Annotated in this window: 50 protein-coding genes and 1 pseudogene (2 of these 51 running past the window's edge); 38 read left to right on the forward strand and 13 right to left on the reverse strand. The window is 26.2% G+C overall.

Features of this window, described 5'->3' with window-relative positions; translation table 11 throughout:
* From T324_RS0113730 to T324_RS0113750, 5 genes are all read left to right on the forward strand, one after another.
* A protein-coding gene (locus T324_RS0113730; protein ID WP_028330784.1) for a late competence development ComFB family protein crosses the window boundary here: on the forward strand, positions 1–462 show its 3' portion. 204 nt of this gene lie to the left of the window's left edge; the window shows 462 of its 666 coding nt (coding positions 205–666); the start codon falls outside the window, past its left edge; the stop codon is at positions 460–462.
* 61 nt (positions 463–523) lie between these two features.
* The gene (locus T324_RS0113735) at positions 524–1,060 is read left to right on the forward strand and encodes a hypothetical protein (protein WP_028330785.1); all 537 of its coding nucleotides are present in this window, start codon (positions 524–526) and stop codon (positions 1,058–1,060) included.
* Positions 1,061–1,167: 107 nt separating this feature from the next.
* Positions 1,168–1,551, forward strand: coding sequence for a Fur family transcriptional regulator (locus tag T324_RS0113740; RefSeq protein WP_028330786.1), 384 nt, complete (start codon positions 1,168–1,170; stop codon positions 1,549–1,551).
* Positions 1,552–1,664: 113 nt separating this feature from the next.
* Positions 1,665–3,251, forward strand: coding sequence for a glycoside hydrolase family 57 protein (locus T324_RS0113745; RefSeq protein WP_028330787.1), 1,587 nt, complete (start codon positions 1,665–1,667; stop codon positions 3,249–3,251).
* A gap of 190 nt (positions 3,252–3,441) precedes the next feature.
* Positions 3,442–4,425, forward strand: coding sequence for a P1 family peptidase (locus T324_RS0113750; protein ID WP_028330788.1), 984 nt, complete (start codon positions 3,442–3,444; stop codon positions 4,423–4,425).
* Between the two features lie 56 nt (positions 4,426–4,481).
* Here the strand turns inward: T324_RS0113750 and T324_RS0113755 are convergent, their stop codons facing one another.
* Together T324_RS0113755 and T324_RS0113760 are read right to left on the reverse strand one after the other, a co-directional pair.
* A complete protein-coding gene (locus T324_RS0113755) occupies positions 4,482–5,414 on the reverse strand; it encodes a DNA-methyltransferase (protein WP_028330789.1) in 933 nt (310 codons plus the stop codon).
* The gene (locus tag T324_RS0113760) at positions 5,411–6,277 is read right to left on the reverse strand and encodes a HindIII family type II restriction endonuclease (RefSeq protein ID WP_028330790.1); all 867 of its coding nucleotides are present in this window, start codon (positions 6,275–6,277) and stop codon (positions 5,411–5,413) included. The genes T324_RS0113755 and T324_RS0113760 overlap by 4 nt, the downstream gene beginning before the upstream one ends.
* A gap of 169 nt (positions 6,278–6,446) precedes the next feature.
* Between T324_RS0113760 and ileS the strand changes: the two genes are divergently transcribed.
* Both ileS and T324_RS0113770 read left to right on the forward strand, forming a co-directional pair.
* Positions 6,447–9,218 carry an isoleucine--tRNA ligase gene (ileS, locus tag T324_RS0113765; protein ID WP_028330791.1) on the forward strand — a complete coding sequence of 924 codons (2,772 nt, stop codon included), beginning with the start codon at positions 6,447–6,449 and terminating at the stop codon, positions 9,216–9,218.
* 158 nt (positions 9,219–9,376) lie between these two features.
* Positions 9,377–9,967, forward strand: a complete 591-nt coding sequence (locus T324_RS0113770) for a hypothetical protein (RefSeq protein WP_028330792.1) — start codon at positions 9,377–9,379, stop codon at positions 9,965–9,967.
* A gap of 158 nt (positions 9,968–10,125) precedes the next feature.
* Here T324_RS0113770 and T324_RS0113775 read toward each other — a convergent pair whose 3' ends face one another.
* Positions 10,126–10,887 (reverse strand): PDDEXK family nuclease, encoded by a 762-nt coding sequence (locus tag T324_RS0113775; RefSeq protein ID WP_038375300.1) that lies wholly within the window; start codon positions 10,885–10,887, stop codon positions 10,126–10,128.
* A 12-nt stretch (positions 10,888–10,899) separates the two neighbouring features.
* Entirely contained in the window at positions 10,900–12,144 is a 1,245-nt protein-coding gene (locus tag T324_RS17425) for a DNA cytosine methyltransferase (protein WP_084548671.1), read from the reverse strand.
* 415 nt (positions 12,145–12,559) lie between these two features.
* Between T324_RS17425 and T324_RS18995 the strand changes: the two are divergent.
* The 4 genes and pseudogenes from T324_RS18995 to T324_RS0113795 all read left to right on the forward strand — a co-directional run.
* Positions 12,560–13,993, forward strand: a pseudogene (locus T324_RS18995) (HsdM family class I SAM-dependent methyltransferase); the annotation flags it as partial.
* A 47-nt stretch (positions 13,994–14,040) separates the two neighbouring features.
* Entirely contained in the window at positions 14,041–14,820 is a 780-nt protein-coding gene (locus T324_RS19000) for a TaqI-like C-terminal specificity domain-containing protein (protein WP_425387443.1), read from the forward strand.
* A 7-nt stretch (positions 14,821–14,827) separates the two neighbouring features.
* Entirely contained in the window at positions 14,828–15,613 is a 786-nt protein-coding gene (locus T324_RS0113790) for an RES family NAD+ phosphorylase (protein ID WP_028330794.1), read from the forward strand.
* Positions 15,614–15,654: 41 nt separating this feature from the next.
* On the forward strand, positions 15,655–16,476 hold the full coding sequence (locus T324_RS0113795; protein ID WP_028330795.1) for a hypothetical protein: 822 nt from the start codon (positions 15,655–15,657) through the stop codon (positions 16,474–16,476).
* Between the two features lie 465 nt (positions 16,477–16,941).
* On the opposite strand, the gene T324_RS0113800 is transcribed toward T324_RS0113795, so the two are convergent.
* Both T324_RS0113800 and T324_RS0113805 read right to left on the reverse strand, forming a co-directional pair.
* Entirely contained in the window at positions 16,942–17,187 is a 246-nt protein-coding gene (locus tag T324_RS0113800; RefSeq protein WP_028330796.1) for a DUF2442 domain-containing protein, read from the reverse strand.
* 2 nt (positions 17,188–17,189) lie between these two features.
* Positions 17,190–17,444, reverse strand: coding sequence for a DUF4160 domain-containing protein (locus T324_RS0113805; RefSeq protein WP_028330797.1), 255 nt, complete (start codon positions 17,442–17,444; stop codon positions 17,190–17,192).
* A gap of 137 nt (positions 17,445–17,581) precedes the next feature.
* On the opposite strand from T324_RS0113805, the gene T324_RS0113810 reads away from it, so the two are divergent.
* Positions 17,582–18,826, forward strand: a complete 1,245-nt coding sequence (locus T324_RS0113810) for a TaqI-like C-terminal specificity domain-containing protein (protein WP_028330798.1) — start codon at positions 17,582–17,584, stop codon at positions 18,824–18,826.
* Positions 18,827–20,461: a tetratricopeptide repeat protein gene (locus T324_RS0113815; RefSeq protein WP_028330799.1), complete on the forward strand. Its 1,635-nt coding sequence runs from the start codon at positions 18,827–18,829 to the stop codon at positions 20,459–20,461.
* Positions 20,462–20,582: 121 nt separating this feature from the next.
* Here the strand turns inward: T324_RS0113815 and T324_RS0113820 are convergent, their stop codons facing one another.
* On the reverse strand, positions 20,583–21,200 hold the full coding sequence (locus tag T324_RS0113820; protein WP_028330800.1) for an HD domain-containing protein: 618 nt from the start codon (positions 21,198–21,200) through the stop codon (positions 20,583–20,585).
* Between the two features lie 119 nt (positions 21,201–21,319).
* On the opposite strand from T324_RS0113820, the gene T324_RS0113825 reads away from it, so the two are divergent.
* The 7 genes from T324_RS0113825 (at position 21,320) to trhA (ending at position 31,389) form a co-directional block, all read left to right on the forward strand.
* On the forward strand, positions 21,320–21,574 hold the full coding sequence (locus tag T324_RS0113825) for a hypothetical protein (protein WP_028330801.1): 255 nt from the start codon (positions 21,320–21,322) through the stop codon (positions 21,572–21,574).
* A 96-nt stretch (positions 21,575–21,670) separates the two neighbouring features.
* Positions 21,671–24,796, forward strand: a complete 3,126-nt coding sequence (locus tag T324_RS0113830) for an efflux RND transporter permease subunit (RefSeq protein WP_028330802.1) — start codon at positions 21,671–21,673, stop codon at positions 24,794–24,796.
* Between the two features lie 9 nt (positions 24,797–24,805).
* Entirely contained in the window at positions 24,806–26,764 is a 1,959-nt protein-coding gene (locus tag T324_RS0113835) for a BspA family leucine-rich repeat surface protein (protein WP_028330803.1), read from the forward strand.
* 24 nt (positions 26,765–26,788) lie between these two features.
* Positions 26,789–27,328: a CbrC family protein gene (locus T324_RS0113840; protein WP_028330804.1), complete on the forward strand. Its 540-nt coding sequence runs from the start codon at positions 26,789–26,791 to the stop codon at positions 27,326–27,328.
* Positions 27,329–28,383: 1,055 nt separating this feature from the next.
* Positions 28,384–29,796 carry an amidophosphoribosyltransferase gene (gene purF / locus T324_RS0113845; protein WP_028330805.1) on the forward strand — a complete coding sequence of 471 codons (1,413 nt, stop codon included), beginning with the start codon at positions 28,384–28,386 and terminating at the stop codon, positions 29,794–29,796.
* 102 nt (positions 29,797–29,898) lie between these two features.
* Positions 29,899–30,369, forward strand: a complete 471-nt coding sequence (locus T324_RS0113850; protein ID WP_051436858.1) for a hypothetical protein — start codon at positions 29,899–29,901, stop codon at positions 30,367–30,369.
* A gap of 357 nt (positions 30,370–30,726) precedes the next feature.
* Positions 30,727–31,389 (forward strand): PAQR family membrane homeostasis protein TrhA, encoded by a 663-nt coding sequence (gene trhA / locus T324_RS0113855; RefSeq protein WP_028330807.1) that lies wholly within the window; start codon positions 30,727–30,729, stop codon positions 31,387–31,389.
* Between the two features lie 136 nt (positions 31,390–31,525).
* Here the strand turns inward: trhA and T324_RS0113860 are convergent, their stop codons facing one another.
* Positions 31,526–32,377: a D-glycero-alpha-D-manno-heptose-1,7-bisphosphate 7-phosphatase gene (locus T324_RS0113860; protein WP_028330808.1), complete on the reverse strand. Its 852-nt coding sequence runs from the start codon at positions 32,375–32,377 to the stop codon at positions 31,526–31,528.
* 137 nt (positions 32,378–32,514) lie between these two features.
* Between T324_RS0113860 and T324_RS0113865 the strand changes: the two genes are divergently transcribed.
* The 4 genes from T324_RS0113865 (at position 32,515) to T324_RS17440 (ending at position 37,265) form a co-directional block, all read left to right on the forward strand.
* The gene (locus T324_RS0113865; protein ID WP_028330809.1) at positions 32,515–33,696 is read left to right on the forward strand and encodes a hypothetical protein; all 1,182 of its coding nucleotides are present in this window, start codon (positions 32,515–32,517) and stop codon (positions 33,694–33,696) included.
* A 77-nt stretch (positions 33,697–33,773) separates the two neighbouring features.
* The gene (locus T324_RS0113870; RefSeq protein WP_028330810.1) at positions 33,774–34,937 is read left to right on the forward strand and encodes a phosphopentomutase; all 1,164 of its coding nucleotides are present in this window, start codon (positions 33,774–33,776) and stop codon (positions 34,935–34,937) included.
* A 137-nt stretch (positions 34,938–35,074) separates the two neighbouring features.
* Positions 35,075–35,473, forward strand: a complete 399-nt coding sequence (locus tag T324_RS17435; protein ID WP_038375301.1) for a hypothetical protein — start codon at positions 35,075–35,077, stop codon at positions 35,471–35,473.
* Positions 35,474–35,780: 307 nt separating this feature from the next.
* On the forward strand, positions 35,781–37,265 hold the full coding sequence (locus T324_RS17440) for an LTA synthase family protein (RefSeq protein ID WP_156920179.1): 1,485 nt from the start codon (positions 35,781–35,783) through the stop codon (positions 37,263–37,265).
* A gap of 109 nt (positions 37,266–37,374) precedes the next feature.
* On the opposite strand, the gene T324_RS0113880 is transcribed toward T324_RS17440, so the two are convergent.
* The gene (locus tag T324_RS0113880; protein WP_028330811.1) at positions 37,375–37,908 is read right to left on the reverse strand and encodes a hypothetical protein; all 534 of its coding nucleotides are present in this window, start codon (positions 37,906–37,908) and stop codon (positions 37,375–37,377) included.
* Between the two features lie 141 nt (positions 37,909–38,049).
* On the opposite strand from T324_RS0113880, the gene T324_RS17445 reads away from it, so the two are divergent.
* From T324_RS17445 to T324_RS18175, 12 genes are all read left to right on the forward strand, one after another.
* Positions 38,050–39,681, forward strand: coding sequence for an McrB family protein (locus T324_RS17445; protein ID WP_028330812.1), 1,632 nt, complete (start codon positions 38,050–38,052; stop codon positions 39,679–39,681).
* Positions 39,682–39,686: 5 nt separating this feature from the next.
* Positions 39,687–40,916 carry a 5-methylcytosine restriction system specificity protein McrC gene (locus tag T324_RS0113890; RefSeq protein ID WP_038375304.1) on the forward strand — a complete coding sequence of 410 codons (1,230 nt, stop codon included), beginning with the start codon at positions 39,687–39,689 and terminating at the stop codon, positions 40,914–40,916.
* A gap of 115 nt (positions 40,917–41,031) precedes the next feature.
* Entirely contained in the window at positions 41,032–42,081 is a 1,050-nt protein-coding gene (lepB, locus tag T324_RS0113895) for a signal peptidase I (RefSeq protein WP_028330814.1), read from the forward strand.
* 11 nt (positions 42,082–42,092) lie between these two features.
* On the forward strand, positions 42,093–43,733 hold the full coding sequence (locus tag T324_RS0113900) for a hypothetical protein (RefSeq protein WP_028330815.1): 1,641 nt from the start codon (positions 42,093–42,095) through the stop codon (positions 43,731–43,733).
* A 3-nt stretch (positions 43,734–43,736) separates the two neighbouring features.
* Complete coding sequence (queA, locus tag T324_RS0113905) at positions 43,737–44,813, forward strand: tRNA preQ1(34) S-adenosylmethionine ribosyltransferase-isomerase QueA (RefSeq protein WP_028330816.1); 1,077 nt, start codon at positions 43,737–43,739, stop codon at positions 44,811–44,813.
* A 63-nt stretch (positions 44,814–44,876) separates the two neighbouring features.
* Complete coding sequence (locus T324_RS0113910) at positions 44,877–45,902, forward strand: galactose ABC transporter substrate-binding protein (RefSeq protein ID WP_038375306.1); 1,026 nt, start codon at positions 44,877–44,879, stop codon at positions 45,900–45,902.
* 118 nt (positions 45,903–46,020) lie between these two features.
* Complete coding sequence (locus T324_RS0113915; protein ID WP_028330818.1) at positions 46,021–47,055, forward strand: galactose ABC transporter substrate-binding protein; 1,035 nt, start codon at positions 46,021–46,023, stop codon at positions 47,053–47,055.
* Positions 47,056–47,363: 308 nt separating this feature from the next.
* Positions 47,364–48,380: a galactose ABC transporter substrate-binding protein gene (locus tag T324_RS0113920; RefSeq protein ID WP_038375308.1), complete on the forward strand. Its 1,017-nt coding sequence runs from the start codon at positions 47,364–47,366 to the stop codon at positions 48,378–48,380.
* A 127-nt stretch (positions 48,381–48,507) separates the two neighbouring features.
* On the forward strand, positions 48,508–49,563 hold the full coding sequence (locus tag T324_RS0113925) for a galactose ABC transporter substrate-binding protein (RefSeq protein ID WP_028330820.1): 1,056 nt from the start codon (positions 48,508–48,510) through the stop codon (positions 49,561–49,563).
* Positions 49,564–49,668: 105 nt separating this feature from the next.
* Positions 49,669–51,168: a galactose/methyl galactoside ABC transporter ATP-binding protein MglA gene (gene mglA, locus T324_RS0113930; protein WP_028330821.1), complete on the forward strand. Its 1,500-nt coding sequence runs from the start codon at positions 49,669–49,671 to the stop codon at positions 51,166–51,168.
* 22 nt (positions 51,169–51,190) lie between these two features.
* Complete coding sequence (mglC, locus tag T324_RS0113935) at positions 51,191–52,213, forward strand: galactose/methyl galactoside ABC transporter permease MglC (protein ID WP_028330822.1); 1,023 nt, start codon at positions 51,191–51,193, stop codon at positions 52,211–52,213.
* A gap of 12 nt (positions 52,214–52,225) precedes the next feature.
* Positions 52,226–52,381, forward strand: coding sequence for a hypothetical protein (locus T324_RS18175; protein ID WP_169730121.1), 156 nt, complete (start codon positions 52,226–52,228; stop codon positions 52,379–52,381).
* 45 nt (positions 52,382–52,426) lie between these two features.
* Here T324_RS18175 and T324_RS0113945 read toward each other — a convergent pair whose 3' ends face one another.
* Both T324_RS0113945 and T324_RS0113950 read right to left on the reverse strand, forming a co-directional pair.
* On the reverse strand, positions 52,427–52,711 hold the full coding sequence (locus tag T324_RS0113945) for an META domain-containing protein (protein ID WP_028330823.1): 285 nt from the start codon (positions 52,709–52,711) through the stop codon (positions 52,427–52,429).
* Between the two features lie 134 nt (positions 52,712–52,845).
* The gene (locus T324_RS0113950; RefSeq protein ID WP_028330824.1) at positions 52,846–53,355 is read right to left on the reverse strand and encodes a GNAT family N-acetyltransferase; all 510 of its coding nucleotides are present in this window, start codon (positions 53,353–53,355) and stop codon (positions 52,846–52,848) included.
* Between the two features lie 139 nt (positions 53,356–53,494).
* Here T324_RS0113950 and T324_RS0113955 point away from each other — a divergent pair, with 139 nt between their 5' ends.
* Entirely contained in the window at positions 53,495–55,498 is a 2,004-nt protein-coding gene (locus T324_RS0113955) for an FUSC family protein (RefSeq protein WP_028330825.1), read from the forward strand.
* A 101-nt stretch (positions 55,499–55,599) separates the two neighbouring features.
* Positions 55,600–56,256 carry a hypothetical protein gene (locus T324_RS0113960; RefSeq protein ID WP_028330826.1) on the forward strand — a complete coding sequence of 219 codons (657 nt, stop codon included), beginning with the start codon at positions 55,600–55,602 and terminating at the stop codon, positions 56,254–56,256.
* Position 56,257: 1 nt separating this feature from the next.
* On the opposite strand, the gene T324_RS0113965 is transcribed toward T324_RS0113960, so the two are convergent.
* Positions 56,258–57,421 carry a DUF6348 family protein gene (locus T324_RS0113965; protein ID WP_028330827.1) on the reverse strand — a complete coding sequence of 388 codons (1,164 nt, stop codon included), beginning with the start codon at positions 57,419–57,421 and terminating at the stop codon, positions 56,258–56,260.
* A 13-nt stretch (positions 57,422–57,434) separates the two neighbouring features.
* Positions 57,435–57,671, reverse strand: the end of a protein-coding gene (locus tag T324_RS0113970) for a UDP-glucose dehydrogenase family protein (protein ID WP_028330828.1). Its footprint extends 1,071 nt past the window's final position; the window shows 237 of its 1,308 coding nt (coding positions 1,072–1,308); its start codon lies off the right edge, out of view — the gene reads right to left on this strand; the stop codon is at positions 57,435–57,437.

Consider the following 57,671-nt stretch of genomic DNA (forward strand, 5'->3'; position numbering starts at 1 on the left):
TTAAGTATTATAGCAGATGCATGCGAAATAGTTACTAGAAGAAAAGAAAATACTTTATTAGAATCTGTTCCATCTATAAATGAGAATGGATACTATATAACATATCCAAGCATAATGGGTAATATAACCTCTTCTAATAATTTTGAAAAAATAGATAATGCCTTGGTTTATATTTTCTATGAGAATAAAATATTACAGGGTTATGGAGTTAATTTTCCAAATCCAGCTATAGTGTCAAGTAATGTACCTGGAAAGTTTATGTTTTGTTTTATGCCTAAAAAGGTTGATAGTAATACAGAGATAGATGTTAATTTAGATATAGTTGTAGAATCAGAAAAATATATGCAGTATAAAAGTGTATTATCATTTAAATTAAAGCCAACATACTATAATGTTGGAGATATGCCGCTTTTCTCAATAGAAGAAGTTAATGATATATTATTAATAGAGAATCAAATATAAAATATAATAAAGTAAAGCATTTGTTGATATTTGTGCATCATTGTATTTTAAAGAGAATTAGATGAGAGTAATTAAATTTATTGTATTTGCATGCTTTTTTATTATTTTTATTGTTATAGCAAATTTAATTCATAAAAACCTTACCTCTTATGAAGTTACAGGAATAAGCAGTTCTTTTAATTATTATAATATATTATCATACAGTAATAATGATATAAAATCTTTGGTATCATTATCTTTTAAAACATCATTTGATAGCTTAGCATCCATTTTTGATATGGATAAATCTCTTTTAAAAAATACTATTATAAAAAAGAGCATTAATATAAGAGAAGAAGAGGCAGATCTTATAATATTTACAGGTAGTGATAGTATAGAGCAAATAACAATTAATACATCAAATAATGCGGATGCTTTTTTAGACAATTTATTAAATGATTTAAATTCAAATAATATACAATTAGAAAAAGAAATTCTTGATGATGAAAACGGAAATATTTTGGCTGAAATTTATTTTTATAAGACTGTAAACTATAAATTTGTTATTACTAAAAGCAATAATGATTTAGCAATAGATTATATAAATTTAAAGGTATAGTATACTATATAAATTTTTTGATTTTTTCTTGACAAATAATTTACTTAGTAGTATCTTACTAAATAAGATTAATTATCAATTACAATTATTAATGGGGTTATTATTCTATGAATACAAGAAATACTATACAAAAACAAGTCATTTTAAATGCCGTTAGAGAGTTAAAGAACCATCCAACTTCTGAGGAAGTATATAACTATATTAAACCTAATTTTCCTTCTATAAGTTTAGGGACTGTATATAGGAATTTAAATCTATTATCAGATACTAAAGAAATACAAAAACTTTCTATTATAGATGATGCTGTACGTTTTGACCATATAACAAATGAACATTATCATTTTCAATGTAGTAAATGTAAACAATTGATTGATATACCTATGGAATATCAAGACAAATTAGATGATTTAGTTTCTAAAGAATATGGTGTAGATATACTAAAACATGATATCGTTTTCACAGGTATTTGTAAAAACTGTAAACATTCTTAAAATATTGTTATGCTTATTATTTTTTATTAATAACGATATTTACAGTCTTGATTTTAATATTTATATTTTATATACTATTTAATATATAACATTTTAAATTTAAGGAATAATATATGTCAAAAGGCTATTTAGCTTTAGTGCTGCATGCTCATCTCCCTTATGTGAGACATCCTGAACATGAGAACTTTTTAGAGGAAGAATGGTTATATGAAGCTATTACCGAAACTTATATACCATTGCTGGATGCTTATGATAGGATGGTTAATGACGGTATTAATTTTAAAATAACTATGAGTGTCACTCCTCCGCTTATGAATATGCTGGCTAATGAGCTGCTTCAAAATAGATATGTTAATTATATAGAAAAATTGATTAAATTGTCAGAATTGGAATGCGAAAGAACATCATTAGATCCGAATTTTCATCATACTGCAGAATTTTACAGAGATAAATTTAGAAAGATAAGAGATATTTTTGTTTATAAATATAATAAAAATATATTGAATGGATTTAGATACTTTTTAGAAAGAGGAAATTTAGAAATTATAACATGCGGAGCCACTCACGGATTCTTTCCTTTTATGCAGGAATATCCTAATGCTATAGAAGCTCAGCTTAGAATGGCTGTAAAAACTCATGAAAGGCATTTAGGAAGGAAGCCAACGGGAATATGGCTTGGTGAATGCGGTTTTTTTCCGGGATTAGAAAAGCATTTGGCAAATAACGGCATAAAATATTTCTTTGTAGATACTCATGGTATAATGTATGCAGATAAAGTTCCAAAATACGGTGTTTATGCTCCTTTATATTGTTCAAGAGAAAGCAGAGTTGCTGCTTTTGGAAGAGATATTGAAAGTTCAAGAAGCGTATGGAGTGCTGAGGTCGGATATCCCGGAGATTTTAGATATAGAGAGTTTTATAGAGATATAGGCTATGATTTGCCTTTTGATTATATTAAAGATTTTATACAAAGTAATGGTCTTAGAAAAAATACTGGAATAAAATACTATAGAATTACAGGAAAAGACTGTGCTAAAGAGCCTTATAATCCAGAATGGGCTATGGAAGCTGCAGGAGATCATGCAGGAAATTTTATGTTTAATAGAGAAAAACAGATAGAATATTTGTCTTCTGTAATGGACAGACCTCCTATAGTAGTTTCTCCTTATGATGCTGAACTTTTCGGACATTGGTGGTATGAAGGACCTATGTTTATAGAATTTTTAATGAGAAAGATTCATTATGATCAAAATACTATAGAAACAATAACTCCGAAAGAATATTTGGAAAGACACCCAGTGAATCAAATATCAATGCCTTCTATGTCAAGCTGGGGAGCTAATGGATACGGAGAAGTTTGGCTAAATGGTACAAACGGATGGATTTACAGACATTTGCATAAAGCGGCAGAACGTATGGCAGAATTGGCGCATGATTATTATAATGAAACTGGTCTTTATGAAAGAGCTTTAAATCAGGCAGCACGTGAATTATTGCTTGCTCAAAGCAGCGACTGGGCTTTCATTATGCATACCGGCACTATGGTTGATTATGCTGTTAATACTACTAAATTATATATAAAAAGATTTACTGATCTTTATTATGCTATAAAAAATAGGGATCTAAATGAAGAATGGCTAAGCAAATTAGAGTGGAGAGATGATATATTCCCAGAAATGGATTTTAGAATATACAATTAATTTTTAAATATATTAGAGTATGTGTATTAAAAAATATACATACTCTTTTTTTATCTGTGTAAAATTATTTTTGTATGTAAAAATTCAGTTCTTCGTATTTTTTGCTGTCATAAAAGAATTAGGATGCAAGGTAAAACTTCATTATACTTATAAATATTTATTTGAATAGTTTTATATATAGGATCTATTTATGAAAGAGATAAACATAACAGATATAGAAAATATAAAAATAGGCAATGCGCAAAATAAAGAAGCTGCCACAGGATGTACGGTTATAATATGTGAAAGAGGCGCCGCTGTTGGTTTGGATGTTAGGGGAGGAGGGCCTGCATCAAGGGAGAGCGAACTTACTAAACCATTTGCAACTACTGAAATTATACATGCTGTACTTTTAAGCGGAGGAAGTGCTTTTGCTTTAGATGCTTCCGGCGGAGTTATGAAATATTTAGAGGAAAGAAATATTGGTTTTGATGTAGGTGTTACAAAGGTTCCTTTAGTTTGTCAGTCTTGTATATTTGATTTAAGAATTGGCGATTATAAAGTTCGTCCTGATATTAATATGGCTTATGATGCTTGTATAGATTCTGAAAATAATAATCCTAAAATGGGAAATTACGGAGCAGGTACTGGAGCAACTGTAGGAAAAATTTTAGGCAGTGATTATGCTATGAAATCTGGACTTGGTTTTTATGCTGTTCAAATTGATTATGTAAAGATTGGTGCTGTAGTGTCTGTTAATGCTTTTGGGGATATATATGATTATGATAATGGAGAAATGATAGCAGGTCTTCTTAATGAAAATAAAAATGGATTAAGAAGTTCTGAAAAAGAGCTTATAAAAATTACACAAAATAAAAATTTATCATTTACTTCTGCAGCTAAAGACATAGTTACAAATACTACAATAGGGGCAGTTATAACCAATGCTAAGTTTACGAAATCGCAAATGGGAAAGATTGCTTCTATGGCGCATAATGGATTTGCAAGAACAATAAAGCCTGTTCATACAACATTAGACGGCGACAGTATTTATGCTATGAGTGTGGGAGATATTAATGCTAATTTGGATGCAGTAGGTACTATTGCGGCAATTGTTATGGGGCGTGCTATTAATAATGCTGTAAAAGCTGCTGAGTCTTTACATGGTTTTAAATCTTATAGTGATATAAAATAATAATAGTTAAATAAAATAGCATTTTTATATTTTTATGATTGAATTATTTAATAATGTTACAAATCTAATTCTAGCTGATAACATTCATCTAATAATCTTTTATTGGCTATATTTACATTATTCTCATCAATATCTATACCTATATAATATCTGTTTATATTTTTAGCGGCTACGCAAGTTGTACCTGAACCAACAAATGGATCTAAAATAACAGCATTTTCTTTTGTTACCAATGATATTAATAATTCCATTAATTTTATAGGTTTTTGATTAACATGCATACCAGAATCATATTTTGTTACATCTACTTTTATTATATTATCATAAAAATTATTATCTTTATGATTTATACAATACTTTTTTATTGCTTCTTCATTCCAAGCACCAACGTCATTATTTATTACATTATCCGCTATTGTAGAGCCTATTTTATATGGTTTTTGAAACCATAATATAGGTTCAAATATAGGTCTTAAATTAGCAACTCTCCAGCCTTTCCATTTTTCATAATTTTTAATATCATTTCTTCTTTCATATATAGATGATAGTCTTTGAGCTTTAGCAGCAGCAGCATTTTTTTCCCAAGCAAGCATATCTTTAAATGTAAAACCTGCATCTTCAAGTGCCACTATACATCTATGAGCATATCTTCTGCCGGCAAAAACGAAACAGCTTGCTCCAGGTTTTAAAACTCTAAGCCAATCTGAAGCCCAAGAAGAACACCATTCTTGGTATTCTAAAGGTATTTTTTTATCTGCTTCGCTCCAGCCATTTAAAGGTTTTCCTCTTCTTTTAAATAAACTTCCTATTTCTAATTGGGCATTTGAAGCTCCTCCTAAAGCTGAGTTTGAATTATTATGTAATACATCCCAATCTTCGTAAGATATTCCATAAGGTATATCTGATATAATAGCATGTATAGTTTCGCTATCAATAGTTTTCATTATATCTATTGAATCACCGCATATTATTTTATCTATAATATTCATAATTGAACCTTTTTTATAAAATCATCTATATGTTTAATTCTATCTTCTAATTTTTGCGATTTGAGCAATTCAGATATTGCTTGTTCTTTAGTATAACTTTTTATTATGTTTATTTCATTTTTTAAATATATTTTTTCTTTTATTGATCTGTTTTTTATTATATCAATTTGATTAATCAATGTATCATTGAATTTGTTATTATTAATATTTATAGTGTGGCAAAATGCTTCATTAAAATTATAGAAAAAATTATTTTCACTGTCTTTCAATGAAATTTTTTCAGAATATAAAGTTCCAAAATTCCACACATTTTCAAAATTTATATATTTATTTTCTTTAATATTGTTTTCTATCAAAAATATTAAATGTTCCCAACTTAGTAAACATACATTTTTTTCTAATGATTGTTTATAAATTTGGCTTTTTTTTCTAGGATATTGGAAATATGGATAACATAAAATAGAATAATCTTCATCTTTTTTCCATTTTGAAAGAGCATCAATTTTAAAATCTTTTTGATTTTTAGCAGTCCTGCTCATTCTAAAAGATTTAGCATCAGCTACTAAGGAATATTTATGTATTTTAGATTCCGCATATACATCTGCAGAATTCCCTCTTGTTTTTAAAACATCTGAATCAAGCCCTATTTCTCTAAAAGCTCTAGCTAAAATTATATCAGATAATTTTGAAAAAGCTTTTTCTTCTGTAGTATCATGCCCTATTGATTCAGGTATTATTCCCACATTGTATATTATATCTAAAAAATTATTTGTATTTGCAACTATTTTTTCTAATTTTTCTGATATTTCATCAAATGTTAATTTTTTAGATTTATGTATTTCCTCAACTAATTTATTAAACATTTATTCCTCATTATATTATTTTTATAATATATATTTATTAGTATTTTTGTCAATATGATAGATTAATTACAATAAAAACTTGTAAAATTCCTGCTTATAGTATAGAATTGAATATCTTTATAAATTCAAAAATTATTAAAGAAAATAAAAAAAATGGAGCAAAAATAAGATGGATTATAGTTCTACTATCAATTTGCCTAAAACCGCTTTTCCTATGAAAGCAGGTTTAAAGGAAAAAGAGCCCAAAATAATAAATAAATGGGACGAAGAAAAACTTTATCAACAACTTAGAGAATTAAGAAAAGGTGCTCCTAAATGTATTTTACATGATGGACCGCCTTATGCGAATGGAGACATTCATATTGGAACATCATTGAATAAAATTATTAAAGATATTATTGTTAGATATAAATCTGCTAAAGGTTTCGATTCTCCTTATGTTCCTGGTTGGGATTGTCATGGTATGCCTATAGAATTAAAAGTGCAGGAGAGTTTAGGAGATAAATATAAAGAAACTTCTAAATTTATAATGAGAAAAAAATGCCGTGCTTATGCTCAGAAATATATTGATATTCAAAGAAAAGAGTTTAAAAGACTCGGTGTAATGGGAGATTGGGAAAATCCTTATCTTACTATGTCGCCTGAATATGAATCTGAAATAGTTGAAGTATTTGCACAGTTAGTAGAGAAGGGATACATATATAAAGGTTTAAGAACTATTCATTGGTGTATGGATTGTGAAACTGCATTGGCTGCTGCTGAAATAGAATATGATGATAATCATACTTCTACAAGCGTTTATGTAAGATTCCCAGTATTAAATAAAATCAATGATAAATTAGATGGTAATGTTGATGTTATGATATGGACTACTACTCCTTGGACATTGCCTTCAAATATGGCTTGTGCTTTCAATAGAGACTTAGAATATGTTGCTGTTGAAATAGACGGAAGATATGCAATAATGACAACTTCTTTAGTTGATACAGTTTTATCTAAAAAAGACATGAAAGCAGAAGGCAGAGATATGATTCCTGTATCTATGGAAGAGATTGAAAAACTTGAAATAGCTCATCCATTTATAAAAGACAGAAAATCTGCTGTTGTATTTGCTGATTATGTTGAAGCTACTGCTGGTACTGGTATAGTTCATACTGCACCTGGTCATGGTATGGAAGACTATCAAACTGGTATGAATTACGGACTTGAAATATATTGTCCGGTTGATAAAGCTGGAAGATATACAAGCGATTTCCCAGAAATGCAGGGAATGAAAGTAAGAGATGCAAATCCTAAAGTAGTAGAGATACTTGAAAATAACGGTTCATTATACTATAAAGAAAAAGTTACTCACAGTTATCCTATTTGCTGGAGATGTAAAAATCCATTGATATTCAGAGCTACTTCTCAGTGGTTTATGAATATGACACATGATAATATAGATAAAAGAACAGTTAAAGCTTTAGATAATATTAAATGGTATCCAACTTGGGGACATGATAGAATGCAGAAAATGCTTGAAAATCGTCCTGACTGGTGTTTATCAAGACAGCGTTCTTGGGGAGTTCCTATACCTGCATTCTATTGTAAGAACTGCGGAAAAACTTTATTAACTGCTGAATCTACAAGACATTTTGCTGAAATAGTAAAAACTAAAGGAATGGATGTTTGGTTTGAATTAGAGGCTAAAGATTTACTTCCTGAAGGCACTAAATGTGAATGCGGAAGCTGTGATTTTGATAAAGAGCAAGATATTTTGGACGTTTGGTTTGATTCTGGTGTATCATCTTTTGCTGCACAGAAAACTAATAAAGATTTAGACGGAGTTTTCCCTGTTGATATATATTTAGAGGGAGGCGACCAATACAGAGGTTGGTTCCAAGCTGCAATTTGGCCTTTTATGGCTATAAGAGGAATACCTCCATACAAAGAGCTTGTAACTCATGGTTGGACTTTAGACGAACAAGGCAGAGCTATGCATAAGAGTGCAGGCAATGTTGTTTCACCTTTAGAAGTTATTGACAAATATGGTGCTGATATATTAAGACTTTGGTGTATAAGTGAAGACTTCACTCACAATGCACGTGTTGGTGATAACATGATGAAGGCTATTGCTGACAATTACAGAAAAATAAGAAACACTTTCAGATATTTATTAGGAAATATTTCTGATTTTGATTTCACTAAAGAAAAGATTGAAGTTAAAGATTTACTTCCTGTAGACAGATATGCTTTATCAAGACTTCATAGTTTTATAAAAGTTGCTGAGAAGGCTTGCGATGGTTATGAGTTCCATTTATTCTATCAAAGACTTATAAATTACTGTGTTGTTGAGCTTTCTGCTACTTACTTTGACATTATCAAAGACAGATTATACTGTGATAGAAAAGATTCTGTTTCAAGAAGAAGTGCTCAGACTGTACTTGTTGAAATATTAGATGTGTTAGTAAAAATAATAGCTCCAGTACTTCCTTTCACAACTGATGAGGTTTGGGGATACTACAAAGGAGAAAATGCTTCTTCTGTACATTTAGAGTTATATCCTAAAGCTGATGACAATTTAATTGATTTAGAGTTAGAAAAAGAATGGGCTTCAATTCTTAAAGTACGCGATGATGTATTATTATCACTTGAAAGAGCTAGAGATAATAGCACAATAGGTAAATCTTTAGAGGCTTATGTAACAATATCCACTAAAGAACCAGCAACTAAAGAATTACTTACTAAATATGAAAAATATTTAAACGAGATATTCATCGTAAGTAAAGTAACACTTTCTGACAGCAAGGACGATACATTTATAGAGGGCGGCGTTTCTTTCGTTAAGACAGAGAAAGCTAGTCATGAAAAATGCGTACGCTGTTGGGGACATTATGACAGTGTAGGAACAGACAGCGAGCATAAAGAGTTATGTACTAGATGTGCTGAGGCAGTGAGATAAAAAATAATTAATATTTAGATATTAAAAGGGTAGCTGGTGTTTGCTGGCTATCCTTTCTTATTTTTATATGATATTTTTATAAAAAGTTGTAAATATGAATTATATATTGTTTATATTTATTTTTGTTAATGATATTTTTACTAAAAAAGGAATATTTTATGTTAATATATAGTTTTGATATTAAAAATTTTAAAATGCATTATTTAGAAAAAATTACTCTTCAAAATTATAGAGGAGATATTATTGAATGTTTAAGATTAGTAATTGTGTTAAAAACACATGAAACAATAGTGTATGATATATGTAATATTAATGATATTGATGTTGTATTTAGTGATTTGAATAATTTATTTAATGATATTAATAATAGTAATATTGTAAACTTAGAGGATAAAGGAAATGAATTAATTATAAATAATTTAAATTTTTATAGTTTTTATAATTTAAAAATAGCCTTAGAATCGGATATTAGTAAAATTGTGTTAAAACATACATGTAATAAATATTTGGATATATATTTAGATTTTGCAGAAAATTTTAAAAAGATAATGATTAACGTTGAATTTATAAATGCTGATATGAGTAAAGATGTATTATTTAGATATTCTTATCTAGTAAATGAAGAATTGGAATTTATATCATATAATAATATTCCTCCAAATCCATCTCAAAATTTTGTGAAAGTCTTAGATACTTTAAAATCTGAATATCATTTATTAAAATCATTATTAAGAAGTTATTTAAAATAAATATAATAATATAGAAATAATGAATAATTTATAATATTTTTACGTTTAGAATAATAAAAGTGTAGCTAGTTTTTGCTGGCTATCCTTTTTTATTTTTATACAATATTTTGTTAATTAATTTTTTATATAAAATTTATGTTTTTCATTTAAAAATTTAATTATATTTCATTATTATATATACTTAATAGAAATTTTAGATTTTTACTTAATTCTTCACTTTTAGATATTTTATCATTGAAATAAATAACTTTAATTCTTTTCTCATTGTTTAATGTTTTAAAATTTGGTGTCTTATGGAAATTAAATCTTGTTTTGCCTGGATTTTTACCTGCTTTTAATACATCTTCTTTATAAATACTGGATAGTTGTCCATTTGGCATACACAATAAATTTATACTTAATATTTCTAGATTTTTATCTTCATAAAGTATTGTTATAAAATATGTAAGACATGGTTTCAAATGTTTATCTATTGTATAATAATGTGGTAAATGAGGGGTGTACTCTCTTTTTTCTGTTTTATTGACTATCATATGATAATCATAACTATTCTGGTTTTCTCCTACGAATATTGATGTATTATAATCTCCTATATTTCTCGTTTGAACAGTTTTTAAATCTATATGTATAAAAGCATCTTCAACTTCAAAGAATAAATCAGCTCCCACAGGACATGAATTTGGCTGTCCTATACCTTTACCATTTAGCAAAGCATATACTATTCTTTCAGCTCCTACATCAAAATCGCTAGAACCTCCTGAATTCCAAAAGTTAATCCAATCATTTTTTATTTTTTCTTTGGTTTGAAATCCTCTTAACATTTCATCTTCAACAAATTTTAAAAAATGGTAAAATTTATTTAAATATTTGCATTCTAAAGTTTCTAATTCTTTATCTGTTAATTCTTTATCTAATAGCATTATTTTATTCCTTTATTTCATATTTAACATCTTTATTATACATTGAGCTATAATATTAGCAAATTTTACTGGCACAGCATTTCCTATTTGTCTATACATACTGTTGATACTTCCATAAAATATAAAATTATCTGGAAATGTTTGAATTAAAGCACATTCTCTTACAGATAATCTTCTCTCTTTATTAATATGAATTTCTGGACTTGTTGCAGTAATTGTATCACTTGGTCTATCCCAATTTGTTATTCTAAGAGATTGTTCAAAAACAATTTGTTTTTCTTCTAACTCTGTTACTGCTTTATCAAATTTATCATCAAATTGTAATATTTCTTTTAATCTCCACCAGTCTGATGGTTTAGGAATACTTCCTGAATTATTATCTTTTCTAAACCAATGTCCTGCTGTGTGTCTGTATCCAAAAATTTCATCTATTTTTTTTGTTGAAAGTCCTGCCTTTTTTCTCCAATATTTTAAATAATCACATATCTCTTCTTGATTTACTTTATGTTTTCTTCCCCAAAATTTATCATGTACATTTGTAGATGCTATATGATTATATATAATTCTATTATTAACTACAATTGGATTATAATTTATTTCTACATTTGAAAGAAATCCACAAACATCTTTTGTTGTTATAAGATTATAATTATTATGAGTTTCTTTTGGAAATATATTATGAACTCCAATTTTATTTGCTATTATAATAACTCTTTCCCTAAATTGAGGAATACCAAAATAGGCAGTATTACAAATTTTATAATCTACTTCATAACCCAAATTTTCTAAGTCATTTTTTATTTGTTTAAATATTATTCCTTTTCCTAAGGATAAAATACCTTTAACATTTTCAGCAACAACAATTTTTGGATTGGATATAGCAATTATTTTTATCATTTCTTTATACAAATGATTTCGTTTATCATTAACATGCCTATTTTTATTTGCTATTGAAAATCCTTGACAAGGAAATCCTCCTATTAAAACATCTACATTTTTTGGAATTTCATCATCTTTAATTTGACTTATATCTCTACAAATAATGTTATCATCTATATTTTTAGAATAAGTTATACAGGCATCTTCATCAAAATCATTTGCAAAAACTATATTAAATCCAGCTTGTTTGAAACCTAAATCCATACCGCCTGCACCAGAAAATAAACTTAATACAGAATAATTTTCTTGATTAAGAGTAGTAGTTTGATTTGTATTATAATCTGAATATGTTTTTTTATTTTCTAAGTTTTTAATCATTTTTTATTTATCTATTTTTTATTTTTTTATGATACCATAAAATACATGGTGTGTCAATTATCGTAATTTTTGTAAATTTTTATAGTATTTTAATTTATTAATTTGAATAATAAAATTAAATTTAAATAATAGATTTTAGTAATATTCTGATTTAAAAATGACTTATGAGAATAATGGCTAGAGTTTTTATGGTAATATTTTTTATTTAGTTCCAAAATGTGTGGTTTGGATGGGTTATATTGTAAATTTTCAAAAAAATTATTTCTGGGGTAGTTTCTGTTTGTGGGTTAGTTTTTATATTTCTGGGTTGGCTTTTTAGTTAGTTTTTTGTTTGATGTTGGGTAATGAGCCGCACGTATAGTTGGCGTTTGATAAGGTAAGGCGATACCGTGCGGGAAGCCCCTACGGCTAGTAGTGCGAGAATAAGGGCGAGAGTTTTTATGGTAATCTTTTAAAAATTTTTGAGAAGGCTGACGGCAGGTATAATTCGGGGCTGTTTGATTTTTCTAAAGACAGTATTAGCAGCAGTATTGAGATTGATAATAAAGTAATAAAAGAGATTATTAATGAGCTTTATTATCCTTTGAGTCCTTATGAGTTTTCTGTTATATCGGTTGAGATAATAGGGAATGCTTATGAGCAGTTTTTGGGTAAGACTATCACTATAGGGAAGAACCATAGTGCGAAGATAGAATTAAAACCAGAGGTGCGTAAGGCTGGAGGGGTTTATTATACACCTGAGTTATAGTTGATTATATAGTAGCGAATACAGTTGGGGAGGCTATAAAGGGGAAGAAGCCTGAGGAGATAGCGAATATAAAAATATTGGATCCAGCTTGCGGCAGCGGAAGTTTTTTACTTGGGGCGTATAAATATTTACTTAATTATCATATTGAATATTACAACAAGATAAAGGACAGGGCGAAGTTTAAGGGTTCAAAAGAAGATGTAATAAAAGAGAATGGGGATTTAACAATTTGGATAAAGAAGCAGATATTACGCAACAATATATTTGGAGTGGACATAGACAGCAATGCGGTAGAGGTAACGAAATTATCATTACTTATGAAATGTTTGGAGGGGGAGAGTCCAGTGTCAATACAGAACAATCAGGATTTATTTAATGAGCGAGCTTTACCTTCTTTAGAAGATAATATAAAATCTGGAAATTCTTTAATAAACAGCAATTTTAATAGTGAGGGAGAGCGTTTATTTGCATCCGATGAAGATACACAATATAAAATAAAATGCTTTAGTTGGGAGAAAGAATTTTCAAGTATAATTAAAAAAGGAGGATTTGATATAATTATTGGTAATCCGCCTTATGTAAAAGAATATACAGACAGAGAAAGTTTTGAGAATGTGAAGAAAGGCGATTTATCTAAATATTATCAAGGTAAAATGGATTTATGGTATTTCTTTGTTTGTTTTGGTTTGGATATTTTAAAAGAAAATGGAAAACTAGGATTTATTGCCCCTAATAATTGGATTACAAATGCAGGAGCGTCTATATTAAGAAATAAAGTTTTAACAGATTCAAAAATTTTAAAATATATAGATTTTGGAGATTTTAGAGTTTTTCTTGAAGCTGGCATACAAACAATGGTATTTATATTGAATAAAGAAAAAATTGATGAAGATTATGAAATTGATTATTATAAAATTTTGAATAAAAATATTGATATTTTTGAGATAGAAAATTTTTTATTTGAAAATGAAAAATCAAATGATATAAGTCATATAAAAACTATAATATCAAAAGATAGAATGTTAAATAATTTAATAACATTTATTGATAGCAGTAAAGATACAGTATTGTCAAAGATAAAAGAAGTTGGAAATTATTTTTTAACATCTGAAAATACAGCTCAAGGCATAGTATATCCGCAAGATTATTTGAATGAAAAAAATAGGTCTATATTAGGCGGAGATTTTAAAGTCGGAGATGGAATTTTTGTTTTAACAGATGAAGAAAAAAATGCATTAAATTTATCTAAGGAAGAATTAGAATTAATAAAACCTGCATACACTACAGAACAAATAAAAAGATACTATGCAGACAGTAATAATAAAGAATGGGTAATATATACGGATTCAACTTTTAAAGATGTAAATAAAATAAAAAAATATCCTAATATAAAGAAACATCTTGATAAATTTAAAAGTGTTATTACTTCAGACAATGCCCCTTATGGTTTGCATAGAGCTAGAAAAGAGAATTTTTTTATAGGTGAAAAAATAATATCTGTTAGAAAATGTGTTGACAAACCTATTTTTAGTTATGTTGATTTTGATTCTTATGTTTCTGCTACATTTTATGTTATAAAGCCAGAGGATATTGATTTGAAATATTTGACAGGTATTTTGAATTCAAAGTTGATAGCTTTTTGGTTAAGAAACAAGGGAAAAATGCAGGGTTCTAATTATCAAGTTGACAAAGAACCTCTTTTAAATATTCCTATTTGCAATACTGACAACGAAAATTTAAGAAACAAATTAATTAATCATGTTAACGAGATGATAGAATGTAATCAAAGGCTTATAAATGAAAAAAATCCTGACAGTATCAATCGTATTAAAAATGATATTGCAGATATTGATTCTTTTATTGATAAAACTGTTTATTCTATTTATAATATATCGGAGGAAGAAAGAAAGATTATAGAAGGAGATTAAATAAAAAATGGAAGAAGATAATAATAAAAAAGATATTAATCCTGTATGGGCAGTTGCTATTGTTTTATTGTATTTTAGATATAAGATAATAGTTGATTTTGAAGATTTTAAAAAAGAAATAATTTATAATAACAGATTTTTTCCAAAACATAAAATAATAGATGTTGTAGAAAAAGAGGCTTTAAATTATAAATTTATATTAGAAAAAGATAGTGAATTGTATCGTAGTAGAATTTTTAAAGATGATGTTATTAAACAGGAACTTAATGAAGAAAAAGAAATAATTGGTTATGATGAAAAAAATTCTATGGCACCAAGTTCAGAAATATCAAAAGCAGGTAGGGCTAATCCTGAAAAAATTAGTTATTTATATACTTCGGCAGATATAAAAACAAGTATAAAAGAAGTTAGACCAATGATAGATAGTTTTGTAAGTGTAGCTGAAATAAAAACTTTATGTGATTTAACATTATTTAATATTTTAGAATTTGACATAGATAATAACGAAAATAAAATAACAGAATTTTCATCGCTTAATTATGGATTTTCTTCTGTTAATTATGGCAATGATATTGACTATATACCAACTCAATATATTGCAGAATTATTAAAAAATCTTGGATTTGATGGTATTAGATTTGGTAGTTCTTTAAATAAAGGCGGTATAAATATTACTTTATTTAATCATAAAGATACTTGTAAGTTTATAAAATCTAAATTGCATTATATACATGATATTGATATAAAATATTATAGTAATATTGAAGAATTTGTAAATGATTTAAAAATATAATAATTTTTTATTATCAATATATTGGAGTTAAATGGGATTAAATGGAAAATAAAGATTTTATTTTAATAGAAAATTTATTAAATTCTCGTATAGAACAAATTAGTAAAATTAGACTTGTTCCAGATATTATTAATAATATGCATAAAACTCAAATACAATATTTGGAAGCGTATAAAAATTTACCAATAGCAAATTTTGATAATGTATTTAATAAAATTAATTTTGAAAAGATTTTAATTCCTAGATTTTCTGATGAAATTCAATCGACTATTTCAAAATTAGTAGATGTTCTTACATTTAGAGATATTAATATTTTAGGATTATCTAATGAATTTCAGCGTACTATTTCAATGCTAACTAATGTTTTTACATTTAGGAATATTAATATTCCAATGTTGCAATACAAAGAAATTATTTCTAATTCTATTGATGAAGCATTATTAAAATTAGAAGAGAATAAAGATATAAATTTAGAAAATATTGATAAAAATGAGATTGAAGAGTTAAAAAACGACTTAGAAGAAATACACAAAGAAAATGTCATATCACTTAATTGGCAGCAAAAGATATTTGATGTTTATAAAAAATGGGCTAAAAAAAATCCTATTATAGCACTAATATTATCTATAGTTGTTACGGCTATTATTAGTTTTTATGTAGGTCTTTGCTTGCCTGTAAGAAAAGATGCTAGTTCTAATTCTCAAATAATAAATAAAACTACTATTAATAATGTAACTATTATTGGGGATGTTAAATATTATTATGAAGTAGAAACTAAAGATAATGAAGGTAATATTATTAATGGTTATGTTAGTAAAAGAAAATATAATCAATTAAAGTCAAATAAAACTTTTCAAAAATAATATTGAGTAATAAACCGCACATACATTTTACTAGCCATAAGGTTAAGATATACGGTGCGGAATGCCCCTACGGCGAGTAGTGCGGAATGCCCGTATGGCGAATACTTCAAATGGCTAGCTTGTTGGGGTGGGAAAGTCGATTTTTTTTCGTAGTCTTAAAAAAAATTAGATTTTCGGGCTTGTTTTGTTAAAAATGTTTGTTTAACTATAAGGGCGGGTTCGGGTGGGTATTATATAAGTAAAAAATTAAAATTTTATATCCTTTTTATTTTTCGTTTCGCTCGGTCAGGGGGTGGGTTATAAGGTAAATTTTCAAAAAATTATTTCCGGGTTAGTTTTAGTTTGTGGGTTAGTTTTTATATTTTGGGGTTAGCTTTTTGGTTAATTTTATTGTTTATGGTTGGATAATGAGCCGCACGTATAGTGGGCGTTTGATAATGTTTTGCAATACTGTGCGGGAAGGTGCTACAGCTCGTAGGAGTAGTATAAAGTGTTGCATGATATATCCAAATCATCGTTCCAAGAAATACCGTATCCGCCGACATCTACTTTTACAAGATTAAATAAAGTTTTATCTTTCAAAATTTCAAACTCTTTATGTTCAGATATTAATTTTTTTATATCATAATATTTTATTTCTTCGTTTTCAAATATTATTTCTAAAATGAGATTGTCCAAAGCTTTAACATTTTTAATTTTATGGAAAGTCATAATTACTCCAAAGGTTCTAATTGTTTAAAGTTTTGAGTATTCCAAATAATTAAAAGTTCGTCTTGATTATTTTTAGCCCATTCCAATACAAGCGAACATGCTTTATTAGGTAAATCGCCTTCTATCATTTTTAATTCATTGATATCAATTACACCAACATACTCACCATATATAGCATGAAAATGCGGAGGGTTATGCTCTTTTTGCTGAAAATACATTTTGATGATGATACCGTAAAATCTTGATATAACAGGCATTTTTAGTCCTTATTTTTTATTATTAATTTTAACATATAGGTTATGTTTTTACAATTAATTTATTTTTGTTTGATGTTGGGTAATCAGCCGCACTTACAGAGGTCTATCCGTAATGGATTGCAGTACCGTGCGGGAAGGTGCTACAGCTAGTAGGGGAGGGCGAGTTTAAAACTATTTTTAAAGGTGGCGGTTTCGATGTGGTGATAGGCAATCCGCCTTGGGGTCAAAAAGAAATTAATATCTTAAAAGAAGAAGAATATTATTTTAAAGAAAAATATCCAGTTTCTACAATAGGTATATTAGATTTATTTAGATTTTTTATAGAGAAATCTTTTAATTTAATAAAAGATAATGGTTTGTTTGGCCTTGTATTGCCTGATATTATATTGTTAAAAAATTATGATTCAACTAGAAAATTAATTTTAGATAAATTATGCATTAGTGATATATCTCATTGGGGAATGGCATTTAAAAAGGTCAATTTAGATAGCTGTACTATTATAGGAAATATTGATAATAGAACAGTAAAAGATAATATTATTAATATATTTATACATGATAAAGATAAAATAATATCAAATAGAATTTCTCAAAAGGTTTATAATGATAATACAGGTTATAAATTTAATTTATATTTGACAGATGATATTATTAATATTCTTAATAAATTTAAAAATTATAATAAATTTTCTGATTATTTTGAATCACATGAAGGTATACACTCAGGTAATATAAGAAAAAAATTATTTATAGATGAATGTCTAAATAATTATTGTAAGAAACTTATATTAGGAGGAGATGAAGTAAAGAGGTATAATTTAACTTGGAATGGTAAATGGGTTAATTATTCTCCAAATATTATTGATAAGAAAAATAAGGAGTATGCAGGATTAGGTAATTCTAAATATTTTGAAAATAATAAATTAGTTGTTAGAAGAACAGGTGATTTTATATTGGCTAATGTAGATAATGATAATTATTATTTCAGTAATAATGTTTTTGTATGCATTCCTAAATTTACAGATATTAGCTTATTGTATTTTTTAGGTATTTTAAATTCAAAATTTCTTACTTGGTATTATAGAACTATACAACCTAGAAAAGGAAAATTATTTGCTGAATTAAAAATTAATGTATTAAATTCTTTTCCTATGCCAAATATAAATTTAGATGATAAACAAGACAAGGAAATGCATGACAAAATTGTTGCTTTAGTTGACAGTATCATTGCGTTAAACAAAAAGTTAGCCGTTGAGAAAAATCCGAATGCTGTTACTATGATTAACAGGCAGATTAATGCTGTTGACAAGCAGATTGATGCGTTGGTGTACAAGTTATATAATTTGAGCGATGAAGAAGTGAGAATTATAGAGGGGGATTAAATGAGAGAAGAATTAATTAAGCAAATTACAGATTTAATTAATAATGGTAAATACGATTCAGTGGTTGAAAAATGTAATAATATCATAAATACGAATAGTAAAGATATAGATGTATATTATTATAAAATTATTGCACTTTTTTTGAAAAAAAATTATGATGGTGTAATTAAAAACATCAATGATAAAATTATTAGTATACTTCAAAATGATGATAACAGATTAAATACAATTAATATTATATTGGGTATATCTTATTTTTTTATAAATGATTTTAATAATGCTATGAGATATTTGCAGTTGGCATTAGATACTACAAATGAAAGTAATAAAGATATTGTAATATACTATTACTTTGGTATATCTTCATTTAAGATAAAAGATTATGAACATGCCATTAGAATGTTAGGAAATTGTGAAAATGAAATAAGAAAATATTTAAATTTAGATAAATATTCATATATAACAAAAATACCAGATGATAAATTAAATATTTATATTGATAATATTATAAAAATTAATATTATGGATTATAATAGAATATTTTATTATATAGGTTGTTCATATTTTGAAAAGAGTATGTATAAAGAAGCATCAGATAATTTTTTTGATGTTGAAGTACATCATTATATTGATGATAATACGATAACAGAAGATAACACAAGAAAATTATTTTTATGCTATTATTATTTGAAAGAATATGAAAAAGCATTAAATTATTTCCCTCATGAAAAAAATAATCATGAATTAAATTTATATAAAATAAATTGTTTAATAAGTTTAAAAAAATATGATGAATTAGATAGCTTTATTGATACTTTATATAATGATATATCTAATAATTATAATCCTGAATTTTATAAATATTTGATAAAAACTTTATTTAAAAGTTTTCAATATGCTCCTGAAACTAAAGTTTTAGAAAATTGTAATATTATTTACAAAGAAATAAAAGAAAAACAAGAAAAAATAAATATAGTTTATGATAATATAGTAGGAAAAAAGTTAAGAATAGATAATATAGAATTAGCAACATTTTTTGATGCTGAAGTTGAAAGATTGAAAATAGATTTAAATGGTTGTTTCAATAATCCTGTTACTAACAATACTACTATTAATGAAAATAATAATACTAATGCTACTAATAATAAATTTATATCTTCAATAAAAAAAAAATTTAGTATAAAATTAGGATATACTAAAAAATTTGGAATTATGATTATTATTGATATTGTTTTTATTGTATTATTATTAGGATTGAATTTATTTCATCCTAATTTTGTAGATTTAAAAATAATTCAAAATATAAAAATAGGTTTATCTTCATTATTTATTTCTGGTATATTATTTTGGGTTACTAAATATTATAATAGAAGGATTCATGAAACTGTACAGTTAATAGAAGATTATCAACATAAATCTTTAGTATTAAAATCATTTAATAGTTATAGTAAAGAAATTGAAAGATTGAGTAAAGACAATCCTGAGTTTTTATTAGATTATTTAAGAAAAGTAAGCTCAACTATTAATAGAAGTCCAGCTTTAGATTTAAATAAAAGAAAAGCAGATAATTCCCCTGTAGAAGATATGAAAGATATATTATTACAGTTAGGTAGTTTATCGAAATTAAAAAATTAATATTTTATTATTTAATTTTGGATAATAAACCGCATACCCTTCGGGTACTTCCTTCGGTCGCCTACATTGTACTAGCTATAAGGTTAGGATATACGGTGCGGAATGCCCCTACGGCGAATACCTAGAAAATATTGTCTTTTATGTTCGGAAGTAAATTGTAAATTGAAGTCCCAATCGTACTTTCAAAATACGCTTTTATTTCAAATACCCTTTTCCACCTCAATGCACTTTGCGGAAATGTACCGTATCTTAAAGCAGCATCAACAAATCTTTTTTCTAATATACAAAATCCAAAAGGCAAGGCAAGACAATCGCATAATTGAATAAGTAAATCATAATCATCGTATATAGCATTGGCAACAAAATTTTTTATGAAGTTAAAATCTTCTGCAGACATATCAAATTTAGCTATTGCAGTATTTACATCTTGTATCATAAAAGCATGTGTTATACATATTTGAGCCATCTTTTCCCAGCCGTAATTTATGCAGTATTTGTATCCGTCTATTAAATGCCTTTCTGCACTTATTCCAGTGTATCTTCCTATATCATGCAAAAGTCCGAATATATATGAATTGTCTTCATCTAATTTTTTATCTGTTGATTTCTTATTGTATTCTGAGGATATTATTCTTGCAGCTTTAGCAACATACCTTGAATGTTCAGCCCAAGGAGTAGGGTTTGATTTGTATGCTTTGTTTAATTCATATTCAGCTCTTTCCAAATCTAATATTTCCATAATTATTTCCTATTATTAATTATAATAATATAACTTTTTTATGAAAAATAAATATTTATTGGGAACTTTTATTATATTTTTTTCGTCTAATAAAGCAAATAAAACAAATGGACACTGCTATGTTAAAAAAAATTAATTTTATAATCACATCTATATTATCAGTTTTTTTGTTGAGTTCATGTTCTCCCGCATTTAATATGCCTCCGCCTCCTCCCCACCATGCTAGACATTATTTTGATTTACCTATGATGTTTGGCCCTCATTTTGGTATTAATGGAATACTTAGTATTGTAATAAAAATATTAGTTATAGTAGCTTTAGTTTTTTTGATAAAAATGTTGTATAATAAAGATAAAGATAATAAAAAAGAATAGACCTTAAATTAAAAAATTATTATTAATTACTATTGAATATTTTTTAGAAATTTAATATCATATTTCCGTAATATTTTTATGATTTAAATTTAAAAAATGAAAAAATTTATTACACTCATAGTACATAGACCAACAACAGTATTTGTTACACTTGTATCCATGTTCATAATTGGAATTATTAGTATTTCTAGGCTTAATGTAAATTATTTGCCTGATATGGAAGTTCCTATAATAAGCATAAAAACAACTTATGAAAATGCAGGCCCGGAAGAAGTAGAAAAATCAATTACTAGAATAATAGAAAATGCAGTTTCTTCTGTTAATAATGTTAAAAATATTACATCAAAGTCTAAAGAATCTGAATCTAATGTAGAGATAGAATTCAATTGGGGAACCGATTTACAAACAGCTTCCGATGATATAAGAGAAGCAATAGACATGATTAGATCAACATTACCCGATGACAGCGATAACCCCAGCATATCAAAATTCTCAAGCGATGCAACTCCAATAATGAATATAGCATTCTTCGGTACAGATAATTTATCCTCACTTTATGATTTAGTTGACAGTCAAATACTTACAAGATTGGAACAGGTAGAAGGAGTAGCACAGACTGAAATACGAGGCGGATTAAAAAAAATAATACGCGTTGATATAGATTTAAACAGATTAAATGCTTATTCAATAAATATTAATGATATAGTACAAACGCTTGCTTTAGAAAATCAAAATGTTTCCGGAGGAGAAACTTATGAAGGAGTTTATAAATATAATATAAGAACTACAGGCGAGTTTAAAGAGGTAAGCGATATTGAAAGTGTAGTTGTAGAATTAAAAAATAATGTTTATCCTGTAAGAATTAGAGATATAGCTTATGTGCATGAAGACTATGAAGATGACTCTGAAATAGTACGTATAAATGGGCAAAAAGCATTAACTATTGCTATAACTAAAGAATCAGGCGGAAATATTATACAGATAGCCAGAGATGTAGAAAAAAGACTTGAAACTATAAATCTGCCCTCAGGTATTTATTATCAAATACTATTTAATAGTTCTGATACAATAAAAAATTCTATTCATAATGTTTTAAATACAGTATGGCAGGGTGCTTTATTCGCTGTTATAGTTCTTATGATATATTTATGGGATATAAAAAGTGTATTTATTATAAGTGTTTCAATACCAATATCTGTTATAAGCACATTTATTTTAATGTACTTTTTTGATATAACTATTAATGTGGTATCGCTTTCAGGTTTGGTATTGGGTATTGGTATGATGGTTGATAATTCTATTGTAGTTCTTGAAAATATTTTCTATTATAACAATTATTATAATAAGAATAATTGTTCCAATGATAAAAGGATAATAAGAATAAATAATTTTAAATCATCAATTTTAGGTGCAAGCGAAGTTTCTATTGCTATAACAGCATCTACCTTGACAAGTGTTTGCGTATTTTTACCTTTCTTATTTGTACAAGGACAGATGGGGCAGATGTTCAGCGATTTATGTATTACTGTGTCAATATCATTAATGACTTCTCTTTTTGTAGCTTTAACAATAGTTCCTCTTTTAGCTTCAAGATTAAATAGTACTGCATCTAAAAATGGTAAAAAACAAATTTTTATAAATAGGTTGGAAAATTTTTTTAATGAGAAAGTACATGATAATGTAGAGAAATTCTATTTAAGCATGCTTACTATAGTTATGAGAAATAAAAAGAAATCATTTATTTTAATAGGTTCTGTACTTTCTACATTATTAATATTGCTATTAACTTCTATAGGTAAAGAAGGTTATCCTGTATCAGATGAAGGTACTATTATTTCAAGATTGAGACTTCCCGTTGGTTCAAGGGTAGAGTTTACAGATATGTTTATATATAAAATGGAAAATGATATAGAAAGTGCTGTAAGCAATAATATGGCGTATTATGAAACTAGAGTAAGAACAGGAAGAAATGAGCATCATGGAGAGGTTAGAGTAAAGCTTGTTGATAGAGAAAGAGGAAGAAAATCTGATATAAGTTATTATATAGAAAATATAAGAAATAAAGTTAATGGATATCCTGGACGTATAGAACTTAATTCTGAAAATGTAGCTTTGGGAAAACCAAAAGATTATAGTGCTATTGTTATAGAGCTTGTAGGAGATGATTTAGACAGAGGTTATGATGTTGCTAGTAATATTATAGTTGCAGCAAGTAAAGTTGATGGAGTAAGAAGCGTATTAATTAAAGAAGATGATTCAAACCATGAAATTATTTTTGATATAAACAGAGATTTAGTTTCAAAAATGGGTATAAACATTAACACTATAGCCAATATAATAAGAACATCCTTCAGCGGTACAACAGCAAGTAAAATGTCATTAAATAATTCAATATACGTTGATACAGATATTATTGTGCGTTTGGAGGATACTAACAGAGACAGTCTTTCAAGCATACAAAAGATAATGATACCTACATCTAACGGAATAGTGCCGATTTCATCCGTTGTAAATATTCATAAAGATACAGGACCTACAGAAATAAATAGAAAAAATGATAAAAGAATAATACAAATAAATGCAAGTTCTTACGGCAGACCTATAAATGAAATTGTAAATGATATTAGAAAGGAATTGAATAATATATATATACCAAGCGGTTTTTCAGTTAATTTTTCCGGAGATTATGAGGATATGCAGGAGGCTTTCGTACAGCTTATTGTATCTTTAATAATGGCTTTGGTTTTTGTATATGCTATAATAGCAGGACAGTTTGAATCTTATATTACACCTTTTGTAATATCACTTGCTGTTCCTTTTGCATTATTCGGTGCTTTAATATTTTTATATTTCGGAGGACAGACTTTAAATGTTTACAGCGGAACCGGAATAATAATGCTTGTAGGTATAGTTGTTAATAATGGTATAGTTTTAATAGATTATATGAACAGGGCTGTATTGGAGAGAAATATAAGCTGGGATACTGCAGCTTTAGAATCATGTAAAAGAAGACTTAGACCTGTACTTATGACTTCATTAACTACAATATTAGGATTATTTCCTATGATTTTTGAAATTGGAAACGGAAGCGAGATGTACAGACCTTTAGCTATTGGTGTTTGCGGAGGTTTAATATTTTCTACGATGTTTACACTCATAATAATACCTTCTGTTTATTCTAGTTTTAGAAATAGATTTAATATAAAAAGACGCGATGATTGAGGTTTGATTATGAGTAAATATAAACCAAAAACAAATGATGAATTAAAAAAAATAATAGATGATGAAAACATTTCATTAGCTGATATTGATACAAGTTTAATAACAGACATGAGTTTTTTATTTAAAGAAAGCAAAAGAAAAAATTTTGACGGGATAGAAAATTGGAATACTTCAAATGTTCATGATATGATTGGTATGTTTAAAGATGCTCATTACTTTAATAATGATTTGAATAATTGGGATACTTCAAACCTTAAAAAAATTTCATATATGTTTTTTAATGCATCAGCTTTCAATAAATATCCTGATAAATGGAATCTTGATAATATAAAAGAAGCTTATGATGTATTTAATAATGATATTGATATAAATAAACTGCCTCTAAATCTTAGAATAAATTTATACTATGAAGACTTTGATAAAATAAAAGATATTGATATAAAAGATATATATAAAACTATTATTACTTCTAAAAATAGAAAGATTATAGCTTTTAGAACAAAATTAGAAAAAGAATATTATGATGAACTTAAAAAATTAATAGAACATAGAGAGAAAATAGAATCAGAAAATGAAGTACAATTTCAAACTATAGAAGAAGTTTATGATTATGTTGATAATCATTATGAAGAAAGTTTTAATAGAAATTTAAAATTTGTTCAATATGATGATGATATATTTTCAAAAGATAAATCTAAAAAAATTGATATAAAAATTATTAAGTTTATTTACGGGAGTTATTTAAAAGTTAAAGATAATGTAATGAGATTAAAAACTATAGATAATATTATAGATTTAATTGATATGGAAAGTTTTAGAAATGCTGCTTATAACATATTTGAAAATGACAGAAGTAAAGTTGCTTCAAGAATAATTGTAGGTATATATGGAAAAGGCAGTATTATAAAAGATTATGCCAAAAGTATTCAAGGAAAAGAATTCTATCCACGTTCTTATTATGTTTATATACTTGCTTTAAATGACGGAAAATATGCATTAAGTTTAATAGATGAAATGGCTAAAAAATCAAAGATTGAAAGCGTGAGAAATGCTTCTAATTCAGCACTCGATGTTATAGCTGACAGAATGAAAATAAATAGAGATGAGTTAAGCGGTTTACTAATTCCTGATTTTGGTTTGAATAGAAACGGAGAGAGAATTGTAAATATAGAAAATAAAGAGTATAAAATATCCGTCAATTCAAAAATGTCTGTAGATATAATAGAAAATAATAAAATACTAAAAACTATTCCTAAAACTTTTTCAAAAGAATTAAAATCAGAAATAAATTTTATGAAAAAAGAAATTAAAAATGTTGTTAAAAGAGAAAAAGAAAAGATATTAATGCTTCTTATGAATGGAAGAAAATTAAGTTATGAATTTTGGAAAAAGATTTATATTGATAATTCATTTTTAAGTCAGTATTCTATAAATTTGTTTTGGAACTTATATGATGAAAAAGAAAATTTTATAGACATTTTTAGGTATTTAGGAGATGGAAGTTTTATTAATACGAATGATGATTATATAAAATTGAATGAGAATAATTTAATAAGTTTATGTTCTCCTGTAGAAATGAGTAATGAATTAATAGAAAAATGTATTAAGCAGTTATCAGATTATGAAGCAGCACAGCCTATTAAACAGATTCAAATAATAGATAATTTAGAAAATGAATTTAATAAATATAATAATATAACAGTAACAGTATCAAATATAAAAAATTTCGCTTCTCAATTTGCCTTTAAAGAGATTTCCGAATATTATGAAGAAGTTAATGGTTATGAATACTTAGATAATTACAGCGGTTTATCATTATATATAGAATCTTCTTTTAATAGAAATTCAAATTATAATGATGAAATTGATATAAAAATATCTATTCAGGGCAAAAACGAGAATAATAAACATTTATTTGAAAGATTTATGTACGGAAGCATTTTGATTTTAGAAAATTTGATTAAATAATTAAAAGCAATAAAGGAGTATAAAATGTCTAACGAGATACCTAAATTTAAATATGTTGATGATAATATTGTTAAAAATTTTTTTGTAAAGGAAGATAATAAAGTATTATGTAAATGCTGTGAAAAGGAAACAGATTTGGTTTATTATACTATTCCGCATTGTGAAGACAATATAAAACCGTTATGCCCTGAATGCATAGCAAATGGAAAGGCAGCTGAAAAATTTAATTGTGATTTTATTGATGAGCCTTTTGATAGTGACAATATCATAGAAAATAGAGATGAAAAAATTGAGGAACTTACAAAAAGAACACCTGAATATTCAGCTTGGCAGCAGCCGTATTATCCAAATCATTGCGATGATTTTTGTAAATTTATTTCTTATGTTGGTTATAAAGAATTAAAAGAAAGAAATTTATTAGATAAAATAATTATATCCTCTGATAATGATGAAGATTCTGTAAGAGAATATATTGAAGATTTAGAAGTGGAAGGAAGTTTCCAAGGATATTTGTTTGAATGCTTGAAATGCGGGCAATTAATTTTACATACTGACTGCGATTGATTTGTATTTGTGGTATATACCTAAACAACTATATTTTATCAAAATAAATTTATATTTTTGCTTTTATATACGGGGCTTTGCTGAGAAGTACACAGTCATGACGCCCCCCGTTCTTTTACCAAGTAGGTACCTTTCGGTATTGGTATAAGGCTAAGCTCGCCTCACGAAGTATGCCTACGGCAGGTAAGAACCTCATATCTTTCGGATACGCTTCGCGAAGAACTGCATTTTTAGGCTAAATTTAGGTTATATTTTACATTTAATAAATATTTTTAAAATATAAAGTTATAGCAATTGCATTTTCGCATAGTGTGCCTGTGGCAGCAACAGGCGAAAATGCGAATCAAAAAACAGTATCAAAACATGCTAATTTTTTAAATTCAATATAAATTATTAATTTTAAACTAAAAATATAGCTTTCATCAAAAAAGCCAAAACATATTACAACTTTATTCTGCATCTAATATAGGCGGAGGCGAGCATAACAATAAACAATCGAGCCTTAGCAGATGACAGCTTTATCTGGCATCAAATTATAGCGAAAAGGAGCCTAGACGCCGAGTATCAACTCGGAGCTTTTTATATAGGCGAGTCTAGCAATAATAAATAGCATAACAATAGAGAAGCGAGCCGTAGTAGATGATAGCTTTAGCTAGCATCTAATTATAGCGAAGGCGAGAATAACAATAGACAAGCGAGCCATAGCAGATGATAGCTTTAGCTAGCATCTAATTATAGCGAAGGCGAGAATAACAATAGACAAGCGAGCCATAGCAGATGATAGCTTTAGCTAGCATCTAATTATAGCGAAGGCGAGAATAACAATAGACAAGCGAGCCATAGCAGATGATAGCTTTAGCTGGCATCTAATTATAGCGAAGGCGAGAATAACAATAGACAAGCGAGCCGTAGCAGATGATAGCTTTAGCTAGCATCTAATTATAGCGAAGGCGAGCATAACAATAATAGAAATATTTTTTTTATAAATCTATTGTATAAAAAGACGATTAACTATAATATTAGCAAATCAAAATAAAAAATAAAGTTGGTTATAAATGAATAATATTGAAATGAATGATAAACCTAGAGAAGAATGCGGAGTTTTCGGTATTTACTCTAAAGAAATAAAAAAGGATATATTAAAAACATTAAATTATGCACTTTATGCTCTTCAGCATAGAGGACAGGAAAGTTCAGGAATTACAATATCGAATTACAAACATTTATTTACTTATAAATCTATGGGGCTTGTATCAGATTTATTTTCAAGCAATATACCTAAAGAGACAGAAGGAAATATTGCTATAGGTCATGTAAGATATTCTACTACAGGGGCTAGTAAAATAGAGAATGCTCAGCCTCTTGAAAATCTTTTTAGACTTGGACAAATTGCTATAGCTCATAATGGTAATTTAACTAATGCAGAAGAATTAAGAAATGAACTCGAAGAGGGAGGAGCAACTTTTAATGCTACTTCTGATACAGAAGTTATAATAAAGCTTATAGCAAGAAAAACAGTTAATAATTTTATAGAAGGCATAAAAGAAAGTGTAAATATAATAAAAGGTGCTTTTGCCCTTGTTATAGTAGTTGATGGCAAACTTATAGGCATAAGAGACCCTTATGGTATAAGACCTTTATGTTTAGGAACTAACTCCAATGGCGATTACTTCTTAGCTTCTGAATCATGTGCTTTAGATGCTGTTGGTTCTAAATTTATACGCGATATTGAAGCAGGTGAAATGGTTATAATAGATGATAATGGAGTGCAGTCATTTAAATATTGTAATAAAGAAATAAAACATTATCCTTGTGCTTTTGAGCATATATATTTTGCACGTCCTGAGAGTAATATAGATGGTATTAATGTTTATAATGTTAGATTTCAAACTGGTGTATTATTGGCTAAAAAGAATACAGTTGATGCGGATATTGTTATTGGTGTTCAGGACTCAGGTACCATAGCAGCATTAGGATTTGCTAAAGAAAGCGGTATTCCTTACAGTATAGGATTAGTAAAAAACAGATATATAGGCAGAACATTTATTATGCCTGAGCAGTCCACTAGAGAAGAAACTGTTAAATTGAAATTTAACCCTTTGAAACATTTGATAGATGGAAAAAGAGTTATACTTATAGACGATTCATTAGTTAGAGGTACTACAAGTAAAATCTTAATTGATATTGTAAGACGTGCAGGTGCTAAAGAGGTGCATTTTAAATCTGCTTCTCCTGTTATAAAAAGCCCTTGTTATTATGGAGTTGATATATCTTCTAAAAAAGAGCTTATAGGTGCAAAACTTTCTGTAGAAGAGATTAGAAAAGAAATTAATGCTGACACTTTGCAGTATCTCACTATAGAAGATATGCTTGAAGCTTTAGGCGGACATAATTATTGTATAGGATGCTTTAGCGGAGAATATCCTACAGAAATACCTCATAAAGTGTCTTCAGAAAAAACTTGTTAACATAATTATAATAATATTCTTCATCATGAAAAATTATAATTGACTTTTATTAGTAATAAATTTATCATATTATTAAAAGCTATTAATTTAGAAGGAATTGTTATGAAAATATGCATTAATGAAGAAGAGTTAGTGGATAGTTTAATATCTGATGATGATGTTATTTATGTAGATAGTAAACTTGGAAGCAAAATTTCTAATATAAAAAATACTGGTAAAATTGCTTGGGGAGTTCTTATAGGCGGAGTATTGGTTGCTGCTACTGCTATAATATCATCCAAAAAATTAGGAAAGGATAAAGCTTTAATTGCTTCTTCTATAGCTACTATTCCTTCTGCAGGTATTGCCATAGTTTATATAGGGCTTCCTTCTACTGTTTCATTAATACAGATTCTTATGCATGGTTATAAGAAAAACGGAGGTATTAATGGTGCTAAGGATTTAGTATTGAAATTAAGAAACAAATACTATATATCTGAGAAGGACAGAGAAAAACTCATTTTGAAAAAAATAGCTGGCGAGAAAGTGAAAGAAGTTAAAATAACAGAAATTAAAAAAGCAGAAAATAAATAAAATTATTTATAAGTTTTCAATATATAATATAAAACATATACTATATATTTTGATATTGTGTATATTGAATGATTAAATTTATAAAAGCATTAACTTTAATCTATACGAATGAAAAATTCATTAAAATAAATTTTGTATATGTATTATTAAAGGAAATTCTTATCAATCAATAATATAAAATATTTAGTTATTATGCAGTTTGATATAAGAGATTAAAATATATTTATCAATTTTATGATAAAAATCAAATAATAAAACTAAAAAATAGTAATAATTAGCTATCAATATAGTTATTTCATCTTATTTATTTTATTTAAATATTATTTAAAATATTAAATAAAGAGGAGAAATAAATATATGATAAATACAGAAACATCTAAATTTATTGATAATAAAACTAAAAAAATAGGCGAGATTTATTCTGCAGCATCTCATAGTGCAGGTGCTTTGCTTGCAATAGCAGGACTTGTACTTATGCTTATAAAAGTTAAAGGAAATCCAATTCCTGTTATAATATATGGTATTGGTATAATATTTTTATATACATTCAGTTCTTTATATCATTTTTTCCCAAATGGTAAAATAAAGGCATTGTTTAGAAAATTTGATCATATAGGCATATATATATTTATAGCAGCTACATATACTCCACTTTGTGTGTTTTCTCTTCCAAAAAATATAGGTTTATTAATTTTATCTGTTATATGGGGATGTGCTTTAATAGGAGTTTTATCGAATACAGTTTTTAAATATAAAAATATTTATTTAAGGCTGTTTTTATATATTTTAATGGGATGGATAATAATATTTGCTTTTAAACCTCTTTTAAATTCTTTCTATATAGTACACCTAAATTGGCTTATATTAGGCGGTGTATTTTATACTATAGGTGCTTTTTTATATGCATTTGGAAAAAAATTTAATGACAAAGCTAAACAATTTACGCATGACATATTCCATATATTTGTATTAGCTGGGTCTTTTGCTCATTATTGGTTTTTGTATAGTTATGTTATATAAAATTTTTTGATTTATTTACATACCCCGCCCTTTAAAATTTTATGTACTTATTGTTAATGCTGATTTTATTATATTTTTTATCATAATAGAGACAGCACACCCGCCCAAGCTGTTTTTAAGAATGAAATTTATTTAATTATTTTAATATATTATATATTTCATTTAGCTTTACAATATTTTGTTTATTTTCTATTTCGTAAACATCTGTTTCTATTAGTAAAGTTTTAAGATAAGGAATTTTTATAATATCAGTGTCTCTGTCTCCTATCATAAAAGAATTAAATAAATCTATATTGTATTTTTGTGATGCAAGCAAATGCATAGCAGCTTCTGGTTTTCTTAATACGGATAATATATTGTAAGGTTCAACATTTCCTTTTATATGATACGGACAATAATAAAAATCATCTATAATAGCATCGTATTTTTTATACTCTTCATATATGTAGTTATGAACTTTATTAACATCCTCATTACTGTAATAATTATATGATACACCTGCTTGATTAGTAGTTACTATTGTAATGTAGCCTTGTTTGTTAGCGTATTTTACTATATCTATGAATTCTTTTTTTATTTTTACTCTGTCAACTGTTCCAATATATCCGACATCATCCATTAATACTCCGTCTCTGTCAAGAAATAATGCTTTATTAACTTTTTTACTTTCATCCGCAAAATATGCAGGTATTCCGTATAATATATTTTCTTTGAATGCTTTGTTTGTTAATTCATTTATATATTCCGCATTTTTTATTATATCATTTTTAGTATACAATTTATTATTATATATTATTAAATTATTATTGAATGAATAGCCTGATAAAATATTTGTTATATCATCTTTTATTATTTTGTAGTTTTTATCTATTGTATATAATTTATTTTTTATTTTTGAATCCGTATCAAAATCAAGTGCTATTATAATAGCATTACTTTCAATTGTTTTTGAGAAATTTAAAAAGTAGTTCTCTATATCTTTATTCATAATATTAGCTTCCTAAAATAATTATTTAAGTTTAATACAAAATAAAATTTTTATCAATTAATAAATATAATATTATTAATAATTGATTTTTTTATTTTCTGATATATATTATTAGCTAAATTATTGAGAGAGTTTAAATGGATAAAACAGATAAAATAAATAAATATATAAACATATTAAAATATTTATTAATTAGTATTGTGTCAACTATTCCAATATGTATTTATATAATTACATTGAATAATATAGATAGAAGCTATATATTCCCAATATTTTTAAATATTCATATATTCGTTAGTTTTTATTTGTTTTGTTTTTCAGTGATTTTTCATATAAATAATTTTGATAAAAAAGTTATATTGATGACTTTTTTATCATTTTTGCTTGTAAGTCTTATAGCAATTTTTTCAAATATTTATTTTAACTATGTATATATGCCTCCAACTAATACGCCGGATTTTCAGATATTATTAAATAGGGCTATATTTTTTAATATTATATTTTTTGTAATTTTAATGCTTTCTTATAATTCTTTTAATGCAGTAAATACTGATAAAATTTCAGATTTTTTTACAGTATTTGGAGATACTTTTTTATGGTTTTTAATAATTAATACAGCAAGCAGCACGATTCTTTCTATATTAATTTATGCATTCCTTATAGTAGGTTTTTCTATAGTAGCATTATTTTCAGCTAGTACAGAAATCGGATTTTTAATAGCAAAATTTGTTATATGTATATTTATATTCATATATGGTTTTATTCCATTTTTATCATACTATATATATATTAAGACAAAATCTGTTATATCAATATATGTTTCCAGAGCTTTATTAGTATTTAATTTATTTGCTATGTTTATAATGATGTTTTTTTTCATTCCTTATGAATCAAGACCATATAATAATAGAATAGTATATATGATATATAATATACTTTTATCTTTTATTATTATGAGTTTAATGTTTACTAGAATGGAGAAAAAGTCAAATATTTTTATAAAAGCAATGTATTTAGTAACTCCGTTTTTTGCAGTAATATTTAATTTATTGACTATAACAGCTACAATATACAGAATAGCAAATTTCGGACTTACACCTAATAAATTAACTTTGATTATTTTAAATATAATTTTTCTTGTTCATTTAGTATTGATATTTGTTAATAGTATACTTTCTTTTATTGCTTCATTTAGGAATAGAACGGATAATACCACATTAAATGTTATTGTAAATAATAAGCCAATACTATTTATTTATGTGTACTTCTTATTTTCTTTATTTGTGTGCTTTGTTCTTCCTATTATTTATATAAAGTGAATTTAATCTATATACTTTTTATTATTTATTATTATAATTGTTATTATATTAAATAAATAATATTAGGATAAAAAAATATGAGTAATAAAAAGAAAGCGGTTTTAATAGTTGTTGATAGCTGCGGAGTAGGTGCTTTGCCTGATGCAGCATTGTTTGGAGATGATGGCGTTAATACATTAGGACATTTGGCAGAATTTAATAAAGGCATATCTCTTCCTAACATGGAGAAAATAGGACTTGGTAATATAATAGATATAGAAGGTGTTTCTAAAAATAATAATGCTATAGGTTATTACGGCAAGGCTATGGAAACATCAAAAGCTAAAGATACAACTACAGGACATTGGGAGATAGCCGGCCTTGTATCTGAAAAGCCTTTTAATACATATCCGAATGGATTTCCTGAAGCTACTATTAATGCTATTGAAAAGATGTCCGGAAGAAAAGTTGTATGCAATAAGCCTTATTCCGGTACTGAAGTTATAGATGATTATGCTGATGAGCAGTTAAAAAACGGTTCCCTTATAGTATATACTTCTGCTGATTCTGTACTTCAAATAGCAGCACATGAGGAATTAATACCGGTAGATGAGCTTTATGAAATATGTAAAAAATCTCTTGAAATATGCAATGAATTTTCTCCTGTAGCAAGGGTTATAGCACGTCCTTATATAGGAACTAAAGGAAATTATAAAAGAACAGAAAGAAGACATGATTATTCTGTGCCTCCAAGCGGTGAGACAATGCTTGATAGAATAAAAAATAAAAATCTTCCAGTTATAGGCATAGGAAAAACAAGTGATATATTTGCAGGCGTTGGTATTACAGAGAATAGACAAACTAATAAAAATAATCTTGATGGTATAGAAAAAACTATAAAAGCTATTAAAGAAGTTGATGAGGGTTTAATATTTACTAATCTTGTTGATTTTGATATGCTTTACGGACATAGAAGAGATCCTAAAGGGTACAAAAATGCTTTGGAAGAGTTTGATAAATATATTCCTGAAATGATTGATAATTTAAATGATGATGATTTGCTTATTATAACAGCAGATCATGGATGCGATCCTACATACAAAGGAAGTGACCATACAAGAGAATATATACCTATACTTGCTTACGGAAAAAAATTAAAAAATAATGTAGATATAGGTATAAAAGATTCATTTGTATCTATTGCTGCTTCTATAGAAAAGCATTTATTTGGTGAAACAAAATTAGAAGGCTGTTTTTTATAGAATAATGATTATAATAATATTTTAAGCGAACAATTTTTATTGCTAGTAATTATTTCATCTTTTAAATCATATACCTCATATAGTTGACTATTTTTTATTAGTGTGATATAATCCCGAGTATTTTCCAGGTATAGAATATGAAAAACAATACAACTTTATTCTTTAAAATATATATAATTATAATCATAGTTTGCATTTTAGTATTATCAATTTTTTCAATATTAGGAAATATTTCTAGACAAGGTTATATTTCAAATTTTGTAATAGATAGATATAATACTTTTAATATTAATGATACCAATGATTATGAGAAATTAAAATATTTTACAGATGAAAATTTTCAAGAATATCTATACACTAATGAAGTTTTAACAAATCATTATTATAATTGTAGGATTTTATATTATGATAAAATATTCAAAAACAATGATATATATGATGTTTTTATAATTCCAGATGAAAGTATGTCAAATAATTTGATATTTAAAAATGGTTCTCCATTTGGTTCAATTATTACTGATAAATTATATTCTTAATAATGATAAATTAGAATCTATTTCATATAAATTAAAAGTAAAAACAGAATTTTTTATATATTTTTTAATATCTGTAATATTAATTCCTTTAATATTTTATAAAAAAACTAGAGTATATACTATATTAATAACATTAAATTATGTGTTATATTTAATGTTATTAGAGAATATTTTACCAAGATTTTTTGTATTGAAATTGCCAATTCATTATCTTGATATAATATTATCAAGTATTTTTTTAATAATTGCATATATATTGTCAAACAAAAAAATAGTACCAACTATATTATTTTTTATTGTGAATACAATGTCTTTTTTTGTAATAGAACCAATAGCTTTAAATTATATAAAAACTTTTATATTTTTTAATGATATTCCTATTTTATACCATTCATTGATAGCTGTAATATCAGATATTAGATTAAAGACAATTATTATATTATTAACTGTAGTATATTTTTTATTGATATTATATTTGATTATATTTTTTATTTATAATTTGATAAAAATGAATAGATATAAAGCAATTTTTTTATCTATTTTAATAATTATACTTGTATTTGTTGTTTTTTTAAGACCTGTAGAAATAATTACATGGGATATTGATTTTTATAGACAGATAGAAAGATATGGTATTATAAATACAATTAGTTATAAAATAAGCTATGATAAAATAAATAATGAAATACCAAGTAAAAAAGAAGTTGAAAATGCAATAATGTTGTTAAAAGATTTAGAAAGCAATAGAGATATCTCTACACTTATTTTAAATGGTAGTCAATCTGAAAATAGAGATATATTTTTGGTTTTTTTAGAATCTTTTTATGATTATTCGCATTTTGTAGAATTATTTGATGAGGATCCGTTTGGAATTGAATATAGACAGTGGGCTAGCAATTCACATAAAATTCCTCCTAGTATAACATCTGGAAGTTTTTATGCAAGACTTTCGGGCTTAACGGCTTCGAGTCCATTATATCCTAAATCTCAAATTTATAAAATTGAAAATAGTTTGCCAGATTTACTTGTTCAAAATGGTTATTACACAATTAGTTTAGAAGAATCTATTAGTACATATAATTTAAATTCATTTTTCACTATGTTAGGATTTAATGAAGAAGTATTTGCATTATATACTGGTAATTTAAATTTATATATTAGTACAAATATGAATAATTTACAAAAACCATTATTTGCGAGCTGTTTTACTCTTTTAGGACATGAAGGTATGTCTCCTAAAGATGAGGATAAGTATATATTAGAGTATTTGGAAAAAAATAAACGTTTTATTGATTTATTTGATGCTAATGATAAGGATATTCTAATACAAACTTTTAAAGATTGTATTAATTTGTCAAGAGAGGTTATTAAGATAAGAGATACGATATTAAAATTTTCTCCAAATGCATTGATTATTTTTAAAAATGATCACATGTTTCCAAATTTAATTGAAATGATAAGAAGATCTAAGATTGACGAAAAGATAAAATCTAGTTTTTTGGAAGATCAAACACCTACACCTATACTTATATGGAATGGTACAAATGGTTTATATAAGGCACCAATGAATTTTGTACCTGAAAATATACCGCTTTTTATAGCTTTAAATGCTGGGGTTACAAATTATAATAGTAGTATGATATCTTTGTTATATAAGGATGAGATGGATGGAAATATAAGTACATACCATAAATTTTATAATATTACTAATGATAGATATATATTGTTAGATAATATAGATACCAATTCTAATTTATATAAATATGAAAATGCTAGAAAAATTTTGTCTTAAGATATTTTTTTGGGTAAAAGATATTATTATAATTTGATAAAATCTGAGTGATAAATTTATATATATTGAAATATAATTTTATCATGATAACATCAAGAACTATAAGTTATTATTTTATTGATTCTTTTATTTCATTATAAAGTCTTATTAACTCATTTGCATACTTTTCTTTTACTTTGAAATTTTTAAATCCTTCAGCAGTTTCTACTCTTATATCAGTTAAAAGAGGTAGTTTTTTTATTTCATTTTCTGCCTGTATGCTGTAGGTTCTGTCTACATAAGAGGTATCCATAAAGTATATTGAAGTTCCGTATATTACTTCTACATCAGTTTTTGGCATTAAAGATGTATAATATAAATTTATATATGAATTGTCATCAAACTTCAATACTATTTTACTGTTTTCTGCTATGTTAAATGCATCATCGCTTATATATTGAGCTTCCAAAATTATAGTATCAGTACCGCTTATATTTTTGAGTCTGAATTTCAAAGTTGATGACCAATAATTAATTGAAATATAATCAGTTTGATAGAATTTTGTACCGTAAAAAGAATCTTCTATTAAATGCACTTTGGCAGCACATGATGACAATGTTATACTCAATATAATTAGTGAAAATAATATAAATATTTTCTTCAATACTATCTCCCTAGTTTTTATAACTATATTATATAACCTATTTATTTTTTGTAAATAAAATGCTGATTATATATTGTTGTTATTTAGTATTTTATATTTTATAATAACTTTAAAATAATTTTTTATTTAATTGGTATTTTTATGGAATTTAAAAGGGTTTTTTCTTGCGGAGTTAGCTGGGGTGGTGGTAGGAAGAAGCCTTCATATTTTGAAGAATTTAAAAAGTATAATTCTGCTATATTAGGAAGCTACAATAGAAGGATAGAAGGTTTTAGAAATTTAAAAGTTGGAGATTTAATAGCCGCAAAGAATGGTGAAAAAATAATAGCTTTAGGACAAGTTGCTTCAGCTTCAGAAAAGTATAGGAATTGGAAGTATTTTATTGATGAGTCAAAAGCTAATTATTACGGTGTATCTTTAGAAGATGAAATTGATATAATTAAAGTTAATAAGTGGATTGAATTGGAAGAACCTATTAACTATCCTACTTCTTCAGGTACAGGATTTGTTACAGATAATAACAATGATTATTTAACACAATGTAATGAAGCTTATTATAAGGAATTAAAAAAAATGGAAAAAGAAGAGATTATTAATATACTAAAACAAAAAAAGCAGATCATACTTCAAGGAGCACCTGGTACTGGAAAAACTTATTCTACTGCTGAAATTGCTGTTAATTTGATTGACGGAAAATTACCAGATAATAGAAAAAAAGTTATGGAAAGATATAAAGAGCTTATTAAAAAGAATAGGATATTTTTCACAACTTTTCATCAGTCTATGGATTATGAGGAATTTGTTGAAGGGTATAAGCCTGTTCCTAATGACGGAAATATAGTTTATGATGTTAAAGATGGAATTTTTAAAAAGGCTTGTAAATATTCAAGTACAGCAGGAAATGATAAAAATAATATAGAAGATATATGGAATGAATTTCAAAATAAATTAGCTGAAGAAAATATAAGATTTGATGAAAAAAATAATAACATAGGAAAACTTACTTTAAAAACAAAAACAGGACTTGATTTTTATTTAACTACTGATGATAGCGGATATGTAAGATATAAGCCTGCTTCTCAAATAGGAGATAATTGGAGATATATAAGAGCTGCTTTATTTGGATTATATTTTAATAAGTATAAATCAGCTTTGTCATATACAGAACCTTTATTAGATTATTTAAAAGAAAATTATAATTTGTCTGAGCCAATTGAAAATAATGAAAATCCTGTTGTACTTATAATAGATGAAATTAATAGAGGTAATATAGCAAAAATATTCGGAGAGCTTATTACATTATTAGAGGCAGATAAAAGAAAAAATGCTGATAATGAAATAGAAGTTAAACTGCCTTATTCAAAAGAAACATTTTCAGTGCCTAGCAATTTATATATAATAGGTACTATGAACACTACAGACAGAAGCATAGGTTATATTGATTATGCTTTAAGAAGAAGATTTGCATTTATAACTATTAAAGCAGATAAAGAAAAAGTAGAAAATTTTTATAATGATAAAAACTCTGATTGTAAAGATAAGGCATTAAAGTTATTTGATAATGTAGAAAAAATTATAAAAGAAAATTTAAATGAAGAATTTGAGATAGATGATATTATGATAGGGCATAGCTATTTTATGGCTAAAAATGATGAAGAACTAAAAAGAAAATTAGATTATGAAATAAAACCTTTATTATTAGAATATTACAAAGACGGTATATTAAAAAGTGATAAAGAATTAAAAGACAAGATTAAAGATTTAATGATATAATTATTATGGAAAATAAATTTGAATGCAGTAATTGTAATTTTTTTAACGTTTTTCAAGAACATGATGCTATAAAATGTGATTTACTTATTGAATATATAAATAATTCAAAATATAGAGAATACATATTTGGGGAAAATTCATTTGAAAAAACTCTTTCTTATTATATAGGTGCTTTCTGGCTTGATAACGAATATACAAAAAATATTATAATAAATCCTAAAATAGATAATATTGATTTTATGAAGATGTTTTCAAAATGCTTATCATATTCCAGTATTATAAAAGATTTTGACAAAATATACAGCATTAATTTTGAAGAGCCTGCTATAGATTATAAAGAAAATAAATTGATAAAAGGACTTGATGCATTAACAAGTATACATTTTTTAAGAATGCTTGAATTAGAGCTTCATAACGGACTTAAAAGAAATTTTATAAGAAAAGAAGAAAATCTCAATTCAAAAATAAAAGGCAAAATAGACTTTTCAAATCATATAAAGAAAAATATTATGGCTGCCAGAAATGACAGAGTATACTGTTCTTATTTTGATTATGATATAAATTGCTTGGAAAATAGAATATTAAAGAAGGCATTAAAAATATGTTATTCTAATATAGGAAGTATTTATAATTCTTTTTCTTGTATTAGCTTTTTTTCTGAAGTTTCTGATGAGCTTCATTTTTATGAACTTCATAATATAAAATTAAACCCTTTATACAAAAAATATAAACTTCTTATAAAATTAGCTATTAATATAATAAAATTAAAAAGATATAAAGATTCAAATAAAGAAAATTATGCCCCGCCTTTTTATATTGATATGTCATTATTATTTGAGAAATATGTTTATGCTTTACTTATGGATTCATTGAAAGATAAGGCTGAAATATTATATCAGTCTAGTTTTTTGCATAAAGCATTTATATTAGATTTTATAATTAAAGGTAATGAATACAATTATATAGCAGATACAAAATATAAGGAAAATTATGAAAATAGTTATGAAAAAGATGATATAAAACAGCTTTCAGCTTACTCCAGAATTAAAAAAGTAGTTGAACATTTTCAAAATGATCAAGAATATTCTGATAATTATATACCAAAATGTTTGATAATATATCCTTCAAATAATACTTATGATATAAATATAAATTTAGAAAATATAAAAAATATTGATGATTTTGTGAAATTTTATAAGTTAGGAATATATATACCAAGATTTATTTCAAATTAATAATTTTACATTTTAAATTAAATTCCTTTTTATATAATTGCTATTTTAATAGTTTTATTATATACTTTTACATCAATATTTATACACTATAAAAATTGTTTAAGGGGTTAAATTAATGGAAAATCCTATAAAAAATATTACAGAAACAATAGTAGGCGAATGCAGAAATATTAAACATACATTAAAAGAAATTTTATACGCAATAGTTATTGTACTTATAATAAATACTTTTCTAATACAGAATTATCAAATACCAACAGGCTCAATGATACCGATTATCATGCCTGGAGACAGGTTGTTTGCAAATAGATTTGTTTACGGGGTAAAATTACCTTTTACAGACGGACTTTTAGGATACAGACTCCCAAAAATTAAATCTCCTCAAAGGGGCGATTTGGTAGTATTTAGAGCTCCTCCTTCAGCTTCTTTCGGATGTGAATCTGCTATGCCTTATTATGAGCCTTCTCCATTAGTTCAGCTTTTGAAACTTCCTGTTATGGTATTTTCTATAACTCCTTTTACATGGGATCCTAGATTCTTATTTGCTGACTTTTTAGGTGAAAAACTTACCGAAGGAACGCATTTAGCTCCGGCTCCTTTATTCTTTGGACTTAAAACAGTAGATTTAGACCCTAGAAAAGAGTTTGTTAAAAGAGTTATAGCTACTGCTGGTGAAACTGTAGAAATAAGAAATAAAAAAATAATTATAAATGGAAATGAAATAGAAGATAAATGGGGATATTTCTTCTATGGAGATGATAGAGAATTTGTTCCTGTAATAGATATATACGGACCTATTTATGTACCAAAAAAAGGCGACGTTATAATATTTAAAAAAATAGTTGATATACATGATTATTATAATGATCTTAGTTCATTTGAAGTATATATAAATGATAAAATTGTAAGCGATGATATAAAATTATGGTATTGGATGAATATATATGTTCCTAATACTAAAGACAGACCAGATGAATATATATACAATGTTCCTGAAGATTATTTCTTTGTTATGGGAGATAATAGAGATCAAAGCTGCGACAGCAGAATGTGGGGGCTTGTTCCTTATAGACATATTAAAGGTCAGCCGATGATTGCATGGATACAATCTAAAAGACCTGATGATGTTGAGCAGGGTTTCTTTAAGTATTTTATAATTAAATAAGAAAAATTATTATGTATGAACAAATTTCTCAAGATACTATAAAAGAATTATTAAAAATTTGGAAAGTGAAAAATATTGAAGAATTAAAAAATAAATCTTCAAATATTTCACTTGTTTCTTTTAAATTTTATAATTTATCAAAAGAATCTAAAAATATAATTCTTTATATATTAAAAAATGAGGCTAAGGAATTAAATTCTATAGATATAGCTTATTCTCTTAAATATACTCAAAAGCAAATACCTATGTTTTTTAATTCTGTAGATGAAATAAAGAAATCCGGTCTTTTGTATTTAAAAATAAAAAGAAGAAGATTAAATTCCCATGATGATACTTTGTATTTTCTTCCGGAAGTAAAGCCTATTATAGAAAACATTATATTAAAAGATTCTATTAAAATAACAAATTATATAGATGAATCTTATTCAGCTAATGTTTATAAAAAATATTTGCAGAAAATAATTAATATATATGAAAACGGCGGTATTTTAGAGTATTCCAAAACTAAGATAAATGATGATGAGTTATTAGCTTTATGTAAGGCAAATATAGTTTCTGTTTATTTTGATAATGATTTTCTTGTATATATAGGTATTAATAACAGTAAGGTTTTAGAAAATTTAGAGAAAACTTTAAAAGAAAGTATAGATAGTTCTATATTTATATATAATCATTTTAATATATTAAATGATATAGAAACCTTTATATATGAATGTGATGTTCAGAAATTAACTATTAATGATATAGATATTAAATTTTTAACTAATAATTTAGAAGCATCCGCCATATTTAATATATGTTTAAAATTGTCTTTAATAAAAGCTGATACTAAAGGATATATTTCATTAGAATATGATAATATAAAAAAATATTTGTTAAACTCTATAGAAGAAAGAATGGAGCTTGTTTCAAAAAATATTTATAAAAATTATTCGGATTATTTTAAAAAAATATCAAAAATATTAGAAAATGGCAGCATATCTAAGTCAGCATTATATATAAAATTGAAGGATGAATTTAATATATCAATTTCTGCTGAAATGTATAATAATATAATATTTTCTATGTTTGTACTTGGTATTATAGAAGTATCCTTTTATGAAAATGCTATTTTAGCAGTAAGAAATTTTAAAAATACTGCTTCTGATAATAATAAAAAATGCTTTATTAATGGTAATTTTGAAATCACTTTAATTAATCATTATCTATTTAATAATGATTTTATTTATATGTGTAATTTGTACTTTGATATAGATAAGCAGGAAACAGTTTATACTTACACTATGACAGAAGAGAGTATTTTAAGAGGCAAAACAATTATTAGCGATAATTCTTCTAAATATCATTTTGAAAATTTTTTAGAAATTTTAAAATCTGTATTAGAAGATAATAATGTTGAAATGCCTAAACATATAGAAACAAGCATTAGAAGATGGTATGAAAGAGGTATTATTTCATCTGTATATGATAATGTTACTCTGGTTATTATAAAAGATTCAAATAAACTTGAAGAGATTATACATGAGGCAAAAAGAAAAGGCATATTAATGACAAAAATTAATGACGAATATGCTATAATAAAATCAAGTTCTGTTACAAAAAAGAATCTTACAAAATTTTTAAGACAGAGAAAAATAATAGTGACATTTTAAATTATGATAGATTATTTAAATAAAGAAACTTATAATTTTTATTTACCGGAAAATTTAATAGCCACAGAGCCTAATTATGAAAGAGATCATTGTAAATTAATGCTTTTAAATAAAAAAACAGGGCAATTAGAGCATAAAATTTTTTCTGATATAATTAATTATTTGAATAAAGATGATATTTTAGTATTAAATGACAGTAAAGTTATACCTGCTAGAATATATGCTAAAAAGAATACAGGCGGCGGTTCTGAAATACTGCTTTTAAATAAAATTAATAATGATGATAGTATTTGGGAATGTTTAATAAAGGGTAAAAATATAAAAGAAAATGATATATTATATGTAGATTACAGTCATTTAGAAAAAGTAGGAAATATAGAAGCATTAATAGAAAAAGATAATATATCCACAAAGATAATAAAATTTTCAAAGCCATTGACATCTGATATTTTAAATAGTATAGGAAATGTTCCTCTTCCTCCATATATAATACAAAGTAGAAAGAAGAAAGGCGAAGAAGAATATAATGAAAAAGATAAAGAGTTCTATCAAAATGTATATGCCAAGAATGAAGGAAGTATTGCTTCTCCTACGTCAGGGCTTCATTTTACATCAGAGCTTTTAGAAAAAATAAGGGATATTGGTATAACAGTTTGCTATGTAACATTACATGTGGGATTTTCTACATTTAATCCTTTGAAAGAGGATGATTTACGCAATCATGTTATGCATGAAGAAAAATTTATAATACCTAATGAAAGTGCTGAAATAATACTTGATGCCAAAAAAAGCGGCAGAAGAATAGTATCATGCGGTACAACAGTTTCCAGAGTTTTGGAAAGCGAATACGAAAATTATAATTTTAAAAGATTAGAAGGCTCTACAAATATATTCATTTATCCGCCTTATAAATTTAAATGTGTTGATGCTTTAATAACTAATTTTCATACACCTCATTCAACTCTTTTAGCTATGGTTAGTGCTTTTGCCGGATATGATAATATAATGAATGCTTATAAAGAGGCTATATCAAATAATTACAGATTCTTTTCTTACGGCGATGCTATGTTTATGTATTAAAAAATTATAATTGCTTGACAATAAAATCTATTGAACTATAATTTAAATATAGGAGAATGAGAAATGATTAATAAGAAGGTATTTTTATTTATTTTACTTATAGTGTTATCATCTTCTATAGTGCTTTATACACAAAAAAAGAATTCTTTAGTAGGTGTAGCATTATATAGATATGATGATGATTATACAAAGTATTTAAAGCAGTATTTAGAAAAGAATGCTAAAAATAATTTTTCTGTTTTGATGGTTGATTCATATAATAGTCAGGCTACACAAAATGCTCAAATAGATATGTTTTTGAAAAAGAAGGTTAATATGCTTGCTATTAATCTAGTTGATAAGACTCAAGCACAAAAAATAATTGATAAGGTTAGTATTAATGATTTGCCTTTAATATTTTTTAATAGAGAACCGGATTTGGATGCTATGAAAACTTATGATAAAGTGTGGTATATTGGCGGTAAAAGTGATGAGGCAGGAATTGCACAGGGCAGATTAATAGTAGAGAGTTGGAAAAATCGTTTAAATTGGGATAAAAATGAAGATGGTAAAATTCAATGTGTCATAATAAAAGGTGATTTAAATGATAGAGACACATTTAATAGAACAGAATATATGAAAAAATATATTGCTTCCAATAATATTAAGTTGGATATTTTAGCAGAAGTTCCTGCTATGTGGAAAAGAGAAACGGCAATGACTGCTGTTGAGGGATTATTTATTAAATATGGAAAGAAAATAGAGTATATAATTTGTAATAATGATTATATGGCTTTAGGTGCATTAGATGCTTTAAAGAAATATGGACTTAATAACAGCAGCAGAATGATCAATTATATACCTATAGTTGGTATAGATGGTGTTTTAGAATGCTTGAATGAAATAAAAAATTATGGAATATTTGCTACAGTTCTTCAAAATCCTTCTACTCAAACTCAGGCCTTATGTGCAGTTTCAAAGAATATAATGAGCGGAAAATCTCCATTAGACGGAACTCATTTTAATTTTGATAACAGTAAATATATTTCAATACCATATATTCCAGTAACTGCATCAAATTTGGAAAAAGCTATAGGAATATATAAATAAATTGTATGATAAACTAAGTAATTTTTATTGGCAAAAAATAATATTTTTTTATTGACTTATTAATCTTTTTTTAATAAACTAAATTATAATTCATATATATGAAAATTGGAGTTTTATTATGAATAAAGGAATTCATACTTTTTTGATTTTTTTATTATTAATTATTTTTGCTGTTGGATGTGGTTCAAAATCAAACAGTAAAGATGGTGAAATAGAAATAGGTATCACTATATATAGATATGATGATAATTTTATTTCATTTATGAGAAGAAATATTGAATCATTATTAAATGGTAAGGCAAAATTTATAATGAATGACTCAGAAAATGATCAAGTTAAGCAAAATGACCAGGTTGATGCTGCCATTCAAAGAAATGTTGATGCTTTAGCTATTAATTTGGTTGATCCTTCATCAGCTAGTTTTATGATAAATAAAATAAAACCTACAGGAATACCGGTAATATTTTTTAATAAAGAGCCAAGTAAAGATGATATGATGCTTTATGATAAGGCATGGTATGTAGGTACTTTAAGTGAAGAATCAGGAAATATACAAGGTGAGATAGTTCTTAATTCTTGGACATCCAATACTTCTTGGGATAAAAACGGTGATGGAAAAATACAATATCTTCTTTTAAAAGGTGAGGCAGGACACCCAGATGCTGAGGCTAGAACAGAGAGAATAAAAGCTGTTTTAGTTGATAATGGTATTGAAATAGAAAGTTTAGATGAACAAACAGCTAATTGGGATATACTTCAAGCACAAACTGTAACAGATGCTTGGATTAAAAAATATGGAGATAGTATAGAATTTATATTTTCTAATAATGATGCTATGGCTTTAGGTGCATTGAAATCTATTCAAAAAGAAGGTTACAATATAGGTGACAGCAATAAATTCATACCTATAGTTGGAGTTGATGCAATTCCTGAAGTTATCGAGGAAATTAAAAAAGGTACTATTGTAGGTACAGTTTTACAAAGTCCTAAAGATCAGGCTCAGGCAATTGTTGATATGGTTATTAATGTTGCTAATGGTCAAGATGTTCTTGCTGGAACTGAGTATAAATTGGATGATGTTAAAGCTGTGAGAGTTCCTTATAGAGCTATTACTTTAGAAAATATTAATGATGCTCTTGAGGCCTATAAATAATATTTATTAATTTATTGTGTTATAATAAATATTATACTTTAATTTATTTAATTGAAAAAAATTATATATTATAAAAATAAATATATTGGGTATTAATAGGTGTAAATTTTTTATATTTAAAAATTAGTACATAAATTTTATATTTAATTATATTTAGAAAAATTGAAAATAGACAATTATAGTATACTTATTTACTAGATTGTCTATTTTTTTATGTATAATTTTTTATAACTATTGTAAAAACAGGATATTTTCCTATAAATTTATTATAATAATATATATAGAAATAAATTAATCAGGAGAAATATATGATAAAGAAAAATATTGCTGCAATATTTGCTGCTATTATTTCAATATTATGTTTAAATTCATGTTCATCAGATGAGCCTTTTATAGGAGTTACAATATACAGCAGTGATGATGTTTTTGCAAATTATATTAAGGTTAATTTAGATAAAGCTTATTCTGGGAAAGTTAAATATATTATAAGCGATTCAAAAAACAGTCAAATTACTCAAAATGGACAAATAGATAAATATATATCAAAAGGTGCTAAAGTGCTAGTTATAAATTTGGTAGATACTTATGCAGCTGATACAATAATTGATAAAGTTAGAGAAGAAAATATACCAATAATATTCTATAATAAGGCTCCTACTAAATCAGCCATGGATAGTTATAAAAAGGTTTGGTATGTAGGTACTTATAGTGAAGAAGCAGCTAATATGCAGGGGAAAATAATTGTTGATAGCTGGAATGCTAATAGTAGTTGGGATAAAAATGGTGATGGAAAGATACAATGTGCTATATTACAGGGCGAACCTGGACATTATGATACAGAAATTAGAACAAAAAATGTTATATCTTTTATTGAAAATAGTGGTTTAGAAGTAGAAGTATTGGAGAAAAAAACAGCTATGTGGGATAAGGACAGAGCTAAAATGATTGTTGATGAATGGATGTCTGATAATTCAAACAGTAATTTAGAATATATTATTGCCAATAATGATTCTATGGCATTAGGGGCATTAAGAGCTATACAATCTATAGGGTATAATACAGGAGATTCAAATAAATATATCCCTATAGTTGGAATTGATGCTATAAATGAAGTTGTAGATGAGATAGCAAATGGTAATATTGTAGGTACTGTTCTTAATGATAGTTTTACTCAGGCTAAAGCGGTTGCTGATTTATCTATTAGTTTATTTAATGGTAATGTAAGTCCTATACTTGGTACTGCTTGGACACTTGATAATAATAAATCAGTGAGAATTCATTATAAGCCTATAACATTGGAAAAATTAGGTGAAATTAGAAGATAGTGTTTTATAAAATTTTATTTTGTATTAAATTAATAGGATTATTAGTATAATTTTAACTTGATTTAATAAATAAAATTTATATACTTAATCTTAGAGAATATTAATTAATTTAAGGAGTTTTCAGACTATGAAAAAATCACTTATTGCTATGGGAGCATTAATAATGTCTTCTATTTTCGTAATGTCATGTGGCGGCGGACAGGCTTCATCCTCTTCTACTACTGCTACAGATGGTCCTACTATCGGAGTAACAATTTACCGTTATGATGATAACTTTATGTCTTTCTACAGAAGGAACATTGAAAGCAGAATGAGCGGAAAAGCAAATTTGATAATCAATGATTCACAAAATAACCAAGCTCAGCAAAATGACCAAGTTGATGTAATGCTTAATAAAGATGCAAAAGTTTTAGCTATTAACTTGGTAGACCCTCAAGCTGCTCAAACTATCATAGATAAAGCTAAAGCTAAAGAAATACCTGTTGTATTCTTTAACAAACAGCCTAGTGCTGAAGCTATGGCTAGCTATGATAAAACTTGGTATGTAGGTACTACTCCTGAAGAATCAGGCGATATGCAAGGAAAAATCGTTGTAGATACTTGGAAAGCTAATGCTGCTTGGGATAAAAATGGAGATGGTGTTATACAGTATGTATTATTAAAAGGTGAACCAGGACACCCAGATGCTGAAGCTAGAACTAGTCACGTTACTTTATACATTACTAATAATGGCGTTAAAGTAGAAAGATTAGAACCAGAACAAACAGCTATGTGGGATACTGCAAAAGCTAAAGATATAGTTGACGCTTGGATGCAAAAACATGGCGATAAAATTGAATATATTTTCTGTAATAATGATGCTATGGCTTTAGGTGCTTTACAATCAGTACAAGCTTTAGGATATAACAAAGAAGGCGAAACTAATAAATATATACCTATAGTTGGTGTTGATGCTATTCCAGAAATGATTAATGAAATCAAAAAAGGAACTGTAGCAGGTTCTGTTCTTAATGACCCAGTTGGTCAATCTCAGGCTTTAGTAGACATTTCTTTAAATGTTGCTGCTGGTAAAGATCCATTAGATGGTACTACTTGGACTTTGGACGAAGTTAAAGCAGTTCGCGTTCCTTATGTTCCTATAACTAAAGATAATGTAAATGTTGCTGAAGAAGCTTACAAATAATAAATAGTTTGTTATTGACAGGGATATTTTTTAATATCCCTGTTTTTTTAAAAGGGTTTTAATATATTATTATTTTTTTAGTTATTTTGTAAAGGTTTAATATATATGGATAAAAAAGTTATTCTTGAAATGAAAGGTATTTCAAAGTCTTTCCCTGGTGTTAAAGCTTTGGATGATGTTCAGCTTACTGTAAGAGAAGGCGAAGTTGTGGCACTTATGGGAGAAAATGGTGCTGGTAAATCTACTTTAATGAAATGTCTATTTGGTATATATCATAAAGATAGCGGAGTAATATTATTGGATGGTAAAGAGGTAAATTTTACTTCACCTAAGCAGGCTTTAAATAATGGTGTTGCTATGGTGCATCAAGAATTAAATCAGGTTAGACAAAGAAATATATCTGATAATATATGGCTTGGTAAATATCCTACTAAATTCGGATTAGTTGATGAAAAGAAAATGTATGATGATACTAAAGCTATATTTGATGATTTGGAAATACCTTTGGATCCTAGAACAAAAGTTTCTACATTATCCGTATCTGAAATGCAAATGGTTGAAATAGCTAAAGCTGTTTCATATAATTCTAAAATATTGGTATTAGATGAACCTACAAGTTCATTGACTGAAAAAGAAGTAGCTAAATTATTTAAAATCATACGCAAACTTCAAAGCAGAGGAGTTGGTATGATTTATATATCACATAAGATGGAAGAAATTTTGCAAATATCTGATGAAGTTACGATAATGAGGGATGGAAAATATGTAGCTACTACTCCTGCAAAAGAATTGACAACTGATATGATAATTAAGCAAATGGTTGGAAGAGATTTAACTAACCGTTTCCCAGAAAAGACAAATGTTCCAGGAGAAAATATTTTAGAAATAAAAGATTTTACTGCATTTTATCAGCCTTCACTTAAGGAAGTTAATTTTAGTGTAAGAAAAGGAGAGGTATTTGGAATTGCAGGACTGGTAGGAGCTAAAAGAACTGAAGTTTTAGAAAGCATATTTGGAATGAGAACTTTATCTTCAGGTCATGTAGTTAAGATGGATCATGAAGTGAACAATTCTTCTACTAGAAAAGCAATAAGGAACGGTTTTGCTTTGGTTACAGAAGAGAGGAGACAAACTGGAATATTTGGAATGCTCTCTATCAATTTTAATTCTACAATAGCTAATATAGATAGTTATAAAAATAAATTTGGATTTTTAGATAATAAAAAGATGCAGGAAGATACTAAATGGGTAATAGATAGTATGCAGGTAAAAACTCCTTCTGAGAAAACTGCGATACAATCTTTATCAGGAGGTAATCAGCAAAAGGTTATTTTAGGAAGATGGCTTTTAAGCAAACCGGATATACTTATGCTTGATGAACCCACACGCGGTATTGATGTAGGGGCTAAGTATGATATATACAGACTTATTATAGATTTAGCTACTGTTGGAAAGGCTGTAATAGTGGTTAGTTCTGAAATGCCTGAATTATTAGGTATAACTGATAGGATTATGGTTATGAGCAATGGACGTGTTGCTGGTATTGTTGAGACTAAAAATACTAATCAGGAAGAAATTATGGCATTGTCTGCTAAATATTTATAATTTAACTAAAAAAGGAATAATCATGGATAATAATAAAATAAACATTAAAACTATTAAATCATTTGTATTAAACAATGCTATATTTGCGGCATTACTGTTAATAATTATAGGTATTATCATTAAAGACCCTAGTTTCTTTAAATTAAGTAACTTCTTAAATATATTTGCTCAGGCTTCTACACGTATGATAATAGCTGTAGGTATTGGTACTCTTTTGGTAACTCAAGGTAACGACTTAGGTGCTGGTAGAGCTGTTGGACTTGCTGCTGTTGTAAGTGCTTCACTTTTACAATCTACTACTAACCCTACTAGAATGTATCCTGATTTACCTGTACTTCCTGTTATACTTCCTATACTTTTAGTTATGCTTATACTTATGGTATTTGGACTTATAAATGGTTTTATCATTTCTAAACTTTATGTAACTCCATTTATTGCTACTTTAGGTATGCAGCTTATACTTTATGGTGTAACTAGTACTTATTTTGACAGACCTCCTTATGGTGCTCAGCCTATTGGTGGACTTGATCCTAGATTTACTAATTTAGCTCAAGGCGGTATCAAATTAGGTAGTTTTACTATTTCATACTTAATTATATTTGCTATCATAATAACTGCTATAATGTGGATTATTTGGAATAAAACTAAGTTAGGTAAAAACATATTTGCTGTTGGAGGCAACCCTGAAGCTGCTGCAGTTTCTGGTGTAAATATTCCTCTTACCCTTATGATAGTTTATACTATGGCTGGTGCTTTATATGGTATAGCTGGTTCATTAGAGGTTGCTCGTGTTGGTTCTGCTACTAACAACTTGGGTAACGGTTATGAGCTTGACGCTATTGCTGCTTGTGTAGTTGGAGGAGTTTCATTCTCTGGTGGTATTGGTTCTATCTTAGGTATTGTATCTGGTGTATTAATATTCCAAGTTATTAACTATGGTATGACATTCGTTGGTATTTCTCCGTATATGCAGTATATAATTAAAGGTGCTATCATTATAGCTGCTGTAGCTGTTGATACACAAAAATATTTGAAAAAAGTGTGATAGGGTTTTATTATGGAATATGATAATAATAATGATCCTTTTAGAAGAGAGTTTAATAAGAAGGAGACTAGAAAACGTACTTTAAAATCTTGGATATTCTTAGGTTTTATATTTATGATATTTTTAGTTGCCGAGTTTATTAGATATATAATGAGTATAATTTATTAATGAAATATTAAAGGCTGTGCTGATAATTTTATTAGCGCAGCCTTTTTATTCTTCTATTTCTTCATAAATAAGCGGTTCATCAATAAATGTTGTGTATATTAAAAGTTTATTATTTTCTATTTTGAAAGAGTATGCTGTTTGAAGTATTGATATATAATCTCCTTCAGCTTTTCTTTTCTGAGCATTATCAGTTTTTCTTGTAGTTTTTATCATATCTATTGAAATTAAGTCCCCTTTAATTGTACAATTAGCCCAATAATCATTTATAGCAGATTTTCCGTATATTTTATTATTGTCTATACTTATAGTAATATTCATAGCTGTATGCATATTTATAAGTTTATAAACTTTTACTTTTTCTACAGTTTCCGGATGCTTTACTGGTGATGATTTAAGACAATAAGAACATGAAATTAATGGATGGGACATTAATAATGTAATACAAAATATTATCTTTGCTAAGTTTAAAATAATGTAAGTTCTCCTTCTTTGCTTCCGCCTCCAGTAAGATCTTCAAATGTATCAATACCACCTGCATTGTTTCCATTATCAAATGCACCGGACGAATTCCCTTTAAGTACATCCTCAAATATTGGTGAACTTATTAATCTAGTATAAGCCTGATTTTGATTCTTTTCAAACTGAATATTAGGATTTGTTTTAATGGCATGTGTTAATAACAATTTGGCAAATCCATTCCTTCTATATGGATAATTTACATAAATATATTTTAATACATTATCTTTGGATATATAATAATATCCATGTATTCTTCCGTCTATGGTTAGTAATCCTATATTAGTATTATTAGTATGTAGTATTTTAAAGAAATAAGGTTCTGTATAAACTATTTCTTTATTATCCTTTATTTTTATATTGCGTATAAAATTTTCCAGCTCATTTCTGTATATACTATTATATTCTATAACCACTACTGATGGATATTCTTCATGTTCTATAATTGTAGCTGGCATATAATTAATCCCCCAAGATTAGATACAATATATTATTTTTTAATATCGACAATACTTAATTTTTTATTGACTATTTTATATTTATAATATAGTCTTTTATATAAGTATAATAAAAATTAAAATATATTCAATAGTTTATATGGTTATTTTTGATAAAACTTTTTACAAAAAACAAATAAATATTTTAAAAGCATTCTTTTTTAGAGCATTAGATTTTATTCCTAGTGTGCTTACAGGAATGTTTGTACTTGTCATATCAAATAATCTATTTGGAAGAGAAAATTCTACTATAGGTATAATTACTATATTTATATGTGCATTTATGAGGCAAAGTTTTACAGTTTCATCTTTTCCTATGACAGCATTTATAATATTGCTTCTTGGTTTTTTGGCTACTATAGCAGAACAAAATATAGTTTTTATAGTTTTATTTAATTTTATAGTTCCTTTCTGTATAGTTTTTCTATTATCTGATGATTTTGTGCCTAGAAATTATTTTATATATGGATTTTGCTATGTATTACTGCAGGCTTATAATATACCAATATCTAATATACATTTAAGAATGGAGGCTATACTTACAGCATTATTAATATCATTTGTATTTTTAGTATTAAATAAATTTTTAAATAGGCATAAAGTATCAAATGATCTTGCATTCAACAGTATTCGTATAATAAATAAAAAATTATTGTCATTATATAATAAATCATGTTCTTTAAGAAGGGGAAAAAATGATGAATTGTTTTCTATAATCAATTCTTATACATCAGCTATATATGTAGATTCATTAAAAAGACATGGTATAATGAATAATAGAAATATTAATCATTTTGAATTAGTTTTATTTTTAGAAGAAATAAATCAATTAATAAATAAAGAATATGAGAAACTAAATATTTTAAGTGATGATGATTTAAATTATTTTTTGCAGCTTTCAAAATTGTTGGATAGAATAGCTAATTTGCTTAAGCATGATATATCAAAACAAGAAAAAGATTTTAATTCTGTTATTTCTGGTATTAAATATTTTTATGATAATTATTATTTAAGCGATGAAAAATCTAATTATGAATGGATATATGTTATAAGAAAATTACATAGAATATTGTATAAAATGTTTGAAAATAAAAAAGATGATTTAGAGATAAAAAGGGTATTTAATTTAAAATTTATAAGATTAAAAAAAGAATTCAATATAAATAAATGCCATTTTAGATTTGCTTTAAAAATGGGAATAATAATGTGTATATCTTTTACTATAAGATATTTTCTTCCAGAAGGAATTGCTGTAAGAGGTTATTGGCTTCCTATACTTTCTTATATTATGCTTTATCCTTTTTATGAAGAACAAAAAGCTAATTTGAAAATAGATGTATTTGGTAATTTTATAGGAGTAATAATATTTGCCGCTGTTTTTAGATATGTTCCAAATGAGATTATTATACCTTCTATAGGTGTATGTTTTGTTTTATCTTTGTCTTCTGTTAATGGATTTTTCAAAAAGATATACGGTACAATATCAGCTTTAATATCATCATTTCCATATATGGGCAGATTAATTTCTACATCATCAAGGGTCGGATTTATACTTATAGCATTATCTATTGTATGGGTGTTTGATCATTTTATTATAAAAACTGAAAGTCATAAAGGTATGGTTGATAAAATAAGCGAACTTATAGAAATAGATACAATACTTATAAATCAAATAAAAAAAGCTATTAACAATGAAGATACATCAGAATATTTATATGAAATAATATTAAAGGCATACATGATAAAGAATAATATTATTATACATGAAAAAAATCAAACTAGATATAAAGGAACACCAATAACAGATTCATTAATTGAAAGTAACAGCAAATTTATAGTAGAAGCAGAGCAAATAATATCTTTAATAAAGACTTATAATAGAGAAGAAGATAGACAGAATATGCTTATATTTATAGAACAAATAGCTAATATTTTAGGAAATACTGCTAAACTTTTTAGAAATGAAATAAATGATTTCAATGAAGAAAATAAAATAAAAACGATAGAAAGTGATTCTTATATATTTCACAGATTAGAAAATTGTTTTGATAGTATAAATTCTATTAATAATTCTATAAAAAATAATATTAGCAATATATTTTAATAATTACATTGATATATATACTGGGGGATATGTTAATATATAATTTGAATTAAATGTATTTATATCTATAATTCATACAAATATAAAAATATGGATTAGATATGAAAAAAGTTATTTTTTTATTTGTATTAATTATAACAATATCATCAAATGCATTTTCTCAATTAGGTTTTTTTAGTTTAGGGTATATACTTCCTTTAGGTGGAAGTTTGCCTTCATATTATATAGGTAATCAGAAGAACATTTATAAATCACAATCAGCTTTTGAAATAGGTTTTTTACTGCAGCCTACATATAATTTTATTTTAGAAAGAAATGTTATATTAGGTTTAGGTATGGATTTAGGTTATCAAAGAGATAGTTATGGATTTATAGATAATATAGATGGGCAGAAATATACCCATGTTTTTGATAGTTTAAATATTGGCGGATATTTTGAAACTATGTTTGCCCGTATGTTTATGGTCGGTTTAGGGGGAGGTGTAAAAGTTCCTCTTGGAGGAAGCTATAGGTATGATTATATAATAGAAGTTTTAAATTACAGCAGACTTAAAAGCAGATTTGACACTATAGTAATACCTTATATAAAATTTCTTGTAGGTATGAAAACGTTTGTTAGTTTTAGCGGAATTAGTTTAAGTTTTTATGTTAATTACGATTTTCCTGTAATGAAATATAAAAAAACATCTATTCAGTTCTCATCTGTAGATTTGGGAGTACAAATAGGTTTATATTTTTCAAATTTATCTTATGAATAAATTATATAAACTTATAATCGGATGTGAAATTAAATGTATTGTATATATATATTTCATTCATACGAATATTTGGCTTATTTTGCATGGTTTCATATATTATATTGTAGGAATTGCTTAGATGGACTAACTCATTAAATGTTTCTTTTTTGAAAATATTATTGGAAAATCCATCTATTAATGCATCTTCTATATATTTATAGCTTGTAAACTGGGATTTTAATATTTTGTAGCTGTTTGAATTCATATTTACATTAACTCTTTCATCAAAAATAACATCTTTGAAGGCATTTTCTGCACATATTTCAGGTATAAAGTTTATGATTTCTTCTCTTATATTACTGTCCGGAATTATACTCTCTATACTATTTATAAATTTTTCATAATCTCCATTAGAGTTTTCAAATTCCAACACATACTCTATAACAAAATATTCTATTTCTTCTTTAGAGTATGGATATTTTTTGTAAGTTGTATCAGATTGAAGTATGAAGAAAAATTGTTTTATTGAAAAAAATTCTCCATTACTATCCCATTTTATCATTTCATCTTTAATGCAATTTTCTAATGTTTTATTATTGATATTATTTATAGTGCATTCTACAATAACATCACCATTAGGCATTTTAGCCCCATAAGTTTTTATAAAATTAACTCTATCATTTCTAAGTATAAAAGGCACATCTTTATGTATAGCATTCCATAAAAAACTTGAGTATCCATTTTCTCCATCAAATCCGACATAGTCCTCATAAGCATCTTCTTTATTATCTATATTTCCAAGTCCAATCATAGGACTTTCGCATACTGTAAAACTTTTCTTTTTATCAAGAATATATGTTTCTATTTCATGATGATAAATGCCGTTCAAAAAATCTAAAATACCCTGTAAAGGACAATATACAAAATTATCAGAAGCTATCATTATAGCTTTGTATTCATCTGCTGCTATGCTTGAAGATGATTCAAAAAATATATTATCAAATAGGGGAGCTTTAACATAAAAGTATACAGAACATAATACATTGTTTTTTCTTTCAAGCTGTACTATTTCGGGTTCTACAATAATATCATAACTTAGAAATCTTATATGGTTATTTTCTATTTTATTTTTTTCAGTAATAGTTCTGTGAAGTCTATTTAATAATACATTTTTATATTTATTCATAAAATTATTTTATTTAATCTTCTGCAACACCTAAAGAAATATATTTTATGCCTCTTTCATTCATTCTAGTTTTATCATATTGATTTCTGCCGTCAAATATTATAGGCTCTTTTAATAATTCTTTTATTTTGTCAAAACTAGGTCTTCTAAATTCATTCCACTCTGTAACTAAAATTAAAGCATCTGCATTTGATAGAGCATCATAAGCATTTTCAGCATAATATATTTTATCTCCAAATATAGCTTTAGC

Source organism: Brachyspira alvinipulli ATCC 51933 (assembly GCF_000518245.1).
Lineage (GTDB): Bacteria > Spirochaetota > Brachyspiria > Brachyspirales > Brachyspiraceae > Brachyspira > Brachyspira alvinipulli.

Excerpts from the sequence above, each read along its gene's own strand:
- T324_RS0113735 (WP_028330785.1), top strand. The coding sequence starts at position 524 with ATGAGAGTAATTAAATTTATTGTATTTGCATGCTTTTTTATTATTTTT.
- T324_RS0113740 (WP_028330786.1), top strand. The coding sequence starts at position 1,168 with ATGAATACAAGAAATACTATACAAAAACAAGTCATTTTAAATGCCGTT.
- T324_RS0113745 (WP_028330787.1), top strand. The coding sequence starts at position 1,665 with ATGTCAAAAGGCTATTTAGCTTTAGTGCTGCATGCTCATCTCCCTTAT.
- T324_RS0113750 (WP_028330788.1), top strand. The coding sequence starts at position 3,442 with ATGAAAGAGATAAACATAACAGATATAGAAAATATAAAAATAGGCAAT.
- T324_RS0113755 (WP_028330789.1), bottom strand. The coding sequence starts at position 5,414 with ATGAATATTATAGATAAAATAATATGCGGTGATTCAATAGATATAATG.
- T324_RS0113760 (WP_028330790.1), bottom strand. The coding sequence starts at position 6,277 with ATGTTTAATAAATTAGTTGAGGAAATACATAAATCTAAAAAATTAACA.
- ileS (WP_028330791.1), top strand. The coding sequence starts at position 6,447 with ATGGATTATAGTTCTACTATCAATTTGCCTAAAACCGCTTTTCCTATG.
- T324_RS0113770 (WP_028330792.1), top strand. The coding sequence starts at position 9,377 with ATGTTAATATATAGTTTTGATATTAAAAATTTTAAAATGCATTATTTA.
- T324_RS0113775 (WP_038375300.1), bottom strand. The coding sequence starts at position 10,887 with ATGCTATTAGATAAAGAATTAACAGATAAAGAATTAGAAACTTTAGAA.
- T324_RS17425 (WP_084548671.1), bottom strand. The coding sequence starts at position 12,144 with ATGATTAAAAACTTAGAAAATAAAAAAACATATTCAGATTATAATACA.
- T324_RS0113790 (WP_028330794.1), top strand. The coding sequence starts at position 14,828 with ATGGAAGAAGATAATAATAAAAAAGATATTAATCCTGTATGGGCAGTT.
- T324_RS0113795 (WP_028330795.1), top strand. The coding sequence starts at position 15,655 with ATGGAAAATAAAGATTTTATTTTAATAGAAAATTTATTAAATTCTCGT.
- T324_RS0113800 (WP_028330796.1), bottom strand. The coding sequence starts at position 17,187 with ATGACTTTCCATAAAATTAAAAATGTTAAAGCTTTGGACAATCTCATT.
- T324_RS0113805 (WP_028330797.1), bottom strand. The coding sequence starts at position 17,444 with ATGCCTGTTATATCAAGATTTTACGGTATCATCATCAAAATGTATTTT.
- T324_RS0113815 (WP_028330799.1), top strand. The coding sequence starts at position 18,827 with ATGAGAGAAGAATTAATTAAGCAAATTACAGATTTAATTAATAATGGT.
- T324_RS0113820 (WP_028330800.1), bottom strand. The coding sequence starts at position 21,200 with ATGGAAATATTAGATTTGGAAAGAGCTGAATATGAATTAAACAAAGCA.
- T324_RS0113825 (WP_028330801.1), top strand. The coding sequence starts at position 21,320 with ATGTTAAAAAAAATTAATTTTATAATCACATCTATATTATCAGTTTTT.
- T324_RS0113830 (WP_028330802.1), top strand. The coding sequence starts at position 21,671 with ATGAAAAAATTTATTACACTCATAGTACATAGACCAACAACAGTATTT.
- T324_RS0113835 (WP_028330803.1), top strand. The coding sequence starts at position 24,806 with ATGAGTAAATATAAACCAAAAACAAATGATGAATTAAAAAAAATAATA.
- T324_RS0113840 (WP_028330804.1), top strand. The coding sequence starts at position 26,789 with ATGTCTAACGAGATACCTAAATTTAAATATGTTGATGATAATATTGTT.
- purF (WP_028330805.1), top strand. The coding sequence starts at position 28,384 with ATGAATAATATTGAAATGAATGATAAACCTAGAGAAGAATGCGGAGTT.
- T324_RS0113850 (WP_051436858.1), top strand. The coding sequence starts at position 29,899 with ATGAAAATATGCATTAATGAAGAAGAGTTAGTGGATAGTTTAATATCT.
- trhA (WP_028330807.1), top strand. The coding sequence starts at position 30,727 with ATGATAAATACAGAAACATCTAAATTTATTGATAATAAAACTAAAAAA.
- T324_RS0113860 (WP_028330808.1), bottom strand. The coding sequence starts at position 32,377 with ATGAATAAAGATATAGAGAACTACTTTTTAAATTTCTCAAAAACAATT.
- T324_RS0113865 (WP_028330809.1), top strand. The coding sequence starts at position 32,515 with ATGGATAAAACAGATAAAATAAATAAATATATAAACATATTAAAATAT.
- T324_RS0113870 (WP_028330810.1), top strand. The coding sequence starts at position 33,774 with ATGAGTAATAAAAAGAAAGCGGTTTTAATAGTTGTTGATAGCTGCGGA.
- T324_RS17435 (WP_038375301.1), top strand. The coding sequence starts at position 35,075 with ATGAAAAACAATACAACTTTATTCTTTAAAATATATATAATTATAATC.
- T324_RS17440 (WP_156920179.1), top strand. The coding sequence starts at position 35,781 with ATGTCTTTTTTTGTAATAGAACCAATAGCTTTAAATTATATAAAAACT.
- T324_RS17445 (WP_028330812.1), top strand. The coding sequence starts at position 38,050 with ATGGAATTTAAAAGGGTTTTTTCTTGCGGAGTTAGCTGGGGTGGTGGT.
- T324_RS0113890 (WP_038375304.1), top strand. The coding sequence starts at position 39,687 with ATGGAAAATAAATTTGAATGCAGTAATTGTAATTTTTTTAACGTTTTT.
- lepB (WP_028330814.1), top strand. The coding sequence starts at position 41,032 with ATGGAAAATCCTATAAAAAATATTACAGAAACAATAGTAGGCGAATGC.
- T324_RS0113900 (WP_028330815.1), top strand. The coding sequence starts at position 42,093 with ATGTATGAACAAATTTCTCAAGATACTATAAAAGAATTATTAAAAATT.
- queA (WP_028330816.1), top strand. The coding sequence starts at position 43,737 with ATGATAGATTATTTAAATAAAGAAACTTATAATTTTTATTTACCGGAA.
- T324_RS0113910 (WP_038375306.1), top strand. The coding sequence starts at position 44,877 with ATGATTAATAAGAAGGTATTTTTATTTATTTTACTTATAGTGTTATCA.
- T324_RS0113915 (WP_028330818.1), top strand. The coding sequence starts at position 46,021 with ATGAATAAAGGAATTCATACTTTTTTGATTTTTTTATTATTAATTATT.
- T324_RS0113920 (WP_038375308.1), top strand. The coding sequence starts at position 47,364 with ATGATAAAGAAAAATATTGCTGCAATATTTGCTGCTATTATTTCAATA.
- T324_RS0113925 (WP_028330820.1), top strand. The coding sequence starts at position 48,508 with ATGAAAAAATCACTTATTGCTATGGGAGCATTAATAATGTCTTCTATT.
- mglA (WP_028330821.1), top strand. The coding sequence starts at position 49,669 with ATGGATAAAAAAGTTATTCTTGAAATGAAAGGTATTTCAAAGTCTTTC.
- mglC (WP_028330822.1), top strand. The coding sequence starts at position 51,191 with ATGGATAATAATAAAATAAACATTAAAACTATTAAATCATTTGTATTA.
- T324_RS18175 (WP_169730121.1), top strand. The coding sequence starts at position 52,226 with ATGGAATATGATAATAATAATGATCCTTTTAGAAGAGAGTTTAATAAG.
- T324_RS0113945 (WP_028330823.1), bottom strand. The coding sequence starts at position 52,711 with ATGCATACAGCTATGAATATTACTATAAGTATAGACAATAATAAAATA.
- T324_RS0113950 (WP_028330824.1), bottom strand. The coding sequence starts at position 53,355 with ATGCCAGCTACAATTATAGAACATGAAGAATATCCATCAGTAGTGGTT.
- T324_RS0113955 (WP_028330825.1), top strand. The coding sequence starts at position 53,495 with ATGGTTATTTTTGATAAAACTTTTTACAAAAAACAAATAAATATTTTA.
- T324_RS0113960 (WP_028330826.1), top strand. The coding sequence starts at position 55,600 with ATGAAAAAAGTTATTTTTTTATTTGTATTAATTATAACAATATCATCA.
- T324_RS0113965 (WP_028330827.1), bottom strand. The coding sequence starts at position 57,421 with ATGAATAAATATAAAAATGTATTATTAAATAGACTTCACAGAACTATT.